The sequence below is a fragment of the Halovulum marinum genome (genome assembly GCF_009697225.1).
Lineage (GTDB): Bacteria > Pseudomonadota > Alphaproteobacteria > Rhodobacterales > Rhodobacteraceae > Halovulum > Halovulum marinum.
On the sequence record NZ_WIND01000021.1, the window covers coordinates 1 to 57671 of the forward strand.

Annotated in this window: 51 protein-coding genes and 1 tRNA gene (1 of these 52 running past the window's edge); 24 read left to right on the forward strand and 28 right to left on the reverse strand. The window is 68.8% G+C overall.

Annotated elements, in window-relative coordinates:
• Positions 1-51: 51 nt before the first annotated feature.
• The 9 genes from GE300_RS18330 to GE300_RS18370 form a co-directional block, all read right to left on the reverse strand.
• On the reverse strand, positions 52-1230 hold the full coding sequence (locus GE300_RS18330) for a hypothetical protein (protein ID WP_154448781.1): 1179 nt from the start codon (positions 1228-1230) through the stop codon (positions 52-54).
• Positions 1220-1438 carry a hypothetical protein gene (locus GE300_RS18335; RefSeq protein WP_154448783.1) on the reverse strand — a complete coding sequence of 73 codons (219 nt, stop codon included), beginning with the start codon at positions 1436-1438 and terminating at the stop codon, positions 1220-1222. Before GE300_RS18335 ends, GE300_RS18330 begins: the two co-directional genes overlap by 11 nt.
• A 145-nt stretch (positions 1439-1583) precedes the next feature.
• Positions 1584-1802, reverse strand: a complete 219-nt coding sequence (locus tag GE300_RS18340) for a helix-turn-helix transcriptional regulator (protein ID WP_233417173.1) — start codon at positions 1800-1802, stop codon at positions 1584-1586.
• A 367-nt stretch (positions 1803-2169) separates the two neighbouring features.
• The gene (locus GE300_RS18345) at positions 2170-2793 is read right to left on the reverse strand and encodes a hypothetical protein (protein WP_154448785.1); all 624 of its coding nucleotides are present in this window, start codon (positions 2791-2793) and stop codon (positions 2170-2172) included.
• Positions 2794-2878: 85 nt separating this feature from the next.
• On the reverse strand, positions 2879-4066 hold the full coding sequence (locus GE300_RS18350; RefSeq protein WP_154448787.1) for a site-specific integrase: 1188 nt from the start codon (positions 4064-4066) through the stop codon (positions 2879-2881).
• A 440-nt stretch (positions 4067-4506) separates the two neighbouring features.
• Positions 4507-5247 (reverse strand): hypothetical protein, encoded by a 741-nt coding sequence (locus GE300_RS18355; protein ID WP_154448789.1) that lies wholly within the window; start codon positions 5245-5247, stop codon positions 4507-4509.
• An 85-nt stretch (positions 5248-5332) separates the two neighbouring features.
• The gene (locus tag GE300_RS18360; protein ID WP_154448791.1) at positions 5333-7207 is read right to left on the reverse strand and encodes a glycosyltransferase family 39 protein; all 1875 of its coding nucleotides are present in this window, start codon (positions 7205-7207) and stop codon (positions 5333-5335) included.
• Positions 7208-8161, reverse strand: a complete 954-nt coding sequence (locus tag GE300_RS18365; protein ID WP_154448793.1) for a glycosyltransferase family 2 protein — start codon at positions 8159-8161, stop codon at positions 7208-7210.
• Positions 8162-8326: 165 nt separating this feature from the next.
• Complete coding sequence (locus tag GE300_RS18370; protein WP_154448795.1) at positions 8327-8914, reverse strand: VOC family protein; 588 nt, start codon at positions 8912-8914, stop codon at positions 8327-8329.
• 315 nt (positions 8915-9229) lie between these two features.
• On the opposite strand from GE300_RS18370, the gene GE300_RS18375 reads away from it, so the two are divergent.
• A complete protein-coding gene (locus GE300_RS18375) occupies positions 9230-11947 on the forward strand; it encodes a tetratricopeptide repeat protein (RefSeq protein WP_154448797.1) in 2718 nt (905 codons plus the stop codon).
• Here GE300_RS18375 and urtE read toward each other — a convergent pair.
• The 6 genes from urtE to GE300_RS18405 all read right to left on the reverse strand — a co-directional run bounded on the left by urtE (position 11944) and on the right by GE300_RS18405 (position 19037).
• Positions 11944-12639, reverse strand: coding sequence for an urea ABC transporter ATP-binding subunit UrtE (urtE, locus tag GE300_RS18380; RefSeq protein ID WP_154448799.1), 696 nt, complete (start codon positions 12637-12639; stop codon positions 11944-11946). The two genes, GE300_RS18375 and urtE, sit on opposite strands and share 4 nt — an antisense overlap.
• A gap of 1 nt (position 12640) precedes the next feature.
• On the reverse strand, positions 12641-13381 hold the full coding sequence (gene urtD / locus GE300_RS18385) for an urea ABC transporter ATP-binding protein UrtD (RefSeq protein ID WP_154448801.1): 741 nt from the start codon (positions 13379-13381) through the stop codon (positions 12641-12643).
• Entirely contained in the window at positions 13378-14661 is a 1284-nt protein-coding gene (gene urtC, locus GE300_RS18390) for an urea ABC transporter permease subunit UrtC (RefSeq protein ID WP_154448870.1), read from the reverse strand. The genes urtD and urtC overlap by 4 nt, the downstream gene beginning before the upstream one ends.
• A gap of 2 nt (positions 14662-14663) precedes the next feature.
• Positions 14664-16619, reverse strand: a complete 1956-nt coding sequence (urtB, locus tag GE300_RS18395; RefSeq protein WP_154448803.1) for an urea ABC transporter permease subunit UrtB — start codon at positions 16617-16619, stop codon at positions 14664-14666.
• A 70-nt stretch (positions 16620-16689) separates the two neighbouring features.
• Positions 16690-17955, reverse strand: coding sequence for an urea ABC transporter substrate-binding protein (urtA, locus tag GE300_RS18400; protein ID WP_154448805.1), 1266 nt, complete (start codon positions 17953-17955; stop codon positions 16690-16692).
• Positions 17956-18212: 257 nt separating this feature from the next.
• Positions 18213-19037, reverse strand: coding sequence for an ABC transporter permease (locus tag GE300_RS18405; protein ID WP_154448807.1), 825 nt, complete (start codon positions 19035-19037; stop codon positions 18213-18215).
• Between the two features lie 114 nt (positions 19038-19151).
• On the opposite strand from GE300_RS18405, the gene cysQ reads away from it, so the two are divergent.
• The 8 genes from cysQ to GE300_RS18445 all read left to right on the forward strand — a co-directional run bounded on the left by cysQ (position 19152) and on the right by GE300_RS18445 (position 28129).
• A complete protein-coding gene (cysQ, locus tag GE300_RS18410; protein WP_154448809.1) occupies positions 19152-19952 on the forward strand; it encodes a 3'(2'),5'-bisphosphate nucleotidase CysQ in 801 nt (266 codons plus the stop codon).
• Positions 19949-20749, forward strand: a complete 801-nt coding sequence (locus GE300_RS18415) for a 3-deoxy-manno-octulosonate cytidylyltransferase (protein WP_325063314.1) — start codon at positions 19949-19951, stop codon at positions 20747-20749. The genes cysQ and GE300_RS18415 overlap by 4 nt, the downstream gene beginning before the upstream one ends.
• The gene (locus tag GE300_RS18420) at positions 20746-21963 is read left to right on the forward strand and encodes a glycosyltransferase family 2 protein (protein WP_154448811.1); all 1218 of its coding nucleotides are present in this window, start codon (positions 20746-20748) and stop codon (positions 21961-21963) included. The genes GE300_RS18415 and GE300_RS18420 overlap by 4 nt, the downstream gene beginning before the upstream one ends.
• A 197-nt stretch (positions 21964-22160) precedes the next feature.
• Entirely contained in the window at positions 22161-23057 is an 897-nt protein-coding gene (gene galU / locus GE300_RS18425) for a UTP--glucose-1-phosphate uridylyltransferase GalU (RefSeq protein ID WP_154448813.1), read from the forward strand.
• A 75-nt stretch (positions 23058-23132) separates the two neighbouring features.
• Positions 23133-24116, forward strand: coding sequence for a UDP-glucose 4-epimerase GalE (gene galE, locus GE300_RS18430; protein WP_154448815.1), 984 nt, complete (start codon positions 23133-23135; stop codon positions 24114-24116).
• Entirely contained in the window at positions 24080-25417 is a 1338-nt protein-coding gene (locus GE300_RS18435; protein WP_154448817.1) for a glycosyltransferase, read from the forward strand. The genes galE and GE300_RS18435 overlap by 37 nt, the downstream gene beginning before the upstream one ends.
• Positions 25418-25421: 4 nt before the next feature.
• Positions 25422-26441 carry a glycosyltransferase family 2 protein gene (locus tag GE300_RS18440; RefSeq protein WP_154448819.1) on the forward strand — a complete coding sequence of 340 codons (1020 nt, stop codon included), beginning with the start codon at positions 25422-25424 and terminating at the stop codon, positions 26439-26441.
• Complete coding sequence (locus tag GE300_RS18445) at positions 26438-28129, forward strand: DUF5927 domain-containing protein (protein ID WP_154448821.1); 1692 nt, start codon at positions 26438-26440, stop codon at positions 28127-28129. The genes GE300_RS18440 and GE300_RS18445 overlap by 4 nt, the downstream gene beginning before the upstream one ends.
• A 133-nt stretch (positions 28130-28262) precedes the next feature.
• On the opposite strand, the gene ptsN is transcribed toward GE300_RS18445, so the two are convergent.
• From ptsN to GE300_RS18480, 7 genes are all read right to left on the reverse strand, one after another.
• Complete coding sequence (gene ptsN, locus GE300_RS18450; RefSeq protein ID WP_154448823.1) at positions 28263-28727, reverse strand: PTS IIA-like nitrogen regulatory protein PtsN; 465 nt, start codon at positions 28725-28727, stop codon at positions 28263-28265.
• A gap of 25 nt (positions 28728-28752) precedes the next feature.
• Complete coding sequence (gene hpf / locus GE300_RS18455; RefSeq protein ID WP_154448826.1) at positions 28753-29340, reverse strand: ribosome hibernation-promoting factor, HPF/YfiA family; 588 nt, start codon at positions 29338-29340, stop codon at positions 28753-28755.
• 216 nt (positions 29341-29556) lie between these two features.
• A complete protein-coding gene (lptB, locus tag GE300_RS18460) occupies positions 29557-30309 on the reverse strand; it encodes an LPS export ABC transporter ATP-binding protein (RefSeq protein ID WP_325063315.1) in 753 nt (250 codons plus the stop codon).
• Positions 30306-30803: a lipopolysaccharide transport periplasmic protein LptA gene (gene lptA / locus GE300_RS18465; protein ID WP_154448828.1), complete on the reverse strand. Its 498-nt coding sequence runs from the start codon at positions 30801-30803 to the stop codon at positions 30306-30308. Before lptA ends, lptB begins: the two co-directional genes overlap by 4 nt.
• A complete protein-coding gene (locus tag GE300_RS18470) occupies positions 30800-31405 on the reverse strand; it encodes a hypothetical protein (protein WP_154448830.1) in 606 nt (201 codons plus the stop codon). The genes lptA and GE300_RS18470 overlap by 4 nt, the downstream gene beginning before the upstream one ends.
• A 43-nt stretch (positions 31406-31448) precedes the next feature.
• Positions 31449-32426, reverse strand: coding sequence for a KpsF/GutQ family sugar-phosphate isomerase (locus GE300_RS18475; protein WP_325063316.1), 978 nt, complete (start codon positions 32424-32426; stop codon positions 31449-31451).
• Between the two features lie 11 nt (positions 32427-32437).
• Positions 32438-33049 (reverse strand): ribonuclease D, encoded by a 612-nt coding sequence (locus GE300_RS18480; RefSeq protein ID WP_154448834.1) that lies wholly within the window; start codon positions 33047-33049, stop codon positions 32438-32440.
• A gap of 347 nt (positions 33050-33396) precedes the next feature.
• On the opposite strand from GE300_RS18480, the gene GE300_RS18485 reads away from it, so the two are divergent.
• Both GE300_RS18485 and GE300_RS23750 read left to right on the forward strand, forming a co-directional pair.
• Positions 33397-34239: a cytochrome b/b6 domain-containing protein gene (locus GE300_RS18485; protein ID WP_154448874.1), complete on the forward strand. Its 843-nt coding sequence runs from the start codon at positions 33397-33399 to the stop codon at positions 34237-34239.
• A complete protein-coding gene (locus GE300_RS23750) occupies positions 34236-35000 on the forward strand; it encodes a molybdopterin-binding protein (RefSeq protein WP_325063317.1) in 765 nt (254 codons plus the stop codon). Before GE300_RS18485 ends, GE300_RS23750 begins: the two co-directional genes overlap by 4 nt.
• 33 nt (positions 35001-35033) lie before the next feature.
• Here GE300_RS23750 and GE300_RS18495 read toward each other — a convergent pair whose 3' ends face one another.
• A complete protein-coding gene (locus tag GE300_RS18495; RefSeq protein WP_154448836.1) occupies positions 35034-36650 on the reverse strand; it encodes a GMC family oxidoreductase in 1617 nt (538 codons plus the stop codon).
• A gap of 248 nt (positions 36651-36898) precedes the next feature.
• On the opposite strand from GE300_RS18495, the gene GE300_RS18500 reads away from it, so the two are divergent.
• The 9 genes from GE300_RS18500 (at position 36899) to GE300_RS18540 (ending at position 46996) form a co-directional block, all read left to right on the forward strand.
• Positions 36899-38368 carry an aldehyde dehydrogenase family protein gene (locus GE300_RS18500; RefSeq protein ID WP_233417174.1) on the forward strand — a complete coding sequence of 490 codons (1470 nt, stop codon included), beginning with the start codon at positions 36899-36901 and terminating at the stop codon, positions 38366-38368.
• Positions 38369-38421: 53 nt separating this feature from the next.
• Positions 38422-39396: an ABC transporter substrate-binding protein gene (locus GE300_RS18505; protein WP_154448838.1), complete on the forward strand. Its 975-nt coding sequence runs from the start codon at positions 38422-38424 to the stop codon at positions 39394-39396.
• 61 nt (positions 39397-39457) lie between these two features.
• Positions 39458-40978, forward strand: a complete 1521-nt coding sequence (locus GE300_RS18510; RefSeq protein WP_233417175.1) for a sugar ABC transporter ATP-binding protein — start codon at positions 39458-39460, stop codon at positions 40976-40978.
• Positions 40975-41967: an ABC transporter permease gene (locus GE300_RS18515; RefSeq protein WP_154448840.1), complete on the forward strand. Its 993-nt coding sequence runs from the start codon at positions 40975-40977 to the stop codon at positions 41965-41967. The genes GE300_RS18510 and GE300_RS18515 overlap by 4 nt, the downstream gene beginning before the upstream one ends.
• A 7-nt stretch (positions 41968-41974) precedes the next feature.
• A complete protein-coding gene (locus tag GE300_RS18520; protein ID WP_154448842.1) occupies positions 41975-42973 on the forward strand; it encodes an ABC transporter permease in 999 nt (332 codons plus the stop codon).
• A 131-nt stretch (positions 42974-43104) separates the two neighbouring features.
• Complete coding sequence (locus GE300_RS18525) at positions 43105-44136, forward strand: zinc-dependent alcohol dehydrogenase (RefSeq protein ID WP_154448844.1); 1032 nt, start codon at positions 43105-43107, stop codon at positions 44134-44136.
• Positions 44136-44906: an SDR family oxidoreductase gene (locus tag GE300_RS18530; protein WP_154448846.1), complete on the forward strand. Its 771-nt coding sequence runs from the start codon at positions 44136-44138 to the stop codon at positions 44904-44906. The genes GE300_RS18525 and GE300_RS18530 overlap by 1 nt, the downstream gene beginning before the upstream one ends.
• A 98-nt stretch (positions 44907-45004) precedes the next feature.
• Positions 45005-46291 carry a cytochrome P450 gene (locus tag GE300_RS23755; protein ID WP_325063318.1) on the forward strand — a complete coding sequence of 429 codons (1287 nt, stop codon included), beginning with the start codon at positions 45005-45007 and terminating at the stop codon, positions 46289-46291.
• A 120-nt stretch (positions 46292-46411) separates the two neighbouring features.
• Positions 46412-46996 (forward strand): HPF/RaiA family ribosome-associated protein, encoded by a 585-nt coding sequence (locus GE300_RS18540; RefSeq protein WP_154448848.1) that lies wholly within the window; start codon positions 46412-46414, stop codon positions 46994-46996.
• 36 nt (positions 46997-47032) lie between these two features.
• On the opposite strand, the gene GE300_RS18545 is transcribed toward GE300_RS18540, so the two are convergent.
• The 3 genes from GE300_RS18545 to GE300_RS18555 all read right to left on the reverse strand — a co-directional run bounded on the left by GE300_RS18545 (position 47033) and on the right by GE300_RS18555 (position 49024).
• Positions 47033-47740, reverse strand: a complete 708-nt coding sequence (locus tag GE300_RS18545; protein ID WP_233417176.1) for a Crp/Fnr family transcriptional regulator — start codon at positions 47738-47740, stop codon at positions 47033-47035.
• Between the two features lie 232 nt (positions 47741-47972).
• Complete coding sequence (locus tag GE300_RS18550) at positions 47973-48728, reverse strand: response regulator (protein ID WP_154448850.1); 756 nt, start codon at positions 48726-48728, stop codon at positions 47973-47975.
• Between the two features lie 209 nt (positions 48729-48937).
• A tRNA-Leu gene (locus GE300_RS18555) sits at positions 48938-49024 on the reverse strand.
• Between the two features lie 402 nt (positions 49025-49426).
• Between GE300_RS18555 and GE300_RS18560 the strand changes: the two genes are divergently transcribed.
• Positions 49427-50416, forward strand: coding sequence for a complex I NDUFA9 subunit family protein (locus tag GE300_RS18560; protein WP_154448852.1), 990 nt, complete (start codon positions 49427-49429; stop codon positions 50414-50416).
• Positions 50417-50535: 119 nt separating this feature from the next.
• Here the strand turns inward: GE300_RS18560 and GE300_RS18565 are convergent, their stop codons facing one another.
• Complete coding sequence (locus GE300_RS18565) at positions 50536-51339, reverse strand: undecaprenyl-diphosphate phosphatase (RefSeq protein ID WP_154448854.1); 804 nt, start codon at positions 51337-51339, stop codon at positions 50536-50538.
• 75 nt (positions 51340-51414) lie between these two features.
• A complete protein-coding gene (locus GE300_RS18570) occupies positions 51415-51558 on the reverse strand; it encodes a hypothetical protein (protein WP_154448856.1) in 144 nt (47 codons plus the stop codon).
• A gap of 24 nt (positions 51559-51582) precedes the next feature.
• On the opposite strand from GE300_RS18570, the gene GE300_RS18575 reads away from it, so the two are divergent.
• The 3 genes from GE300_RS18575 to gltB form a co-directional block, all read left to right on the forward strand.
• Entirely contained in the window at positions 51583-53022 is a 1440-nt protein-coding gene (locus tag GE300_RS18575; RefSeq protein WP_154448858.1) for an NAD(P)-dependent oxidoreductase, read from the forward strand.
• Positions 53023-53243: 221 nt separating this feature from the next.
• Positions 53244-53885: a hypothetical protein gene (locus GE300_RS18580; protein WP_154448860.1), complete on the forward strand. Its 642-nt coding sequence runs from the start codon at positions 53244-53246 to the stop codon at positions 53883-53885.
• A 103-nt stretch (positions 53886-53988) separates the two neighbouring features.
• On the forward strand, positions 53989-57671 hold the 5' portion of the coding sequence (gene gltB, locus GE300_RS18585; protein ID WP_154448862.1) for a glutamate synthase large subunit. It continues 853 nt past the right edge of the window; the window shows 3683 of its 4536 coding nt (coding positions 1-3683); the start codon lies at positions 53989-53991; the stop codon falls past the right edge of the window.

Sequence of the window (57671 nt, forward strand, 5' to 3'; positions counted from 1 at the left end):
ACAGATAGCGGTTTTTCTGAGCCATAAGAGCACCTTAACATGCTCTCAGACCTACTCAGCTGGAATAGACCCTCCGCGGAATATCAGCGAAATATGCTTCTCCCGCTCCACCTCCTTAAGCGGGTTCGGATCGCATCCACTCCGCATTTCGCACAAATCCGCGTTCATCTCGGCGCATACCGTTTCCCAAAGCAATTGGTTTTGCCAGCGTGCCCGGTTCGGGTCCGTAGGACTTGGGTCGGTGTAGCGAACCACTTCACCGGAGTGACGGCATAGATCGCCGAAACGCTCGTAAAGCTGCGTCCAGGTGCGGATGTTCCAGCCGTCTTTCAGCAGGTCTTTTCCCGCCCGGAACTCCGCGCGCCAAACGCGATTGCGCGGGTTTTTGGGATCGAGCGGCGGAATGCCCTGCCTTTCGAGGGTATCGTTCCAGACGCGCCACCAGTGATCCTTGCCGCGCTTCGTGATCTCCGCGCGTTTGTCATAGACAATGACCTGCCGGTTTCGCGGGCTTCCGATGGTAACTGAGGTAATTCGCCCGGATTTTCCGTGAACGGTCTTCTCCGGTGCGGTCACGAAATCCCGGCGGTTTGCACTGGAATGCATGACGAAGTTCTCAGGAATTAGCGCGAAATCAGGCGCGAGCACGTCGATGCAGAAATCGACCCGCGAAATGCTCACATCGTCTTCGCCGTGCCGGATGCCGAACTTCGCGAGCACGCCGTCCAGGTGGAGCCGGGCGGCGGCCAGGCCGAGGTTCGCCATGAAGGTCGAGCCGAAGGAAACCCGGATTCCCCAGGGATCGCGGGAATTCGGCTTCTTGAAGAACCAGTTCGCGCCGAACGGCCCGCCGCTGGCGACGAACCTGTAGCCGTTGCCGCCGTGCGCTTTCAGGTGAAGCTGAACGCCATTGTATTCGATCAGAACGTCCTGGCGCTCCTTGTCGGCGCGTTCCTTCTCGGTCTCCAGGTACTCGAAAAGTTCCGAGGGGATATTGGCGCGGATCGCGATGGCGAGCGTATCAAACCCCTTGTGGAGAACGCGCATTTCCCGGTCGTCCGGCTCCGATGTATTTCCAGAGGGGGGTGCTACAATCAGCCCCCTTTGCCCGGTAGGGGTGAGCGGTTCGTGGGTATCGGTAGGGTTCGGCATGTGACTTGCGCCTCCGGCGGGGCGGTTTTTGTTTTGGGGCCGGGCTGTGGCCCGGCACTGTTCGAATTCAGCGGTCATTGATCTGCCTCCCGATCCACGATTCCGCGCGTTCGGCGCATCGTGCGAGATTGAGGAGGTCCGAGTGGTGAAAGCTGGTCGTGTTCCGCCATTCGCCGGTATCGGTCTTGTAGGAGCGGGACAGATCGATCGAGTAGAAGCCATCGTTGTTCCAGATGGTCGCGGTGATCAGGCCGAGCCTGAATTTCTTTGCTGGCTGATTTGCCATGTTCGAGTTCCTTTCGATTGCAGAAGCGTGCTGTGCTGACGGCAAGGGAAGGGCGCGAGGTGGCGACACCCCGCGCCCCTTTTCAGGCCATCCGGCCCCAAAATCCCGCGCGGTACCGCCAAGCCCGCGCGGGCAAAACTGAATGTCAGGTTGGCTGTGACGTGTGCGAGACGAGCCGTTCCTCGACCCAGGCGGCGAGGTCCGTGCGGCGGTAGCGCACCGACCGCGACGAGACCTTCACGAAACGCGGGCCTCCGCCGCGATGCCGCCAGTTCTGCAAGGCGCGCACCGAATAGCAGAGGATCGATGCAGCCTCTCTCTCGTCTACCAGCGCATTCGGATCGTATTCTGTGTTCGTGCTCATCCCGGCCATCTCTTTTGCCTCAACAACTTTGATGAGTTGAAGTTAGTTCGGAGCCGGTAAGCGTAATAGTCTGCACGAAAAGGATTAATCAGAACACTAGGGTGTTTCGATTTAAGTATTTGAAATTCATGTATTAATTATGGTGAGTGCGCCGGGCGGGCGCTTTCGATACGCCCGGCGTTTCGATTAATCGGCGGCCTTGCGTCCCGACCGCTTCCAAGCATCCGGCACGGTCTGATCCCAAATCGCATTGAACCGACGCGTAGAGACAGTCGGAAATTCCTTCAGGCATTCGTCGCGCAATGCGACTTTCCCCGGGCTGGCGGCGGTGCCCCGGACCTTGGCGGCAAGCCATTCCGCCGCACGCTCATCTACACCGGCCTCCTGCGCATCCAGTTCGAATGGTTTTGCCCAGGCGTCGAATTCCGATTGGAAGACGAATGCCGCGTGCTTGCGGATGCGCGAGATTGATCGCGGCGATGAGCATCGAAAACGCGTAGTCGATCCGAAAGTCCGGCTCCGACCGCCACTGATCCCATTTGACGAGGTTGTTGTTTGCCGTCACCATCCGGAGCTTTCCGGCGGCAAAGAGGTCCGCGAGCCTTTCTTCCAAAGCTTCACGCCGCTCGAAGGCTTCGGGATTGACTTCCCGATCCTGATAGGATGGTTGCAGCCGGTCTTTTGCATCCTTCAATTGGTTAATCTGCTCGCTCAGCTCAAACTGCCGCGCAGCCAGCCTTGTCTGGCCGCCTTCGGGCAGTGAAAACCCGTCAAAGTGGATCAGCCGCTCAAGATCCACTTGCCGAGACGCAATCTCGTCATCCAGGCGCACGCGTTCCGCCTTTACCTCGGCGGGCTCGGACGCCGGGGCCGCGAAGGCTTCCCGCCCGGTCCATGTGTCGGGATAGGTAAATCGACCGACACGGTCGAAGGCTTGAAGCAGGGAATAGACTTTTGTCAGGTCGAATTGCAGGGGCAGGGTGTTCTGCACGCGGCGGGCCTCCGGTTGAATACGCCGGGACCTTCCTGCATCGGGGGGATAGGTTCAACGCCAAGCGGTGCTGAACCAGGTTCTCTCAACCGCCAATGTGCAGTTGTCGGGGCTCTGTCTTGCGCGCCCTGATCGCCGTGGCAAGACGGGCCGCGACGGACCCGGCGGCGCGCTGGACCGCATCGTCGGCCAGGTGCGCATAGCGCAGCGTCGTTTGCAGGTTCTTGTGGCCCATGATTTCCTTGAGCGTGAACGGATCGATCCCGTCCTTCATCGCAACGGACGCATAGGTGTGCCGCAGATCGTGGATGCGCACGTCGTCCAGCCCGGCGCGCGTGCGGATGCGGTTCCAGGGCTTTTGCAGGTTCACCAGCGGGCCGTCCTCGGACTCGCCCAGGATCACGTACGGGTTGCCGGGCAGGCGCGGCAGGCTCATCAGGATGTCATGGGCTTCGCGCGGCAGGGGAATGCGGCGGCGTCCGGTCTTGCTGTCGGGCAGTTCCAGGTGATGCGTCGTCACATAGTCCCACCGCAGCGTCAGAATCTCCTTGTGGCGGCAGCCGGTGTAGATCAGCAGCATGATTGCCGAAACCGCGTGAACGGTCTCGGTGCCCTCTTCCAGCGCCTCTGCCAGAACCTGACCCAGCCTGATCTGCTCTGCATCGGACAGGTAACGCTTCTTTTCCTCTTCGCGGAACTTCTTGATCCGCCGCGCCGGGTTCGATCCGGCCTGACGCAGCCCCCAGTCTTCGGCCAGATTGAACAGTTTCGAGAGCATCGCGGCGGCACGGTTGGCCTGATAGGGCGTATCGCGCAGCGTGTGGTGGAAGGCGACCACATCGGCGCGCGTAACCTCGGCAATGTGCAGCGGGCCGAGCTTGGGACGGATCAGCCGGGTGATGATGCTGCGATAGTCCCGCGCCGTGGTCGGCTTGCAGTGCTGATCGACATACTCTTCCAGGAACCTATCGCAGAGACCCGCGACGGTCGGCGCGCGCCGCCGGGCCTGCCGTTCGCCGGACGGATCGCCGCCATGCGCCACCTCGCCCAGGGTTTGCCGCGCGAGCTTGCGCGCCTCTTCCGCCGTCAGCACGCCATGCTGGCCCAGGGTGATCCGCCGGGTGCGCCGCCCGGCGCGGTACTGGACCAGGTACGTTCTCTTGCCGGACGGATAGACCCGCAGCCCGAAGCCGCGCATGTCCCGGTCCCAGATCAGGTAGTCGGTTGCGCGGCTTTCGACCGCTTCCACCGTGCGCTTGGTCAGCTTGAACATTGCCAGAACATTCCTTCCCTGCGATGTGCTGCCGGAAGCTATACGGAAGCAACTGGCGGCGAATTCTGGCGTTATCCATGCGCGGTGGGCGCGCGACGCGTCAACGTAACTAACTGATCGCGTTGCATTTTTGAGCGGTCAGCGGAAGTCGGCGAAATCCGGCGAAATGCGTTTGAGTTATCTTTTAATCAGTGGGTCGCAGGTTCGAATCCTGCACGGCTCACCACGTTTACCTTTGATATCAAGGACTTGAAGGCTGCCGGCCTTGTCGGCCGCGCGCTTGGCGGTTCGAGGACTGCAACACCCGCATCCCTGTCGGAAACGCCGCGTGATCCCATCCATCCCGAGGCACCACTCCAGGGTGGCGGGCGAAATCGCATGCCGATTGACGCCAGGAACGCCTGCGCCGACTGTCCGTCTCAAGTCGGCGTCGCACCGGCCTAGAGAACGCTCATCAGGTGATCCAGCTCGTCGGAAAATGGCTTGGGGCGTTGCTTGGTGACGGTCGCGAACAGTGCGCCGGGGGCTTCCAGGCGCCGGATCCAGCCGGCGGGCCGGGCGAGGCTGCGGATCGGCAGGCCGCGCTCGGCGCACCAGCGGGCCAGGCGGATGTCCACGAACCCGGCGCTGCCGTCCATGAACCCGAACGGCGGCAGGATCTCGGGGCGCAGCATGCTGACCCCCGAGCCGGGCAGGTTCACCAGCCGGTCGCGGGCCTGCCGCTCCCAGAACCGGTCCTTGCTGCGGAACCTGTGCGGATCGTCGAAGCCCTTCCGCAGGCGGCGAATCGTGCGTTTCAGCTGCAGCGGGTTCAGCGCGTGCGGCGCCGGCCGGAGGATCGCGCCGTGATAGGTGTAGAGCGTGTCCCGCGCGGTCATGCGGGCCAGGGTGCTGGCCACGTAGTCGGGCGGGTACAGGATGTCGTCGTCCAGCAGAAACACCGCCTCGGCGCCGCCGGTGTCGGCGAAGAACTTGCCGGTGTCCTTCAGGTCCCGCGGCGGGATCAGCGGCGCGACGTTCGGGTGCGCGCGAAGAAATGTTGGCACCTCCTTGAACTCGTTCAGCACGAGGTTCAGCCGCCCCACTTGCGGTGCAACCGCGTCCAGAACCGCGTTCAACAGGTCCAACCGGGCGGGGAAGGTCGTCATGTTGGCAATGATCCCGGCGGTATCGGAGTGCATGGAGATTTCGTTACTCTGTGCCTAGTTTTCAGCGCCGCGCACTCTTCGCTCTCTGCGCGATCACGTCAAGGGATGGACTACGAGCTTAGCGCGACGAGGCGAGGGAAAAGCCGTAGACCGGTTCTTCGCCAATCGAACCCAGTTTCGTGCGCTGGATGTCGAGGCCAGACAGGGAAGCCTGTATCTGAGCCAAATGTGCAGCATCACGTCCCACGATCATTCGCCCATCTGCAATGGCCTCACGGACGAAGGCTTCGTCCATCGATCCGTCGCCGAGCCCGGTGAGCGCAAGTAGGGTATCGCCGCGTTCGATCAGGCCAGCAAAAGCGGGAACGAAATTATCGTATACAACAGCGCCCTTCGGGACCATTGCCGCGTATGCATTGCTAACCAGCTGCGCGCGCGCCCGAAGTGATAGTGCCTGCGTTACATCGTTCACATACGCTGTATATCCGCTCCAGACCAAGGCGACGATACTTAAGATCCAAAGCATAGACGCGAAGCGCCGAGTAAGAAGCCATAGGAGCGATGCCGCAGCAAGCAGCAGGACGAGCAGGGGCGGAAGCCGGTGTTCGATCAGATATCCGGACCAGAAGGGCGTAACCACTGAAAGCAGCGACAAGCCCAGCAGAGTGAGAAGTGCTGCGCGCAGAGCCAGGCTTGTGGACGGCGCCGCGCTCTTCTGAAGGGCCACCAAGCTCAGTGCAGCAAGATACGCCAGAAACGGTAAAGTATAGATGAAGTACCTCATGTTCGCGGCCAGGCCTCCGTGCCAAGCCTTTGCCGAAAATGGCAGAATTACGATTATGATTACGAGAGAGGCCAACACAATTCCCTTTCGATGTCTATCCTCTGTGAGCGCCAGAAGTGGCAATAGACCGATCCAGGGCAGGCTTTGCGCGAGAGCTTTTTTATGCAGCGTCCAGAAAGTGACGCGTCCGTATTCATCCCTCGCTAGTTCCGGATAGCGACCAACGTCGGGATGTTGGCTGAGGTCGACAATCAGCACGTAGAGGCCCTTTAACAGCCGTGCATAAAATTCTTGTACCAAAGGGAAAAGCGCCGAACTTAGAACGACTAAAGCCAATGCGCCAAAGGTTAGTAGTCTTCTATGGCGGGGAAAGTGGCGATAGAGGAGCGTGGCGGCACAGGCAACTAGTACGATTGCGAGAACCGAAACGTGCCCGGAAAGCGATACTCCGCCATCGCCCTTCGATCCGTAGGTGAAAGGGTTGAATATGCCGAACTTGGCGGAGTTAACCAATGCCGCACCAAGTAGCACGGGAAGAAGTCCCGCGGCGGCACAAATCAGGTGGATGTAAGGACGCGGTGCGAACAGAACAAGCCATGCCGTAATTGCGGGTAGGACGAGGGCAACATCTGTTCTGATCAATATCCCGAGACCGAGGATTAAGCCGCCGGACCCGGCGAGAATCGGACGAAACGAATTGCTCTCGGCTACTTTGGCTGCGAACAGGGTCGCCGACATCACGAACGCCAAGGCCAACGCGTGTGGCCACACGGCGACAGCATAGTTGGACAGAAAGGTCCCGAGCAGAAGGATCAGCGCCGCGGGAATGGCGACGCGCCTGCCGCTAAGAATGTTTACCAGTTTCCATGTCGCCCAGATTGCGACCGCTGCCGCCAAAAGATTCAATATGAACAGGCCGCGAATGCCTAGAGCAGCCTGAAACGGGGCCGCGATGATGGTGAAGCCAAACGGGTACTGTGCGACCAAACCGGTTGGCCCCGGTCTGAGAAACAACAGTGTTAGGTCGTCGCTTTCATATATTTCGTAGCCGTTCCCGATAGCCAAGCTGCCGTGTTCCGCGAAGGCTACTACAGATAAGTATTGAACAACTTCATCGACAGTATAAAAACCAGTCGGCGCGACCAGCAGCAGCGGCAGCCACAGCACGACTGCCAGGATGGCGATGCGGCGTCCGCTCCAGGTGCCCATTCAGCGCACGGTCCTGAGGATCTTCTCTTCCAGCGCGCGCGAGCGCAGCTCCTGCAGGAGCACGCGGTTCGCGGCCACCAGATCCGCGAGGACGCCGCCGATCAGCAGCACCACGCCGGCCGCGAACAGGCCGGTGCCCAGGATCAGCGACTGCAGGTGCCCGGCGCCGTCGCCCTGCGCGTACTGCACCAGGAACCGCAGGATCGCCAGCAGGCCGGGCAGCGCGACGACGATCGACGACCAGAAGAAGAAGCGCAGCGGATAGTATACGAAGCCGATCCGCAGGATCGTCATCGTCGAGCGGGCGATATAGCCCCACATCGAGCGCATCAGCCGCGACGGCCGCGTCGGCGGGTTCACCTTGATCGGCACCGAGGCGACGGCGATGTTCATCCGTCCGGCCTGGATCAGCGTCTCGAGCGTGTAGGAATAGCTGCTGAAGGTATAAAGCCGGATCGCCGCCCGCTTGCTGACGGCGCGAAAGCCGCTGGTGGCGTCGGTCACGTCCAGCCCGCCGCTGGCCTGCCGCACGACCCAGGTGCCGACATGCTGAAGCGTGCGCTTGACCGGCGAGAAGTGCTCGATCTCGGACATCGGGCGGGCGCCGACGACCAGGTCGGCGCGGCCGTGCAGGATCGGCGCGATCAGATCGGGCAGGAACGTCGCCGGGTACTGGTTGTCGGCGTCGAAGTTCACGATCACGTCCGCGCCCAGAAGCAGCGCGTGCTCCAGCCCTATGATGTAGCTTTTCGCCAGGCCGAGGTTGTTGGGATTGCGCAGCACATGGTCCGCCCCGGCGGCCCGCGCCACCTCGGCGGTGGCGTCGGTCGAGCCGTCGTCGATGACCAGCGTCTCGATGACGTCGACGCCCGGCAGCTGCGCCGGCAGCGTCGCCATCGTGTCCGCCAGCTGGTCGGCCTCGTTCAGGCAGGGGATCATGATGATCAGCTTCATGCGTCGCCCCGGCCCGGCCGCGCGGGCCCGTGGATGTCGTTCGTCAAGGGCCTGCCCGTCCGCCTGTTGCCTGCTGGGCGGACGGTACAGGGCAAACCGATGCGGTTTCAACGGCCAAGCGGGCGCGCCGGCCGCGCGCGCCCGCACCTGTTGCAAAGCCGCCGGCTAGCGCGTGTACGGGTTCTTGGGGCCGCGATCGTCGGACAGCGAGCCGCGCCGGCCCAACTCCAGCGCCTCGATGGCGTCGGCCAGGTGCTTTTCCTGGATGTTGTAGTCGCCGGCGGCGACCCGGCGCTTGTGCGCCTCGAGCAGCACGTCGCCGTGGGTGAAGCCGCGCGGCGGCTCGAACCGGTAGGACGCCAGTTCGATCAGCAGGCCCATCGGGTCGCGGAAGTAGAAGCTGTCCATGAAGCCGCGGTCCTTGTGACCCGAATGGCTGATGCCACGCTCGTCCAGCCGCTCCTGGATCTGGCGCGAGGTCGCCTGGCTGACGTTGAAGGCGATGTGGTGCACGGCGCCGATGCCCTGCGGCACGGCCTCGGCCTGGGGCGCGCGATCCTCGTTGCAGAACACCGTGATCAGCCGGCCGTCGCCGGGATCGAAATACAGGTGGCTCTCCGCGGGCGCGTCCAGGTTCGGCTGGTCGAAGATGAAGGGCATGCCCAGCAGGCCTTCCCAGAAATCGATGCTGGTCTGGCGGTCGGCGCCCACCAGGGTGATGTGGTGGACGCCCTGGGTCTGGATCTTGCGCATGGTGCTGTCTCCTTGGCTGCCAATGGCCAAGAATAGCGTGTGTCCGCACCCAGCATAGCCGGTATTGATCCGTAGTGGTCCAGCGCCACCATTGCCGGGCGCCATACAAGTTAACCTGCTGATCCGGTGCGCCATTTTCGCGCCGATTTTCGGATTTTGCCGCGGGATGAGCGAAATTTCGTCGCATTCGCCCGCATAGTGTGCGGTCGGGCGGGCACCGGAAACGGCGGCTCGCGGCCTGCGGGCCGAACGGAACGCCTCCGGCGCGTATTGCCGGCGGAACGCGGGATTGGCCGCGCCAGGACTGGAGTAAAGATGACACGCGTACCGGCCGACACAAGTTCCTGGGTTCTGGATCCGGACAGCGCGGTCCGGCGGCGCGCGCCGCGCGACCCGGCGCTCCGACACCGCGATTTCGACAGCCGCTACGACGACCGCAGCGTGTTCTTCGACCTGTTCCGGACCGAGGACCCGCAGCGTCTGGTCGCGCTGGGCCCGCCGCTGCTGAACCTTGCCGAGGATCTTGCGCTGACGTTCCGCGCCGAGCCGTCGGGGCAGATGTGTTCTTTCGTGCACCGCCGGCTGGTCAACGTCGACCGGATCGAGATCGCCGTACCCGCCGGAACCGAGCGGCTGACGGTCCGCTGGGCCGCGGGCGAGACCGTGCTGACGCCGTCGCCATCGCTGGTGCCGGACTTCGCCGGGCAGCGGGCCGTGTTCACCATGTCGCGGGACAACGACCTGCAATGGATCCGCGACTGGGCGCAGTACTACGTCCGGGTGCACGGCGCGACCGCGGCGGTGATCTACGACAACGGCTCGGCGCGCTACGCGCCGGAGGACGTCGCGCGCGCGCTGGCGGGGGTCGAGGGGCTCGACCGCCACGCCGTGCTCGCCTTTCCCTTTCCCTATGGCCCGTGCGACCATCGCCGCCCGGCGACGCTTTGGCTGACCGAGGCCGACTACTGCCAGCGGGTCAGCCTGGAACACGCGATGCAGCGCCTGTTCGCGCGCGCCGCCTCGGTGGTCAACGCCGATGTGGACGAGCTGATCTACGCGGCCAGCGGGCGCAGCGTGTTCGAGGCCGCCGAGACCTGCGACACCGGCTACATCGAGGCGCGCGGCGTGTGGATCGAGGCCGCCCACGACGGCCGCGTCGCCGATGTCCGCCATGCGGCGTTCTCGCGTCGCGTCGATGCACAGCCCTGGCACAGCTGCGAGCCGAAATGGGCCGCCGCGCCGGCGAAGCTGCCGGCCGAGGCGCGGTTCTCGGTGCACAGCGTCTTCGGCGCGGCGCCGGCGCCGGCCAGCCTGGAGTTCTGCTTCGGACACTTCCGCGGCATCAACACCAACTGGGATCTGCACCTGAGCAACAACACCCGGGAAGCGCGCACCGCGACCGACGGCACCGCACCGCTGGCCGAGGTGCCGGAACTGCGCGCCGCGCTGGACCGCGCCTTCCCCGATCGTTCGGAAAATCCGATACCGACCCCGCGCCCGGTCGAGCGGACCGACGTGATCGCCGATTTCGCCCTGCAGTCGGCCGAACTGGCCGAGGAAAAGCTGCGACCGGACGCGCCGGCGCCGGTACACCTGCACCACTCGTCGACCTGGCGCGTGTACCCGTCGCGCCGCGCCGCGGCGATCGACGCCGGATTGCGGGCGCTGGAGCTGAAGCCGCGGTCGCTGCCCTGCCTCGAGGCCGTGGTGCCGCTGCTGCTGCGCGCGGGGCTTGCCGACCGCGCCGTGTCGCTGGTCGATCTGGCCGCCGAGCCCAGCGATCCCGCGCGCCCGGCGCGCTGGCGCGCGCTGCGGGCGCGCTGCCTGATGGAGATCGACCCCGCGGCCGCCCTGGCCCAGATCGACGCCGCCATCCTGCAGGCCCCGGACCGGCCCGGCTATCACCTGCTCAAGGCGCGGCTGTTGCTGGACGCGGGCGACAACGAGGCGGCGCTTGCCGCAGCCCGCCGCGGCGAGACGCTGCTGGACCGGCCGGACCGCCTGCTGCGCGAGGCCGCGATCGAGGCCGAGCGCGGCACCGAGACCGGGCTGTTCACGCTCCACGACCCGCTGAACCTGGAACTGGTGCACCCGCGCGAGCTGTGGCGCGTCAAGCTGGTCGCGCTGCGTCGTCTGGAACGGTTCGCCGAAGCGGTCGAGGCCGCCCGGCGGCTGGTCGCCAGCGATCCGCTGCAGGCGCACCACCATGCCGAGCTGGCCCGGGTTCTGGCGGCCGCCGGTCAGGACGCCGCCGCCGCCGAGGCGCGGGCCGCGCAGCTGGCGGTCGCGCACCGGACCTGGCAGGCCGGCGAGCTGGTGCCGACCAGCACCGAGCCGCGGCAGATCGCGCTGGGCGGCCACGCTGCCGCCTATGCGCAGGCGCTGATCGTGAACGGCAGGATCCGCGATGCGATCGAGACGATCGCGCCGCTGTTCGAGCACGAGCCGCTGCCGGTCGGCCCGATCGCCGAGCTGGCCGAACTGCTGGCGCAGCAGGGCCGGCCGCAACGCGCGAGGGACCTGCTGGACCGTGCCGAGCGCCTGGCGCCCGACGCGGCCGAACTGGTCGGTGCGCGCGCCGCGACCCTGGCCGCCGCGGAGCGGTGGAAGCCGGCGCTGCGGGCCGCGCTGCGGCTGCCGGACACCGCCGTCGACACCGCCTTGCGGGTCCTTCCCGGGATCGCCGCCGCGCTGTTCGAGCGCGGCGAGCACGACCTTGCGGCGCAGGGCTTCGAGCGGGCGGCGGCACTGAAGCCCGGAGCGTTCTTCTTCCGGGTGCGCGCCTACCGGGCGCGCGAGGCGCTGCAGGACCGGCCTGCCGCGCGGCGGATGGCCGAGTGCATGGCCCGCGACTTCCCGGACGAGGCGCGCGCCCACGTGTTTCTCGGCAAGGAACTGCTGGCCGACAACGAGATCGCCGCCGCCACCCGCGAGGCCCGGATCGCGCTGGCGCTGGCACCCGAGCTGCGGGCCGCGCGGGTGCTGGGCCGCAAGCTGGGCGTGGACGGGCCGAAGGAGCGGGCGACGCGCTAGACGCTGACGTTGCGCAGCAGCGTGTCGCGGTCGATCCGCGCCCGGTCGCCCTCCAGGATCACCGCGCCGCGCCGCAGCACATGGAAGTGGTCGGCCAGATCGTAGGCGAAGTCGAAATACTGCTCGACCAGCACGATCGCCATGCTGCCCTGATCCTTCAGATAGCGGATCACCCGGCCGATCTGCTGGATGATGTTCGGCTGGATGCCCTCGGTCGGCTCGTCCAGCAGCAGCAGCTTGGGTTTCGTCACCAGCGCCCGGCCGATGGCCAGCTGCTGCTGCTGGCCGCCGGACAGATCGCCGCCGCGACGGTTCTCCATCTCGCGCAGCACGGGGAACAGCTCGAAGATTTCGTCCGCAACCATGCGCTCGGTGCGCGGCAGGCAGGCGAAGCCGGTTTCCAGGTTCTCGCGCACGGTCATCAGCGGAAAGATCTCGCGCCCCTGCGGGACCGAGGCGACGCCTTTCTTCGCCAGCACATGCGCCGGGCGGTTGGTGACCTCCTCGCCGTCCAGCCGGTAGTGCCCGCCGGATGCGCCGTGGCGGCCGGCGATGACCTTCAGCAGGCTGGTCTTGCCGACGCCGTTGGTGCCCATGACGCAGGTGATCCTGCCGGTCTCGGCGCTCAGGTCGATGCCGTGAAGGATCTGGCTGGCGCCGTAGTGCAGGGTGATGTCTTTCAGATCCAGCATGTCAGCGCCCCAGATAGACGTCGATGACGTCCTGATTTTTCGTCACATGGTCCAGCGAGCCTTCGGCCAGCACAGAGCCCTCGTGCAGCACCGTCACCTTGCAGCCCAGCTTGCGGACGAAGTCCATGTCGTGCTCGACCACGATGACGGCGCGGGTTTCGGCGGCGCGGCGCAGCAGGTCCACGGTGCGGTCGCGCTCGGCCTTGGTCATGCCGGCGGCGGGCTCGTCGACCAGCAGCAGGCGCGGCTCCTGCGCCAGCAGCATGCCGATCTCCAGCCACTGCTTCTGTCCGTGCGACAGGATCCCGGCCCGGGTGTTCAGCTGATCCGCCAGCCCGATCTCGGTGGCCAGTTCCCGCACCCGGCCCAGGTCGCCGTCGCTGCGCCGGTAGCGCAGGACCGAGAACGGCCCGCGGTCGTTGCGCAGCGCCATCACCAGGTTGTCGAGCACGCTCTGATCCTCGAACACCGTCGGGCGCTGGAACTTTCGGCCGATCCCCTCGCGCGCGATGCGGCTTTCGGACATGCGCAGCAGCGAGACGTTGCGCTCGCCCCAGGTGACGTGGCCGCTGTCGGGCCGGGTCTTGCCGGTGACGATGTCCATGAACGTGGTCTTGCCGGCGCCGTTCGGCCCGATGATCGCCCGAAGTTCCGCCGGGCCGATCGAGAAGCTGAGGTTGTTGATCGCCTTGAACCCGTCGAAGGCGACCGAGATGCCGGAAACTTCCAGTAGCTGGCTCATTGCTGCTCCGCCTCCCTGAACGAGCCCTTGTCGGGGCCGAGGTCCGCGCCGTGGCGGTCGGGGACCACCTTGTGCCGGATCACGTCCACCAGCCCGCCGATGCCCTTGGGCGCGAACAGCGTGACCAGGATGAAACTGAAGCCCAGCAGCACCAGCCACCAGTCGGTCCAGCGGATCACATAGAAGCCCAGGTCGATGTCCGGGGCCTGCCCGCCGGTGAACCAGCTGGAGACGAGCGACACGAAGGCCGCGCCGATCACTGCGCCGTAAAGCCGCCCGCGCCCGCCGATGGCGACCCAGACCGCCAGGTAGATCGAGGCGATGGGCGCGATCTCCGCCGGCGAGATGATCCCGGCCTGCGGGTAATAAAGCGCCCCGGCGATGGCCGCGATGATCGCGGTCAGGGTGAAGATCACCAGCTTGTAGCCCTCGACGTTGTAGCCCAGGAAGCGCACCCGCGCCTCGTCGTCGCGGATGCCCCGGATCACCGAGCCGAACTTGCCCGCCACGACCCAGGCCGCCAGCACATAACCGATGGCCAGCGCCGCCGCCGAGGCCCAGAAGAAGCGGATCGAGACCTCGGACTGCGGCAGGTGGGTCATGCCGGGGATGTTCTGCAGCCCGGACAGCCCGTTGTTGCCGCGCAGCCCGCTTTCGTTCTGGAACAGGTACAGCGCCAGCGCCAGCGTCATCGCCTGCGTCAGGATCGACAGGTACACGCCCGTGACCCGGCTGCGGAACGCCAGCCAGCCGAACACCAGCGCCAGCAGGCCGGGGACCAGCACGACCAGCGCCAGTTGCGCCGGAAGGCTGGAGGCGAAAGCCCAGATCGCCGGGATCTCGGAGCCGCCGACGACGCCGAAGATCTGCTGTCCGACGGCGGCGCGCAACTCGTCCGGGGTGGGGGGCAGGGCTTGCGCGGCGGTGGCGGACAGGACGATGCCTTCGGTCCGCTCCCACATCAGCCACATGCCGATCATGTAGCCGCCCAGGCCGAAGAAGGCGAAATGCCCGAGGCTCAGGATCCCGCAGTAGCCCCAGACCAGGTCCATCGCGATGGCGACAAGGCACAGGCAAAGCGTCATGCCCAGCGTCTTGACGAAGCTGGTCGACAGCGCGCCGGTGCCGGTGGCCTCGGCGCCGAGCGTCACCGCCAGCGTGAACAGCGCCAGGATGCCGAGGAAGATCAGCACCGAGGGGTTGCGCATCACGAAGCTGCGGTGGGCCTTCGGTGCGCCAAGTACTGGCGCGACACCGGGGGCGAAGCTGGAACGGATCATGGTCATGCCTCTGCCGCCCGTCCTTTGAGTGCGATGATCCCGCGCGGGCGGAACTGGATGAAGATGATGATCAGGACGATCATGAAGGTCTGCGCCGCCAGCGTGTTCGACGGGTTGAACCACTCGATCCCCTTCTGGAAAAAGCCGATCAGTGCGGCGCCGGCCAGCGTGCCCCAGATGTTGCCGACACCGCCGACCACGACGGTCATGAAGCTTTGCACGATGTAGTCCTGGCCAAGTTCCGACGTGACCTTGGCGAACAGGCCGATGGCGACGCCGGCGATCCCGGCGATGCCGGAACCGAGGCCGAAGGTCAGCATGTTGATCTTGTCGGGGTTGATGCCCATCGACGCCGCCATGCGCGGGTTCTGGGTCACGGCGCGAACCTCCAGCCCCAGACGGGTGCGGTTCAGCGTGAACAGCAGCAGCACCAGGAAGATCAGGCCGAGCGCGAAGATCGCGATGCGGATGTAGCTGATCGAGATCACGTCGTTGAACACCAGCGCCCCGTCCAGCCAGCCCGGCGCGGTCAGCGGACGCGCCTGGGTGCCGAAGATGTTCTTGGCCAGCTGCTGCAGCGCGATCGAGATGCCGAAGGTCGCCAGCAGCGTTTCCAGCGGCCGGTTGTAGAGCCAGCGGATCACCAGCCGCTCCATCGCCACGCCGGCGGCGAAGGTGACGGCGAAGGCCAGCGGCAGGGCGACGACCAGCGAAAGCGTGTAGTTCGGCACGAACTGCTGCACGACGTAGCCGGTGTAGGCGCCCATCATGATGAACTCGCCATGCGCCATGTTGATCACCCGCATCACCCCGAAGGTGATCGCCAGGCCGATCGCGGCGAGGAAATACAGCGAGGCGAGCGACAGCGCATCGAGCGTGATGTCGATGCCCCGGCTGACCATCACCCCGGTCTCGATGCTGGCCAGGCTGCGGCGCGCGGCGTCGGTGATCGCGGCCGAGGGTTCGGCATAGGCGAGGTAGTAGCTGTGCGCCCCGACCGCCTCCTGCTGCGCTTCAACCGGCACATCGGCCGGCACGACGCCGCGTGCGGCCAGCTCGTCATAGGCACGGTTGCGTTCGGTCCAGGTATCGAGGTCGGTCGTGGCAAAGCCCGCCACCAGCCCGTTCTCGGCATTCGCCTCCAGCGCGACGCGCTTGGCGGTACGGTCAACGGCGGGCGGCGCGAGGTCCTTGCTCACCAGCAGCTCGTAGGCGTCGTCGAAGGTCAGTTCCTCGCCGCCGGGGCGCAGCTTGCGGGCGACGTTCAGCGCCTCGGGCGCGTCGCCCTCGACGACCACGGTGCGGGTCGCCAGCAACGGGTTCAGCGCCGCGCGCACGTCGAGGCCGAGATCGCCGTCGAAGCTGCGGATCGCCGCGACACGGGCCTGATCTGTATCGCCGTAGGGGATGGTCAGAAGACGCTCCATCCGCTCTTTCGCGGCGCGAATTTCGGCGTCCTGCTCGGTCTCGATCGCGCCGCGCAGCGCCTCGAGATGACTGGCCTCGGGGTCGCGGGCGATGGCGTCGAGCGCCGCGCGGCGGCTGGCCGGGTTCGGGTCCTGCAACTGGAACTGCACCAGCGCCGCGCCGATCAGGCCGCGGATGCCGCTGTTGGGTTTCAGCTGCTTCAGCTCGGACTTGTCCGCGGTGCCGGCGGGCTCGCCCGTGGCGATGTCCAGCAGCGTGTAGGTATCGCCGTCCTTCTCGACGAAGAAGAAGGCGCCGTCAGCCTCGCGGATCCAGAGGTCCTTCTCCTGCCAGCGCTCCATCACGGTCTGCGCTGCGGGCAGACCGCTTTCGCGCAGCGCGTCGATGGCCGGCTGGATCGTCTTGCGGGAGCTTTTGGCGATCACCTCGCCATGTTCCTGCAACAGGTCCTGAATGGGCGAGGCCTGCCCCAGCGCCTGGATCGGCACCAGCAGGCAGGCGGCGAGCGCGATGGCTCGGATGAGTCTCATGAATGTCCCCCGGAACGGATGGACGGCACGAGGCGCAAGGCCCCGTGCCGCCGGGATCGGGCCCGCAGGCTCAGTAGTTCGACTTCTGCTGCACGCAGGTCGCGGTTTCGGTGTTGTACATGCCGCAGCCGAGATCCTTCCAATCCGACTTCAGGATCGCCGACTCGGGCAGGAAGTCGGTCCAGGCGTCGCCCGGCACCGGGTCGGTCTGGCTGAGGATGTCGAACTGGCCGTCCTCGGTGATCTCGCCGATCAGCACCGGCTTGGTCAGGTGGTGGTTCGGCAGCATCTCGGCCACGCCGCCGGTCAGGTTCGGGAAGGTCTGGCCGTACATCGCCGCGCGCACCGCGTCGACGTCGGTGGTGCCGGCCTGCTCGACCGCCTGCACCCACATGTTGAAGCCGATGACATGGGCTTCCATCGGGTCATTGGTCACGCGGTCTTCGCCCATCTTCGCTTTCCACGCGGCGACCCATTCGTCGTTCTCGGCGCTCTCGGCGGACTGGAAGTAGTTCCACGCGGCGAGGTGGCCGACGAGGTTGGTGGTGTCGAGGCCCGAAAGTTCCTCCTCGCCGACCGAAAAGGCGACGACGGGGATGTCGTCGGCGGACACGCCGGCGGCGGCCAGTTCCTTGTAGAAGCCGACGTTGGCGTCGCCGTTGATCGTCGAGATGACGCCGACCTTCTTGCCGTCCGCGCCCAGCGCGACCACGTCCGAGACGATCGTGGACCAGTCGGAATGGCCGAACGGCGTGTAGTTGACGAAGATGTCCTCCGCGGCGATGCCCTTGTCCTTCAGATAGGCCTCGAGAATGCGGTTCGTGGTGCGCGGATAGACGTAATCGGTGCCCAGCAGCGCGAACTTCTCGACGCCCAGTTCTTCCAGGAAGTAATCCGTCGCCGGGATCGCCTGCTGGTTCGGCGCGGCGCCGGTGTAGAACACGTTCTTCGAGCTTTCCTCGCCCTCGTACTGGACCGGGTAGAACAGCAGCCCGTTCAGCTCCTCGATCACCGGCAGCACCGACTTGCGGCTGACCGAGGTCCAGTTGCCGAAGATCACGTCGACCTCCTGCACGCTCAGCAGTTCGCGCGCCTTCTCGGCGAACAGCGGCCAGTCCGAGGCCGGGTCGACGACCACCGGCACGATCTCTTCGCCCAGCAACCCGCCCTTGGCGTTCTGCTGCTCGATCAGCAGCAGCATGGTGTCCTTCAGCGTCGTCTCCGAGATCGCCATCGTGCCCGACAGGCTGTGCAGGATGCCGACCTTGATCTCGGCCGAGGCGGTGCCCGCCATGGCCATGATCAGCCCCGTCGTCGCAAGCAGTTTCGCTTTCATCTGGCGTGTCCCTTCGTGTTGTTGACCGACGCCGGAGACGCACATCCGCCCCCGCTGCCTCGGTCCTAGGAGGCCGGAGCGTTGCTGTCTGCTGCTATATTTGCGCTGGGGCGTTCGAAAAAATGCAGCGGTCGGCGGGCGGGCGCGCGCGGGCGCACCGCCGACGCGGGGCCGACGCGGGGCCGACGCGGGCCCGACGCGGGGCCAGCCTTGGGCGCGCAGGGGCTTTCGGCCGGCGCTGCGCGGTCCCGGCAGGCCTAGTGGGTTGCGGCGGTCGAGCGGCTGACGGTCTTGCGCAGCCAGAACTCGCCCATCATGCCCACCACAAGGCCGATGATGACGAACATCAGCGGGTAATCGATCGAGGTCTTGTTGGGGTAGTAGTTGACGAAGGCGGCGCCGCGCGCCTGGTCGATCGAATGGAACAGCGGGTTCCAGGCGAAATAGGGCAGCATCGCGTTGGGCAGCAGGTTGGCGACGAAGAACTTGCCGCTGGTGATCAGGTTGGCGCGCTGGTAGATCGTCGAGACCATCCGCATCGCGGTGGGCGCGAACGGCTTGATCAGCAGGAACAGCAGACCGATCACCACGCCGCTGGCCCAGGCCAGGAAGAACGGCAGGATCAGCGCCGCCGGATCGTGCAGTTCCAGCTCTCCTTTGGCGATGTAGAGCCCGGTCAGGATCACCCCCATCGCCAGCACGTGCAGGTACAGCCCCGCCAGCGCCGAGGACACGATCATCAGCGTCGGCGTCATCGGTGCGTGCTGCATCATCGGCGAGACCACCGAGCCGGCGGTCACCGTGCGCTGGACGGCGTTGTTGTGCATGAAGAACAGCAGCACGCCGGTCACCAGGAACAGGATCGTGTCGCCGCGGATGATCGAGCCGCGCAGGCCGATCACCTCGTACATGACATAGAAGATCGCGACCATCATCAGCACGCGGGCGATGGCGCCGATGATGCCCAGCGCGGCGTTGCCGCTCTCGCTGCGAATCTCCCGCACGATGGTGAAGAACGTCAGCTCGATGAAGAAGAAGGCCTCCATCAGCAGCGACGTGCGATTCTCGGGCGAGGTGCTCATGCGCCTTCCTGCAGGCAAAATTGTCAACGGGACGCTACCGCATCCGGTTTGGGGCTGCAAACCGTCCGGCGAGTGGCTAGTAATCCAGCGACTCGTCTAGCAGGGGATTGATCGATGGACATGGAACGGCTGACGCCGGTGCTGCGGCGGCTCGCGCTCGAGGCCGGGGCGAAGATCATGGAGATCTACGACGCCGACGACTTCGACGTGCGCGCGAAATCCGACGACAGCCCGGTCACCGCCGCCGACGAGGCCGCCGACGCGCTGATCGCCGCCGGCCTGCGCGAGGCCTTTCCCGACACCGCCGTGATCACCGAGGAGCAGGCCGAAAGCCACAAGCTGGACGCCGCCAGCTTCCTGATCGTCGACCCGCTGGACGGCACCAAGGAGTTCGTCAAGCGCCGCGGCGACTTCACCGTGAACATCGCCTATGTGGCCGACGGGCAGCCGGTGCGCGGCGTCGTCTACGCGCCGGCGAAGAACCGCCTGTTCTACACCCGGCCCGACGGCGCCACCGTCGAGGAGACCGGCCCGTTCGGCCTTGATGCGCCGGGCGAGACGCGGCCGCTGAAGGTGCGCACCCCCGACGAAAGCGCGCTGATCGTTGTGGCGTCGAAATCGCACCGCGATGCCGCCACCGACGACTACATCAACCGCTACAGCGTCGCCGACTCGGCCGCCGCCGGCTCGTCGCTGAAGTTCTGTCTGGTCGCCGCTGGCGAGGCCGACCTCTATCCGCGCCTGGGCCGCACCATGGAATGGGACACCGCCGCCGGGCACGCGGTGCTGAACGGCGCCGGCGGCAGGGTGGTCCGGTTCGACGACCACTCGCCGCTGACCTACGGCAAGCCGGGCTACGAGAACCCGTTCTTCATCGCCTACGCCCCCGGCGTCACCCTGAGGCCCGCCAGGTGACCGCGACCATCGTCATCCCGGCGCGCTACGCCTCCAGCCGCTATCCCGGCAAGCCGCTGGTCGAGCTGACCGGCGCCACCGGGCAGGCGCGCAGCCTGCTGCGCCGCAGTTGGGACGCGGCGGTGCAGGTCCCCGGCGTGCGCCGCGTCGTGGTGGCGACAGACGATGACCGCATCGCCCGCCACGCCAGCGGTTTCGGCGCCGAGGTGGTGATGACGCCGGACAGCTGCCGCAACGGCACCGAGCGCTGCGCCGCCGCGCTGCAGGAACTATCGCCCAGCGCCGGCGAGGTGATCGTCAACCTGCAGGGCGACGCGCCGCTGACGCCGCCCTGGTTCGTCTCGGCGCTGGTCGAGGCGATGGCGGTGCCCGCGACGCAGGTCGCGACGCCCGTGCTGCGGCTGGAGGCCGAGGCGCTGTCGAGTTTCCTCGACGACCGCGGCGCCGGGCTGGTCGGCGGCACCACCGCGGTGTTCGACAACGCCGGGCGCGCGCTGTACTTCTCCAAGGAAGTGATCCCCTACACCGGCCGCCGGTTCGCCAGGGGCGAGCGGACGCCGGCGTTCCACCATGTCGGCGTCTATGCCTACCGGCCCACCGCGCTGAAAGCCTATGCCGGCTGGCCCGAGGGCCGGCTGGAGCGCTGGGAGGGGCTGGAGCAGCTGCGCTTCATGGAAAACGGCGTGCCGGTGACCTGCGTCGAGGTCGAGGCCCGCGGCCGCGCGTTCTGGGAGCTGAACAACCCGGCCGACGTCGCGCGCATCGAGGCGATCCTGAGGGACCTCGGGCAGGCATGACCGACCGCATGGCGGTCAGCGTCGTCGTCGTCAGCCGCGGCCGGCCCGCGTCGCTGGCGGTCACGCTGAAGGGGCTGGAGTACCAGCGTCACGACCGGTTCGAGCTGATCGTGGTGTCGGACCTGGCCCCGGCCGACCGCCCGCCGACCCGGCTGGCGCCGCGCTGGATCCGCTTCGACGAGGCCAACCTCTCGCGCGCGCGCAACCTCGGCATCGCCGCCGCGCGCGGCGAGATCGTGGCGTTCTGCGACGACGACGCGGTGCCGGAGTACGGCTGGCTGGACGCGCTGAGCGCGCCGTTCGCCGACCCGGCGATCGGCGCGGCGGGCGGCTTCGTGCGCGGGCGCAACGGCGTCAGCTTCCAGTGGCGCTGCAGCGTCTTCGACCGCTGCGGCCGGGACTTCGCACAGGCCGTCGACCCGGCAGCGCCGACCGTGTTCGCCCCCGACGCGGCGCGGTTCCTGAAGACCGTGGGCACCAACTGCGCCTTCCGCCGGACCGCGCTGACCGGGATCGGCGGCTTCGACGAGGCGTTTCGCTTCTTCCTCGACGAGGCCGACGTCAACCTGCGCCTGTCGCAGGCCGGCTGGTCGGCGGCGATCGTGCCGCTGGCCGAGGTGCACCACGGCTTCGCCGCCGGGCCGCTGCGCACCCGCCGCCGGGTGCCGACCTCGCTGTTCGAGATCGGCGCCAGCCTGGCGCATTTCCTGAACCGGCACGCCGCGCCCGCGGACATCGCTCCCCGGCTGGACGAGTTCCGCGCCGAGCAGCGCCGTCGGCTGCGCCAGCATCACCTGATCGGCCAGCTTGACGGGCCGGCCATGCGGCGTCTGCTGCAGGGCCTCGAGGACGGGTTCGCCGATGGCGCCTGCCGGACGGCGGGCCCGGCCCGTTTCGCGGACTGCGCCGAAGGCGGTTTCGTGCCGGCGCCGCGGATCGCCTCGGGACGGCGCGTGTGCCTGGTGGGCGGGCCGGTGCGCCGCGGCGCGGCCGTCGCCCGCGCCCGCGAGGCCGCGGCGCGGGGCGACGAGGTCACGCTGATCCTGGTCGAGCCGACGCCCCGGCCGCTGGCGGTGCGGTTCGGCGGCGACGGCGTCTTCCGCCACCGCATCGGCCTGCTCGGCAAGTCCGAGCGCACGCGGCGGCGCCGCATCGCGACCCCGGCGGCGCGGGTGCGCGCCGAACGCGCGCGGATCGCTGCTCAGCGCGGCTGAACCGGCTCCCGCGCCGAAAGATCGCCGCAATGAGGGACTATCGAGATCCCGGCATGAACCGGGGTCGGCGTCTACCTGCCGTTTACCACTTCCGCCCTATGTGGTGTGGTAAATGTGGTGTACGCGGCATGGGAAATGTCGCACAACGGGACTGGCTGCGACGTGCGGCCTTTGGGGAAATTCAGGAGGCGTACGGCATGGCGCGCAAGGTTCGCAAGGCAGTCTTTCCGGTGGCGGGCTTGGGGACCCGCTTCCTGCCGGCTACGAAGTCGATTCCCAAGGAAATTCTGACCCTGGTCGACCGCCCGCTGATCCAGTACGCCATCGACGAGGCCCGCGAGGCCGGCATCACCGAATTCATCTTCGTCACCTCGCGCGGCAAGTCCGCACTGGAAGACTATTTCGACCGCGCGCCCGAGCTGGAGGCGTCGCTGCGCGAGCGGAAGAAGAAGGCGCTGCTGGACAAGCTCAAGATGACAAACATGGGCAGCGGCGCCATCGCCTATGTCCGCCAGCACGAGGCGCTGGGCCTGGGCCACGCGGTCTGGTGCGCCCGCCGGCTGATCGCCAACGAACCCTTCGCCGTGCTGCTGCCCGACGACGTGATCCAGGCCGACCGCTCGTGCCTGGCGCAGATGGTCGAGGCCTATGACGAGATCGGCGGCGGCAACATGGTCGCCGCGATGGAGGTCCCGCAGGAGATGACCTCGGCCTACGGCGTGCTCGACGTGCGCGAGGATCGGGGCCGCGTGGTCAGCGTCGGCGGCATGGTCGAGAAGCCGGAGCCGGCCGACGCGCCGTCGAACCTGGCGGTGATCGGCCGCTACATCCTGACCCCGCAGGTGCTGCGCAATCTCAACAAGATGACCCGCGGCGCCGGCGGCGAGATCCAGCTGACCGACGCCATCGCCGCCGAGATCGAAAGCTCGGACAACGTCACCGGCTTCCGCTTTTCCGGCCGGCGTTACGACTGCGGCTCGAAGGCCGGGTTCCTGCAGGCCACGGTCGCCTTCGGCCTGCAGCATCCCGAGCTGGGCGAGGAATTCCGCGGCTACCTCGACGGCCTGTCGGTCACCGCGCAGGCCGCGGAATGACGATCCGGGCCGCCGACCCCAGCGCCGGCGGCCCCGAGCACCACCGACTGCGATAAGAAACGAAAGAGGCACAACATGCAGAGCGTTCTCGTGACCGGCGGCGCCGGTTATATCGGAAGCCATGCCTGCAAGCGCCTGGCCGAGGCGGGCTATGATCCGGTCACCTACGACAACCTGTCCACCGGGTGGGCCCAGGCGGTGAAGTTCGGCCCGTTCGAACAGGGCGACCTGCTGGACCGCGCGCGCCTCGACGCGGTGCTGGCGGCGCATCGCCCGGTGGCGGTGATGCACTTCGCGGCGCTGTCCGACGTCGGCCAGTCGATGCGCGACCCGGCGCTCTACTGGCGCAACAACGTCTGCGGCTCGATGACGCTGCTGGATGCGGTCACCGCCGCCGGCATCGACGCCTTCGTGTTCTCGTCCACCTGCGCCACCTACGGCGAGCAGGACGGGGTGATGCTGGACGAAGGCTGCGCGCAGCAGCCGATCAACGCCTACGGCGGCTCCAAGCGCGCGGTCGAGGACATGCTGCGCGACTACGGCCGGCAATCCGGCCTGCGCCACGTCGCGTTCCGCTACTTCAACGTCGCCGGCGCCGACCCCGACCGGCAGGTCGGCGAGTGCCACCGCCCCGAGACGCACCTGATCCCGCTGGCGCTGGACGCGGTGCGCGGCCGGCGCGAGCATCTGACGATTTTCGGCACCGACTACCGGACCCCGGACGGCACCTGCATCCGCGACTACGTCCATGTGCTGGATCTGGTCGACGCCCATGTCCGCGGGCTGGAACATCTGCTGGCGGGCGGCGACGGCGGCGTGTTCAACCTCGGCACCGGGCGCGGCTTCTCGGTGCGCGAGGTGATCGACGCCGTGGGCGACGTCACCGACGCGCCGGTGCCGGTGGTCGAGGGCGCGCGCCGCCCCGGCGACTGCACCGCGCTGGTCTCGGGCAGCCGGCTGGCCGAGGCGGTGCTGGGCTGGCGGCCGCAGCGGTCCGACCTGCGCACCATGATCTCGGACGCGTGGGGCTGGCACCAGATGCCCGGCTACAGCGCCTGACGGTGCTGATGCGGCCCGACAGCCCGGAGCCCGGCAGCCCGGAGCCCGGCAGCCCGGACCCCGGCCGCCCGGACATCGTGCTGGATGTCAGCCGCACCGTCTCGCGCTTCGGCGCGGGCGGGGATACCGGCGTCGACCGGGTCGAGCGCGCCTATGTGCGCCACCTGCTGGCCCGCGGCGGGCGCGTGTTCTTCCTGACCCGGGTGCTGGGCGGCATGGCGCTGCTGGACGCGCGCGGCATGACCGCGCTGCTGGCCCATACCGACGCCCCGGGCACCCTGCCCGCGCCCGACGCGCTGGGGCTGGCGGCGCGGCGGCAGAGCCCGGCGCGGCGGCGCGCGGAAAGCGCGGTGCGCCGGCTGGCGCTGGGCTGGGCGCGGCACGGGCGGGCGGCGGCGATGCTGGGCGGGCACCTGCGGTCCGGCTTCACCTGCGTCAACGTCGGTCACCTGCACCTGGAGCCGCGGGTGCTGTCCTGCCTGCGCAGCGCCGGCTGCGCGACGCTGGCGGTTATGATCCACGACGTGATCCCGCTGGATTTCCCCGAGTTCGCCCGCCCCGGCGTGCCGGAGCGGTTCCGGGCGATGCTGGAGCAGGTCGCCGCCGAGGCCGATCTGCTGATCTTCAACTCCGACGACACCGCGCGGCGCACCCTGCGCCGCCTGCCCGGCCGGGTGCCGGACACGGTCACGGCGCTGCTGGGGGTCGATCCGCTGGCGCCCGACCGCATGCCGCCGCGCGCCGACGGCACGCACCCCTCGTTCGTGGTGCTGGGCACGATCGAGCCGCGCAAGAACCACCTGCTGCTGCTGTCGGTCTGGCGCCAGCTGGCCGAGGAACTGCCGGAGGCGCAGGTGCCGCACCTGCACGTGATCGGCCGCCGCGGCTGGGAGAACCAGAACATCACCGCGATCCTGGACCGGGCGCCGTTCATGAACCGCTTCGTGTTCGAGCACGGCTTCCTGCCCGACGACGCGCTGGCGGCGCGGCTGGGCGCGGCGCGGGCGCTGCTGTTCCCCTCGTTCGCCGAGGGCTACGGCTTTCCGCTGGCCGAGGCGCTGCAGATGGGCGTGCCGGCGATCTGCGCCGACCTGCCGGTCTACCGCGAGCTTGCCGGCGGAATTCCGACCTACCTGGACCCGCTGGATGGACCCGGCTGGAAACATGCGGTACTTTCTGCGACGCAAAAAGGCGAGCGTCACGAACCCGGGCAGGTCTCCGTTCCGAAATGGGAAACGCATTTCGCGTCAGTGTTCGACCGAATGGCGGCGATCAGGCGCGAGAGGGGGCAGGTCGGCTGAACCGATGGGACTGGTAAGGCAATACAACCGTGCCATGCTCCGCTGGGAGCGGACGCAGCTGCTGCTTCGGGGCCTGCGCAGCCAGGTGGCGCTGCGCCGCCGCGCCGACCGCAGCGCGCAGATCCGGCCGCGCGACATCCTGCTGTTCGCCACCGTCCGCAACGAGCGGGTGCGCCTGCCGTACTTCCTCGACTATTACCGCAGGCTCGGGGTCGACCATTTCCTGATCGTCGACAACGACAGCACCGACGGCAGCGGCGCCTTCCTTGCCGCGCAAGCCGACGTCAGCGTCTGGCACACCGGCGCCAGCTACAAGCGGGCGCGCTACGGCGTCGACTGGATCAACGGGCTGCTCAGCCGCCACGGCCACGGTCACTGGGTGCTGACCGTCGATGTCGACGAGTTCCTGGTCTACCCCTACCACGACACCCGGCCGCTGCCGGCGCTGACCGACTGGCTGGACAGTTGCAGGCACACCAGCTTCGGCACGCTGCTGCTGGACATGTACTCCGACGGGCCGATCGCCGAGACCGCCTATGCCGAGGGCGACGATCCGTTCCGCACCCTGGAATGGTTCGACGCGGCGAACTATTCCTTTGACCGCAACGGCAAGTACCGCGACCTGTGGATCCAGGGCGGCCCGCGCCAGCGCGTGTTCTTCGCCGGGGCGCCCGAGCTGGGGCCGGCGCTGAACAAGGTGCCGCTGGTGCGCTGGCGGCGGGGCATGGTCTATCGCTCGTCCACCCACACGCTGATGCCGCGCGGCCTGAACCAGGTCTATTGCGAGCGCGGCGGCGAGCGTGCCTGCGGGGTCCTGCTGCACGCCAAGTTCCTGGAGCTGTTCGGCCACAAGGCGCGCGAGGAGATCGACCGCGGCCAGCACTACGCCGCCAGCCGCGAGTACCGCGTCTACGACGACAAGATGTCCGAGGGGCTGGCGATGTGGACGCCGCGCTCGACCCGCTACGAGGGCTGGCGCCAGCTCGAGGATCTTGGTCTCATCTCGCCGGGAAGCTGGGCATGATCGGGGTCGTCCTGCTGGCGCACGAACAGGTGCGGCGCACCGCCCAGCTTGCGCTGCACATGGCGCGGCACGGCTGCCGGGTGGCGCTGCACCTCGACGCCCGGGTTCAGCGCGGCGACATGCAGATCCTCAACGGGCTGCTGCTGGAGCACCCCAACGTGGTGTTCGTGCCGCGCCGGCGCTGCCACTGGGGCACCTTCAGCCTGGTCGATGCCAGCCTCGACGCGGTGCGCCTGCTGCTCGACCGCTGGCCCGGGATCACCCATGTCTGCCAGCTGTCCGGTTCGTGCCTGCCGATCAAGCCGGTCGAGGCGCTGGCCGAGCATCTGAACCGGCACCAGGGGGTCGATTTCATCGAATCCGTGCCGGTGGCCGAGGACGCCTGGGTGGTCGACGGTCTCTCGCACGAGCGTTTCAGCCTGTACCACCCGCTGCCCTGGCGGCGCTACCGCTGGCTGTTCGACCGCAATGTCGAACTGCAGCGCCTGCTGCGGGTGAAACGGCCGATGCCGCGGGGGCTGGAGCCGCGGATCGGCTCGCAATGGTGGTGCCTGAGCCGGCAGACCCTGCAGGCGATCATGACCGACCCGCACCTGCCGGAGTACTGCCGCTTCTTCCGCAGGACCTGGATTCCCGACGAAAGCTTCTTCCAGTCGCTCGCCGGCCGGCATTCGCACCGGATCACCAGCGCGCCGCTGACCTTCGTGCGCTTCGATCCGCAGGGCAAGCCCTATGTGTTCTACGACGACCACCTCGAGTTGCTGCTGCAGGCCGAGGGCTTTTTTGCGCGCAAGGTCTGGCGCGGCGCGAACCGGCTGTACCAGACGTTCCTCAATCCCGGGCTGCACGAGCTGCTGCCGGGCGTGCCGGACAACAGCCGGCTGCTGCGGCGGTTCGAGCGGGCGCGGCGGCTGCATGTCCACGGCCGGCCCGGGCTGGTCGGCCACGGCCGGCATTCCGGCCGGCGGCAGGCGGGGCAGTACGAGACCGCGCGCCCCTATGTCGTGATCGACGGGATCGAGCGGGCATTCCTGCATCTGCGCGACGAGCTGAACGCCCTGCCCGGCGTCGTCGCCCACGGCCGCCTGTTCGGCCCCGGCCCGGCGGAATTCGCCGACGGCGCCGAGGTGTTCACCGGAAACCTGTCCGCCAACCCGCGGATCCGCGACCACAAGCCGGCGCATTTCCTGTCCAAGCTGGTCTGGGCCGAGCGGCCGCGGACGCAGGTGATGCTGCACGACTTCGCCGCCAACTCGGTGATGAACGGCTTCTTCCTGCGCGATCCGCACGCGAACATCCTGCGCCTGTCGGATGGCTGGCTGCTCAGATTGTGCGATCTGTGGCGCGCGGATCGCGCCGCGCTGGCTCGGGAATTGCCCGGCTGCCTGACGCGGGAGCGCCGCGTGACGCAGGAGTTCGGCGCGGTGGCGCAGCCCGACCGGGTGGTGAGCGTGTCGCTGTGCGAGGTGCTGCGCGGCGGGGTCGCGCTGTCGGACCGCCTGACCCGGCACATGCCCGAGCCGCTGCGCCGCGCGCCGGTGTTCTCGGGCGCGCGCCTGCCGGCGGATTTCGGTCCGTTTCTGGCCGATCTGGCCGATGCGCCGGGCTGCCCCGGCGCGGTGGCGGAACTGGCGGCCGAAGTCACCCGCTATGACCGCCTGACCCGGGCACTGCAGCGCAAGACCTGACCGGCGCGTGGCGCCATCGCCGCGCGCCGCCCCTGCATGGGGCCGCGATCCGTCTTGTCAGAAGTTCCCGCGCCGCGGCTATGTGCGGCCGGCCCGGCGCGTGGCCCCGGACGGCCGCGGATAGTGCGGCCTCTCAGGCAGCCTGAGAGGCCTCGTCAGCGGTCATGATCGCAAAGATCGCCTGCGCATCCGGTGTGGAGCGGATCTTGGCGCAGGTCTGGTCGTCGCGCAGCAGGCGCGATACCCGCGCCAGCGCCTTGAGGTGCTCGGCGCCGGAATCCAGCGGCGCCAGCAGCACGAACACCAGATCGACCGGCTTGCGGTCGACCGAGTCGAAGGGGATCGGCGTGTCCAGCTTGAAGAACAGCCCGGTCACGCGGCTGATGCCCTCGACCCGCCCGTGCGGGATCGCGACCCCGCGGCCGACACCGGTCGGGCCCAGGCTCTCGCGCTCCAGCAGGGTGGTCAGCACCGTGTTCTCGTCCAGTGACAGTCGAGCCGCCGCTGCCTGTGCGATGTCCTGAAACAGCCGTTTCTTGCTCTGCACACGCAGCGGCGAGATCACCGCCTCCGGATCGAGGATATCGGTAATATCCATGTCCTGGATTGCTCCTGTTCTGACGTCAGGCCGAGGCCGCGTTGCGCGGATCGACCCAGCCGATGTTGCCATCGTCGCGCCGGTACACGACGTTCACGCCGCCATGCGAGTCGTTGCGGAAGACAAGCAGCGGCGCACCGGCGAGTTCCATCTGCATCACGGCCTCTCCCACGGAAAGGGACTGAACCCTGGTCTCCATTTCGGCCACGATGACCGGCTGCAGGGATTCGGGCTCGTCCTCTTCCTCGAATTCCTCGGCGCCGGGTTGGAGGATATACGACGAGGCCTCCATGAACTCAATGGGGTTCTGTCGTTTCTGGTGATGATCCTTCAGCCGGCGCTTGTAGCGGCGCAGCTGCTTGTCCATGCGCTCCAGCGCGCCGTCGAAACAGTCGTAGATGTCGTTCGCCCGCGAGCGTGCCTGCGCCGTCATCCCGGTGGACAGGTGCACCGAGGCGTCGCAGCAGAACTCGTGCGCGATCTTCGAGAAGGTCACAGCCGCCTCGACGGGACGGCCGGCATATTTGCCGACCACTTCGCTGAGCCGATCGTTGACATGGGTGGTCAGGGCATCCCCCACGTCCAGCTGCTTGCCGTTGACCTGTATCTGCATGGCGACTCCCTTTGATCCGTCGACTTGGCGTCCGATTCGGTGTTCTGCGGTCTTTTTGGGCCGGTTGGCCGGGCCTTTCGGATCCGGAAACCGCGCCCGCGATGCGCGGTGGTCCCGGCTCCTGACGCCAGCGGAATGTGATGAAGATATGGTTCGTGCAGAGACCATGCCCGCAGGGTAAGCGGCGGTCGGGCGGCACGCAACGGTTTTGCGACGTCAGATCCGGAAGCCGTCCCCCAGATATACACGGCGAACATTGTCGTCCTGCACAACCTGTTGTGGCGTGCCGCTCATCATCACGCTTCCGTCATGCAAGATATAGGCGCGATCGACGATTTCCAGTGTCTCGCGCACGTTATGGTCCGTGATCAGCACCCCCAGCCCGCGGGTCTTCAGCTGCGCCACCAGCGCGCGGATCTCGCCCACCGCGATCGGGTCGACCCCGGCGAACGGCTCGTCGAGCAGCACGAAGCTGGGCCTGCTGGCCAGGCAGCGGGCGATCTCGACCCGGCGCCGCTCGCCGCCCGACAGCGCGATCGCGGGGGCCCGGCGCAGGTGGGTGATCGAGAACTCGCCCAGCAGCTCGTCCAGCTGCCGGCGCTGCTTCGAGCGAACCGGCTCGTGCAGCTCCAGCACCGCACGGATGTTCTGCTCGACGGTCAGGCCGCGGAAGATCGACGCCTCCTGCGGCAGATAGCCGATGCCCTTGCGGGCGCGCCGGAACATCGGCAGCGCGGTGACGTCCTCGCCGTCCAGCAGCACGATGCCGCGGTCCGGCGCGACCAGCCCGCCGATGGCGTAGAAGCAGGTGGTCTTGCCGGCGCCGTTCGGACCCAGCAGCGCCACCACCTCGCCGCGGTGGACCTTCAGCGACACGTCGCGCAGCACCGGACGTTTGCGGTAGCTCTTGCCGAGGTGATGGACTTCCAGCCCGCCGCCGCCGTCGCGCAGTTCCAGCGGCGCGCTCACTGCCGCGTCTCGGGCTGCAGGATGGTCTGCACCCGCCCCTTCATCCGCGCGGTGCCGGTGTCCAGGTCGATTTCCAGCTCCTGGCCGGAAAGCGCGTTCTCGCCTTGGGTCAGCAGCACGTCGCCGGTCATGGTGATCAGCGCGCCGGCGACGTCGTAGGCGGCGGCCTGCGCCTCGGCGGCCTCGGCGCCGTTGGTCAGGGTGACGCTGCCCTCTGCCTCCATCCGGGTGACGTCGCCGGAGCGGCCGCTGCCGGAATAGAACACGGTGATGCGGTCGGCGGACATGCGCATCGTGCCCTGGCCGACCAGCACCTCGCCCTCGAACACCACCGAGCCCGCGCTCTGGTCCACGGTCAGGCTCTCGGCGCTGATCTCGACCTGCTGCGAGGAATCGTGCGCGAAGCCGCCGAACGGCACCGTCGCCTGCGCGCCGGCCACCGCGGCCGAGCCGATCCAGGCCGCCACGGCGAGGGGCAGGAAGCGCGTGTTCATTCCGGTCGGTCCTCCGGCTGCGGGATGTAGGTCACCTTGACGCCTCCGGTAAAGCGCATCAACACCTCGTTGTCGAACCCGGCGCCGCCGGCGTTCGCGGCCGGCATCATGCTCAGCGCGGCGGCCTCGATCCGCCCCGGCGGGCCGGACGCCACGATCGGCCCGGTGGCCTCCAGCGTGCTGGTGGCGATGTCGATCTCGACCAGCTCGGCCTGCGCCGCGTAGCCGTCCGAGGTGCGGATGTCGATGCCGGTCTCCAGCACCACGCGGCGCTCGGGGATGTCCAGCCGGGCGCGCTCCGAGCGCAGCTCGATCACCGCGCCGTCGCGATAGGTGACCCGGCCCGCCAGCTGCTCGACGTCGGCGATGGTCATCTCCAGATCGCGCGGCTCGACCGTCTGGGCGCGGAAGTCGTAGACGTCGCCCTCGAGGCTGGTGCCCGAGAACTGCGGCCGCGTGATCCGCAGCCCGGTGCGCAGCGCGTCCAGATCGGCGTCGTCGAATACCAGCCCGACGCCGGCGTTGCGGTCGGTATCCCACAGCAGGACCAGCCCCAGAAGCACCAGCGCCGCCGCCGGCAGCGCGACCTTCAGCAGCGCCACGACCCGCGACCGGGCCGAGCGGCGGGCGCGCGGAGGCGGCGTCTCAGCCAAGTCCCGCCCGCAGGCAGTCGTGGATGTGCAGGATGCCCTGCGGCACGCGGTCGCCCGCGTCGACCACGAACAGCGTGGTGATCTTGTCGCGGTTCATCCGCGCCAGCGCCTCGCTGGCCAGCAGGTCGGGGCGCACCGTCTTCGGGCCGGGCGTCATCACCTGCGCCGCCGAGCGGGTCATCAGGTCGGCCATGTTGCGCCGCAGGTCGCCGTCGGTGATCACGCCGATCAGCGCGCCGCCGCCGTCGACCACCCCGGCGACACCGAACCCGCGCGAGGAGATTTCCAGCAGCGCCTCGGACATCGGCGCGTCCGGGCCGACCAGCGGCAGCTCGTCGCGGCCGTGCATCAGGTCGGCGACGCTGGACACCAGCGCGCCCAGCTTGCCGCCGGGGTGGAACTCGCGGAAATTCTCGGGGGTGAAGCTGCGCTGCTCCATCATCGCCACCGCCAGCGCATCGCCCAGCGCCAGCGTCAGCGTGGTCGAGGTGGTCGGCGCCAGGCCGTTCGGGCAGGCCTCGGCGGCGGCGGGCAGGACGATGCCGTGGTCGGCCTTGCGGATCAGCGTGCTGCCCGCGTTCGAGGCGATGCCGATCATCGGGATGCCGATGCGCCGGGTATAGGCGATCAGGTCGGCCAGCTCGGGCGTCTCGCCCGAGTTCGACAGCAGCAGCACAAGGTCGTGCCGGGTGATCATGCCCATGTCGCCGTGGCTGGCTTCGGCCGGATGCACGAACAGCGCCGGCGTCCCGGTCGAGGCGAAGGTCGCCGCCATCTTGCGCGCGATATGCCCTGACTTGCCCATGCCGCTGACGATGATCCGGCCGTCGATCGACAGCATCATGGTGACGGCGCGGGCAAAGCTGCCGTCCAGCGTCTCGGCCATCAGCGCGACCGCGGAGGCCTCGAGCTGCAGCACCCGGCGGCCGCTGGCGATGAAGGCGGTCTCTGCGTCGGCGCTGCGATCCACGGCGACCCCCATCAGTGCGCGAAGATGTCGGCGTCGGCCCAGCCGGCCAGGTCCAGCGCGGCACGGTGCGGCAGGAAGTCGAAACAGGCGCGGGCGATCGCGGTGCGGCCCTCGCGCGTCAGCCGCGCCTCAAGCGCCTCGCGCACCCGGTGCAGGTACAGCACGTCCGAGGCGGCGTATTCGATCTGCGCCTCGGTCAGCTCGCGCGCGCCCCAGTCCGAAGACTGCTGCTGCTTCGACAGATCGACCCCCGCCAGTTCCTGCACCAGGTTCTTCAGGCCGTGCCGGTCGGTATAGGTGCGCACCAGCTTCGAGGCGATCTTGGTGCAGTAGACCGGCGCCGTCACCACGCCGAACCGGTGCAGCAGCACGGCGATGTCGAAGCGGCCGAAATGGAACAGCTTCAGCACTCGCGGATCGGTCAGCATCCGCGTCAGGTTCGGCGCCTCGGTCTGGTCCTGGTGGATCTGTACCACATGCGCGTCGCCGTTCCCGTCGGACAGCTGCACCACGCACAGCCGGTCGCGGTGCGGGTTCAGGCCCATCGTCTCGGTGTCGATCGCGACGATCGGTCCCAGATCCAGCCCGTCCGGCAGGTCGCGTTGGTGCAGGTGGTTGGCCATCGGGATCCCGTCGCTGTTGCTGTTCCCGGCGCGCGGCGTGCGGAACGTGCCGCGCGGGGAGTCGCCGGGGGACGTGGCGCCCGGCAAGGCTGGCACGTCCCGCGACCTGATTTTGCAGATCTGGGCATCTACTCACTTTCGGTGCGGAAATCAACGCTGCCGATTTCCGCACCGCCTGGCGGCGGCCGCCGGGCCCCGTGGCGGCCGGGCGCGGGGCGGGTCCGGCTCCGAAATTCGTGAACCGCTGTGACGCCGGCGATAGCGGTTCCTCGGTTAGACTGCGTCCGCAGGCGGATCGCACGTCCGCCGCGGATTGCCCAGAGAATGCTCAAGCGGTGAAGGACACCATGGCCGAGCAAGGCAGCACCGTACCCCGCGCCGGACCGGTCGGCGGCGATGTCGTGCGCCGTCATCACGCCGCGACGCGGCTGTGGCACTGGATCAACTTCGCCGCCCTGCTGATCCTGCTCGCCAGCGGGCTGGCGATCTTCAACGCGCATCCGATGCTGTACTGGGGCACCGACGGCGCCTACCCCGAGGACGCGTGGCTGCTGGTCGGGTCGGTCGGCGACGCCGGTTATCTGCAGATCGGCGAGCGCACCGTCGAGACCACCGGCGTTCTCGGCTACTGGGCCAACGAAAAGGGCGAGATGCGCCGCTGGGCGTTCCCCGAATGGTCGATCCTGCCGTCGAACTCGAACCTCGCGATCGCCCGGCGCTGGCACCTGACCTTCGGCTGGCTGTTCGCGCTCGGGCTCGGCGCGTTCCTTGTCGCCAGCCTGGTCAACGGCCACCTGCGCGCGCTGCTGCCCGGCCGGCGCGAGATGGCGCCCCGGCACCTGCTCGGGTGCTGCCGCGATCACGCCATGCTCCGGTTCCCCCGCGGCGCCGAGGCGATCCGCTACAACGTGCTGCAGAAGCTGTCGTACCTTGCCGTGATCGTGGTGCTGATCCCGGTGATGATCCTGACCGGGCTGGCGATGTCGCCCGGCATCGTCGCCGCGTGGCCGTGGCTGCTCGACCTGTTCGGCGGGCGCCAGTCGGCGCGGTCGGTGCACTTCATCGTCGCCGTCCTCCTGGTCCTGTTCTTCCTGGTGCACATCCTCATGATCCTGCTGTCCGGCCCGCTGAACCATCTTCGCTCGATGATCACCGGCGGCTACCGGCTGCCGAAGGAGCGGGGCCGGTGAGCCGCCGGCTGCTGACCCGCCGCCGGCTGCTGGCCGGCGCGGCGGCGGCGGCGCCGGCCACGCTGGCGGGCTGCGACCGTCTCGGCGCGAGCGCGGCGTTCCAGGACAACTTCCTGTCGCTGGGCGAATGGCTGAACTACCGGGTGCACCGGCTGCTGATCGGCGACGCGCTGGCCCGCGAGTACCGGCCCGAGGACGTCTCGCCGGTGTTCCGGACCAACGGCAACACCGAGCCGACCGACAAGACCTATGTCGCGCACGAGAAGTCCGGCTTCGCCGCCTGGCGGCTGACGGTGGACGGGCTGGTGGCCCGGCCGTCGGCGTTCACGCTGGACGAGCTTCGGGCCATGCCCGCACGCAGCCAGATCACCCGCCACGACTGCGTCGAGGGCTGGAGCTGCGTCGGGCAGTGGACCGGAGTGCCGCTGGGGCAGGTGCTGGACCGGGCCGGGCTTCTGCCGCAGGCCCGGTTCATCGTGTTTCACTGCGCCGACAGCGTGTTCGGCACCGACTACTACGAAAGCATCGACCTGGCGGACGCCTTCCATCCGCAGACGATCCTGGCCTACGGCATGAACGGCGCCCCGCTGCCCAGGGCGCACGGCGCGCCGGTGCGGCTGCGGGTGGAGCGGCAACTGGGCTACAAGCACGCCAAGTTCGTCATGCGGGTCGAGGCGGTGGCGACGCTGTCCGGCATCGGCCGGGGGCGCGGCGGCTTCTGGGAGGACCTGAGCCGCTACGAGTGGTACGCCGGCATCTGACGCGCCCCGCGAGTCCGCCCCGCCGCCGCCGGTTCAGGCGCCCATCACCAGGTCGGCGCAGCGGTCGCCCAGCATCATCGCGGCCGAGTTGGTGTTGCCGGCGACGATGTCGGGCACGGCCGCCATGTCGCAGACCCGCAGGTTGTCGACGCCGCGGACCCGCAGCCGCGAATCCAGCACCGCCATCGCATCGCCCTCCGCGCCCATGCGCGCGGTGCCCGCCGGGTGGTAGTTCGTCTTCGCGAACCGCTTGCAGTGGGCGCGCAGCGCCTCGTCGCTGTCGTCGCCGTCCTGCGGCAGCACCACGCGCGCGACGCGCCGCGCCAGCGGACCGGCGGCGAAGGCGCGCAGGAAGAAGCGCTGCCCGGCGATCATCGTCGCCATGTCGTCGGGATGCTTCAGCAGGTTGGGCGAGACCAGCGGCATGGCCGCCGGATCGGCCGAGGCCAGCCGCACCTCGCCGCGCGACTTCGGCTTGACGACGACGGTGGTGATCGTCAGCCCGTAGTCGTCGCGCAGCGCGTCCAGCGCGTCCCGGTCGAGATAGACGATCGGCACGCAGAACGCCTGGATGCTGGGCGGCGCCGCCGGATCCTCGGGGTTGACGAAGGCGCCCGCCTCGACCCCGGCCGAGGTCACCGGCCCGGCGCCGAACAGCTTGAAATGCAGCCCGTTGCGCAGCATGCGCCAGCCGACGCCCTGCCGGTAATAGCCGAAGCGGCCGGTCGCGTATGCGGTGATCGGCACCTCGGGGTGGTCGATCAGGTTCTGCCCGACGCCGGGCAGGTCCGCCGCGACGGCGATGTCGTGCGCGCGCAGCTGCGCCGCCGGGCCGAGCCCGGACAGCATCAGCAGCTTCGGCGTGACCAGCGCGCCCGCGGCGAGGATCACCTCGCCTTCGGCCCGCACCTCGTGCACCCCGTGCCGGTCGCGGTAGACCACTCCGGCGGCGCGGCCGTTCTCGATGATGATGCGCGCGACCTCGGCGCCCAGGCGGACCGTCAGGTTCGGGTTGCGGGCCTGCGGCTCGACATAGGCATAGGCGGCGGAGCAGCGTTTGCCGCGCCGGTTGGTGAACTGGTAGAAGCCGACGCCGCGCTGCGTCGGGCCGTTGAAATCGGGGTTGAACGGCTCGCCCAGCGTCTGCACCGCCTGCACGAACCAGCGCGACAGATCGTCCACATGCCCCGGATCGGACACCAGCACCGGCCCGTCGGTGCCGTGCAGATCGTTCGCCAGCCGGTCGTTGCCCTCCATCCGGCGGAAGTGCGGCAGCACGTCGTCCCAGCCCCAGCCGAGCGGATCGTTGCTGCCGTGCAGGGCCGCGTTCCAGGCGTCGTAGTCCGCGGGCCGGCCGCGCATGTAGACCTGCGCGTTGACCGAGCTGCCGCCGCCCAGCACATGCCCCTGGGGGATGTCGTGCACCCGCCCGTCAAGGTGCGCCTGCGGCGTGGTGCGGTGATAGCGCATGAACTTCGAGCCGTTGATCATCTTGAAGATCCCCGGCGGCATGTCGAGCAGCGGGTGGCGGTGGGAATGCCCGGCCTCCAGCAGCAGCACCCGCGCGCCGCTGTCGGCGGCCAGCCGGCCGGCGGCGACGCAGCCGGCGGACCCGCCGCCGACGACGATGTGGTCGAACGAGCCGGTCATCGGCGGCCCGCCGCGGCGATCGGTCCGGCGCTGATCGAATCGCGGCGCGGGCGGGCGGGGGAATGCGGCGTCATGCAGGTGTCCTCACTGGTTTTGCGCAAGTTTGATATGACCAAAATGCCAACGGGATTGCAAGTTTGTCGTCTCCGGCGCAGCACTTTTGCCCGAAACTCGTAAAAACATTTGCGCTAGTGTCATTCTATGAGTAAAACACCAAAAAGTTTGGTCAGGCCAAAAAAGGGGGGATGATGCTCGATCTGTTGCTGCAGCAGGGTGCCACAACTGCCGCGTCGATGTATGTCGGCGGTGACTGGGTGGCGTCAGATTCGCGGGCGCTGATCGAGGTCGAGAACCCCGCCACCGAAGAGATCATCGCCTCCGTTCCCGACGGCACGGCCGAGGACGCCCGCATGGCGCTGGAGGCGGCGCACCGCGCACAGCCGGCGTGGGCGGCGCTGCCGGCGATCGCGCGCGGCCGGCTGGTGGCGAAGCTGGCCGGCGCGGTCTCGGCGCAGGCCGAAGACCTTGCGCGGATCGTGACGCTGGAACAGGGCAAGCCGCTGGCGCAGGCGCGGGGCGAGATCGGCGCCGTCGTCACCTTCCTGACCTATGCCGCCGAAAGCGCGCGCCGGATCGAGGGCGACATCGTCGCCGCGGACAACCCGGACGAGGAGATCCAGATCCGGCGCCACCCCTACGGCGTGGTGGTCGGGCTGACCGCCTGGAACTATCCCGCGGCGCTGGCCGCCCGCAAGCTGGGGCCGGCGCTGGTCGCGGGCAACTCCTTCGTGCTGCTGGCGCACGAGATCACGCCGCTGTCCGGCCTGGCGCTGGCACGGCTGGCGCACCAGGTCGGGCTTCCGGCCGGCGTGTTCAACGTCGTCACCGGGCGCGGCCCGGTGGTCGGACAGGCGATGGTCGAAAGCCCGCTCAGCGGGCTGGTCACGATGACCGGCAGCACCCGTGCCGGGCGCGAGATCTACCGCGCCGGGGCGGAGGGGCTGAAGGTGATCCGGCTCGAACTGGGCGGCAAGGCGCCGTTCATCGTGATGCAGGACGCCGACATCGACGCCGCCGTCGCCGCCGCGGTCACCGCGCGGTTCACCAATTGCGGCCAGATCTGCACCTGCAACGAGCGGATGTACCTGCACCGCGACATCGCCGATGCGTTCCTGGAGAAATTCGTGGCCGCGGCCCGCGCGCTGACGATCGGCGATCCGCTGGGCGCGGTCGACCTGGGGCCGAAGGTCAGCGGCGCCGAGCGCGACAAGGTCGCCCGGATCGTCGCCCGCGCCAGGGCGGCCGGCGCCGAGGTGCTGCTCGAGGGCGGCCCGCTGACCGACGGCCGCCATGCCCGGGGCCACTGGTACGCGCCCACGGTGCTTGAGGTGTCGGACAACGCCTCGCCGGTGCTGCGCGAGGAGGTCTTCGGCCCGGCGGTCGCGGCGCTGCGCGTCGACAGCTTCGAGGCGGCGGTGGCGCATGCGAACGACACCTCCTACGGGCTGTCGGCCTACCTGTTCACGCGCAACGCCCGCGACCTCGCCCGCGCGCCGCGGCTGCTGAAATTCGGCGAACTCTACCTCAACCGCAGCAACGGCGAGGCGGTGCAGGGCTTCCACACCGGCTGGGGCCACTCCGGCCTCGGCGGCGAGGACGGCAAGTACGGGTTCGACGGCTACCTGCGCAAGCAGACCACGTATCTGAACTGGGGATGAACCCGACAATCGGCGCCGGCACCCAGCGCGGCGCACCAACCTGGAGGAATAAAATGCACCGCAGACACCTGATGACCGGCGCCACGGCGCTTGCGATCTGCCTCGGGACCTTGGCCGCCGCGCAGAGCCTGCCGCCGCTGGAGCAGAAGGAGCGCTACAAGGTCGGCTTCGCGCAGATGGAATCGAACAACCCCTGGCGCATCGCCGAGACCAAGTCGTTCCAGGACACCGCCGCGTCCTGCGGCTGGGACCTGATCGCCACCGACGCCGCCGGCTCCGCCGCCAAGCAGGTCGCCGACGTCGACAGCATGATCGCCCAGGGCATCGATGTGCTGTTCCTGCCGCCGCGCGAGGAAAAGCCGCTGATCCCGGCGGTGAAGAAGGCCAGGGCCGCCGGTATCCCGACCTTCCTGGTCGACCGCTCGGTCGATCCCGACGCCGCCAAGCCCGGCGAGGACTATGTGGCCTTCCTGGGCTCCGACTTCATCGACCAGGGCCGCCGCGTGGCCGAATGGGTGATCGAGAACTTCGACGGCGACAAGGGCATCATCGTCGAGCTCGAGGGCACCACCGGCTCGTCGCCGGCGAACGACCGCAAGCAGGGCTTCGACGAGCGCATCGTGCAGGACGACCGGTTCGAGATCGTCGCCAGCCAGACCGGCGACTTCGCCCGCGACCTCGGCCGGCAGGTGATGGAGACGCTGCTGCAGGCGCATCCGGACGTGAACATCGTCTACGCGCACAACGACGAGATGGCGATCGGCGCCATCCAGGCGCTGGAACTGGCCGGCCGCAGCCCCGGCGAGGACGTGCTGGTGGTGTCGATCGACGGCACCCGCGACGCGCTGCAGGCGATCATCGACGGCAAGATGGGCGTCACCGTCGAAAGTTCGCCGTTCTTCGGGCCGCTCGGCTGCGAGGTGATGAAACGCTACGCCGCCGGCGAGGAGATCGAGCCCTGGGTCCAGGTCAAGGACCGGATCTTCACCGCCGAGAACGCCGCCGATCACATCGACGAGGCGTACTGAGGCAGCCCGCCGGGAGAGCCCGCGCTCTCCCGGCACCTGCACGTTTCCCGGAAAGGCCGCGATGCAACCGCTTCTGTCCATGACCGGCGTCGAGAAGGCGTTCAACGGCGCCACCGCGCTGGCCGGCGCCTCGCTCGAGATCCTGCCCGGCGAGGTGCACGCCCTGATCGGACAGAACGGCGCCGGCAAGTCGACCCTGATCAAGATCCTGACCGGGGTCTACCGCCGCGACGCCGGTCAGGTGCTGTTCCGCGGCGCGCCGGCCAGGATCGCCGGCCCGCGCGAGGCGCAGGAGGCCGGCATCGCCACGATCTACCAGGAGCTCAACCTGGTGCCGCTGCGGTCGGTGACCGAGAACATGATCATGGGCTACGAGCCCAAGCGGCTGGGCGTGTTCATCGACTGGCGCGAGGCGCACCGGCGGGCGCGCGAGATCCTGATGCGGTTCGGCATCGACATCGACGTGCGGGCGCCGCTGGGCAGCTACTCGACCGCGATCCAGCAGCTGGTCGCGATTGCCCGCGCGGTGTCGCTGGACGCCCGGCTGGTGATCATGGACGAGCCGACCTCGTCGCTCGACGCCTCCGAGATCGAGGTGCTGTTCGGCGTCGTGCGCGGGCTGCGCGCGGCGGGCGTGTCGGTGCTGTACGTCTCGCACTTCCTCGACGAGCTGTTCGCGATCTGCGACCGCGTGACCACCATGCGCGACGGCCGCACGGTCGATTGCCGGCCTATCGCCGGCGCCACCAAGCTGGACCTGATCGGCGCGATGCTGGGCCGCGACACCGCCGAGATCGCCGCAGACGGGATGACCGAGTTCGGCGGCGGCGCCGCCCGGCAAGGAGAGATCCTGCTGCGCGCCGAGGGCGTGGCGACCGGACCGCGCCTGTCGCGGCTGGATCTGACCCTGCACCGCGGCGAGATCGTCGGCCTCGGCGGGCTGCTCGGCTCGGGCCGCACCGAGGCTGCCCGGGCGCTGTTCGGCGAGGATCCGGTGACCGCGGGCGCGATCCGGCTGAAGGACGCGCCATCGGCGCCGGCGACACCGGCGCAGGCGATCGCGCGCGGCATCGGGTTCCTGAGCGAGGACCGCAAGGCCGAAGGCATCGTGCCCGGCATGTCGGTGCGCGAGAACCTGACGCTGGCGCTGCTGCCCCGGCTAGCGCGGAACGGGCAGGTCGACCGCGCCCGCGAACGCGCGCTGGTGCAGCGGTTCATCGACGCGCTCGGGATCAAGACCGCCGACATGGAGCAGCCGATCCGCGAGCTGTCGGGCGGCAACCAGCAGAAGGTGCTGCTGGCGCGCTGGCTGGCGATCGAGCCCGAGGTCCTGATCCTCGACGAGCCGACCCGCGGCGTCGACGTCGGCGCCAAGCGCGAGATCCAGGCGATCATCCGCGATTTCGTCGGCCAGGGTCACGGCGTGGTGCTGATCAGCTCGGAATTCGAGGAACTGGTCGAAGGCGCGGACCGGATCGTCGTGCTGAACGAGGGCCGCACCGTGACCGAACTTGCCAACCCGGGCATCACCGAAGACAGGCTTGTCCGCGCCTTGGCGCACGACCGCCGGGTGACGGCATGATGGTGCAGGACCTGCCCGCCGCCCGCCCGCCGCGCCGGGCGCAGTGGCGAAAGCTGGCGCGCGGCAACGGCGGCGTCGCGGCGCTGATCGCGCTGCTGGTGTTCAACGCGCTGGTCACGCCGAACTTCCTGCAGCTGCAGACCCTGTTCGTGAACATCTCCCAGGTCGCCACCATCGCCATCGTGGCGATGGGCATGACGCTGGTGATCGCGACCGGCGGCATCGATCTGTCGGTGGGCGCGGTGATGGCGCTGGCCGGCGCGCTGGCGCCGCTGATCTTCCAGTCGGCGCTGGGCACCGCCTATCCGGGGCTGGGGGTGGCGGCGGCGATCGTGCTGCCGCTGCTGGCGGCGGTCGCCTGCGGGCTGTTCAACGGCGTGATGGTGGCGGTGCTGCGGGTGCAGCCGATCATCGCCACGCTGATCCTGTTCATCTCGGGGCGCGGCATCGCGCAGGTGCTGACCAACGGCAACCTGCAGACCTTCAAGAATCCCGCCTTCAGCTATCTGGGCACCGGCAAGATCCTCGGGCTGCCGTTCCAGGGTTGGCTGGCGCTGGCGATCGCCGTGGCGCTGTTCTGGGTCGTCACCCGGACCCTGTTCGGGCGCTATGTGCTGGCGATCGGCGGCAACGAACGCGCGGCGCACCTGGCAGGCGGGCCGGTGCGGCGCGTCAAGATCGGCGTCTATGTGATCTGCGCCGCGCTCGCCGGGCTGGCGGGGCTGATCGTGGTGGCGATCAACTCGGCCTCGGACGCGGCGCGCAACGGCAACCTGATGGAGCTGGACGCCATCGCCGCGGCGGTGGTCGGCGGCGCGCTGCTGCAGGGCGGGCGGGCGCCGGTCTTCGGCGCCATCCTCGGCGCGCTGATCATCCAGCTGGTGAAGTACACCCTGCTGGCCAACGGCGTCGAGGACGAGGTCGCGCTGATCGCCAAGGCCGCCATCATCCTCGCCGCCGTCTATGTGCAGCAGACCCGGAAGGAGTGAGCGCGCCATGAACGCCGATGCCCTCGATCTGCGCAGATACGTCGCGCACAGCCCGCAATCGGCCGCGGTGTGGCTGGCGCTGGCCGCGCTGGTCGGCTTCGGGCTGCTGCGCTACGAGAATTTCGGCAGCGCCTACAACCTGACCTCGTTCCTGAACTACAACTCCATGTTCATCGTCATCTCGGTGGGCATGTGCTTCGTGATCCTGACCGGCGGCATCGACCTGTCGGTCGGCTCGGTCGCCGCCTTCACCTCGGTGGTTGCCGCCTACCTGTCGCCCTACGGGATCCAGGTCGCGCTGCCCGGCGCGGTGCTGACCGGGGTCGGCTTCGGGGCGCTGAACGCGTTCAGCATCATCGTGCTGCGGATCCCGCCGTTCATCGCCACGCTGGCGGCGATGCTGGCGGCGAAGGGCGGCGCGCTGGTGATCTCGGGGGCGCAGACGATCTCGGTGGACTGGACGTCGAATTTCACCCGCATGGGGATGGAGTCGGCGTGGAACCTGCTGCCGTGGTCCATCGTCATCGTCGCCGCCGTGGTGCTGGTGCTGTGGATCGTGATCGAGCGGACTTCGCTCGGGCGGACGGTGCTGGCGATCGGCGGCAGCGAGGACGCCTCGGTGCTGATGGGCCTCAAGGTCGCGCGGGCCAAGGCGTTCGTCTACATGCTGTCGGGCGGCTGCGCCGGCATCGCTGGGGTGATCCTGGCGTCGGGATTCGGCGCCGGGCAGCCGCTGGAAGGCATCGGCTGGGAGCTTTCGGCCATCGCCTCGGTGGTGGTCGGCGGCACGCTGCTGACCGGCGGGCTCGGCTCGGTGCCGGCGACGGTCGCCGGGGCGCTGCTGCTCGGCCTGGTGTTCAACATCCTCAATTTCGAGAACGGCCGCGGCACGATCAGCATCAGCGCCTACTGGCAGATGGTGATCCGCGGCGGCTTCCTGTTCGCCGTGATCCTGTTCCAGGCCCGGGTGACGGCGCGGCGCCCGGGAGCGGGCCGGCCGGGGTGAGCCGGGCCGAACCGGGTCGAGCCGGGTTGAGCCGGCGCCGGCGATGCGGCACATCCTCCGGTATGCCGCCACGAACTTCGCCGCCCCCCGGCCGGACCGGGCCGCGGCGCATCCGCCAGAGGACCGAACCGATGACCACACAAGCTGCCGTCTACCGCGGCGACCGCACCTTCACCCTCGAATCCGTGCAGGTTCCGCCCCCCGGCCGCGGCGAGGTGCAGATCGACGTCGCCTACTGCGGGATCTGCGGTACCGACCTGCACGTCTACCTCGGCCACATGGACGCGCGCGTCGGCCCCGCCCGCACCATAGGCCACGAGATGTCGGGCGTGATCGCGGCGCTGGGCGACGGGGTCGAGGGGCTGCGGCCGGGCCAGCACGTCGTCGTGCGGCCGCTGGACCACTGCGGCGACTGCCCCGCCTGCCGCGCCGGCCACCAGCACGTCTGCCACAACCTGAAGTTCCTCGGCATCGACAGCGACGGCGCGTTCCAGCAGAAGTGGACCGTCCCGGCGCACACCGTCCACCCGGTTCCCGACGGGCTGGACCTGAAGCACGCCGCGCTGATCGAGCCGCTGGCGGTGGCCTGCCACGATGTCGCCCGCGGCCGGGTTGCGCCCGGCGAGGACGTGCTGGTGATCGGCGGCGGGCCGATCGGGATGCTGGTGGCGATGGTCGCGCGCGAGGCGGGCGCGCGCGTCACCGTCTGCGAGATCAACGCCCACCGGCTGGCGTTCGCCCGTCGCGCCGGCTTCGACGTGCTCGACCCGCGCGACGGCGACGCCGCCGCCGCGGTCCGCGCGGCCACCGGCGGCAAGGGCGCGGACGTGGTGTTCGAGGTGTCGGGCACCCAGCCCGGCGTCGATCTGATGACCGCCGCCGCCGCCACCCGCGGACGGATCGTGATGGTCGCGATCCATGCCAGCAAGCCGCAGGTCGACCTGTTCCAGTTCTTCTGGCGCGAGCTCGACCTGCTCGGCGCCCGCGTCTACCGCCCCGAGGATTACGACGCGGCGATGCGCCTGCTGGCCGCGGGGGTGGTCGATTGCGACGCCTTCATCACCGACATCCGCGGGCTGGAGGAGATCCAGGCCGCGTTCCAGGCGCTGACCGAAAGCCCGGACACGATGAAGGCGATGATCCGCATCGCGGAGGACGCGTGATGGCCGGACGTGACATGTTCGATCTTTCGGGACGCACCGCGCTGGTCACCGGCGCCAGGCGCGGCCTCGGCCGCGCCATGGCCGAGGCGCTGGCCGGAGCCGGCGCCGACATCGTCGGCGTCAGCGCCACGCTCGACCCTGCCGGCTCGGCGGTCGGCGACGCCGTCGCCGCGCTGGGCCGGCGCTTCACCGGCCATGCCTGCGACTTCTCGCGCCGCGAGGCGGTCCGCGCCTTCGCCGCGCAGGTGCTGCGCGACCACCCGCGGATCGACATCCTGGTCAACAACGCCGGCACCATCCGCCGCGCGCCCGCGGCGGACCATGCCGACGAGCTGTGGGACGAGGTGATCGAGGTGAACCTGAGCGCCCAGTTCGTGCTGACGCGCGAGATCGGCCGCACCATGGTCGACCGCGGCGCCGGCAAGATCATCTTCACCGCCTCGCTGCTGACCTTCCAGGGCGGCATCACCGTGCCCGGATATGCCGCCTCCAAGGGCGGGATCGGCCAGCTGGCCAAGGCGTTCGCCAACGAATGGGCGGGGAAGGGCGTCAACGTCAACGCCATCGCCCCCGGCTATGTCGACACCGACAACACCGAGGCGCTGCGCGGCGATCCCGAGCGGTCGAAGGCGATCCTCGCGCGGATCCCGGCGGGACGCTGGGGCCGCGCCGAGGATTTCGGCGGGCCGGTGGTGTTCCTGGCGTCGCCGGCGGCGGATTATGTCCACGGCACGATCCTGACCGTCGACGGCGGCTGGATGGGCAGGTAGCGGCCGCCGCCGGCTTCGGGTCCGCGGGTCGGGAACCGTTGGCGCGCGCGGCTGTTCCCTCTCCGACGCCATTCGAGCCGGACGAGGAGGCCCACGCCGTGACCCGCGCCGAGACCCGTGCCGAGACCCGTGCCGAACCGATCCCCGCGCTGCCGGGGATCGACAGCACCGCCGCCTTCCTGCGCGAAGGCTACGGCTTTGTCTCGGGCCGCTGCCGCCGGCTGGGCTCCGACCGGTTCCGCACCCGGATGATGCTGCGCCCGGTGACCTGCCTGTGCGGCGCCGAGGCGGCGCGCGAGTTCTACCGCCCCGGCCGGATGACCCGGCGCGGCGCGATGCCGGCGACGGTGGTGGCGCTGCTGCAGGACAAGGGCAGCGTGCAGGCGTTGGACGGCGCCGCGCACCGCGTGCGCAAGGCGATGTTCCTGGATCTGATGACCGCCCGCCGGCTGGACGCGGCGCGCCGCATCTTCGCCGGGGAATGGACCGCCGCCGCCGACGGCTGGCAGGGCCGCACCGTCGCGCTGCGCGACGCGGTGGACGACATCATGACCCGCACCGCGTTGCGCTGGTGCGGCATCGCCGCCCCGGACCGGGAGGTGGCGGCGCGGCGCGCCGAACTGTCGGCGATGGTCGGCGCCGCGGGCAGCATCGGCCCGGCGCACCTGCGGGCGCGCCTGCTGCGCGAACGCTCGGAACGCTGGGCGCGGGGCGTCATCCGCCACGCGCGGCAGGCCGGCGCGGTGGGCGCGACGGCGGACGCCGGTGTCGTCGCCCGGCTCGCCCTGCACGTCGACGCCGATGGCAGCCGGATGACCGAGGCGGCGGCGGCGGTCGAGCTGTTGAACATCCTGCGCCCGATCCTGGCGGCCGGCCGCTATGTCGTGTTCGCGGCCCACGCGCTGCATGTCCACCGCGAGACGATCCCCTTCGCCGCGCCGGACGCGGAGGCGATGCACCGCGCCTTCGCGCAGGAGGTGCGCAGGCTCTACCCGTTCTTCCCGGTCATCGGCGGCCGCGTGCTGCAGCCGTTCGACTGGCGCGGGGCGCATTTCGACGCCGGCGACTGGCTGCTGCTGGATCTATACGGCACCAACCGCGATCCGGCGACCTGGCCCGCGCCCGAGACTTTCCGGCCCGAACGGCACCTCGGCGCGGACGCCGCCCCCGAGGCGCTGGTGCCGCAGGGCGGTGGCGATCCCGTCGACGGTCACCGCTGCCCCGGCGAGGATCTGACCGTCGCGCTGACGACCGAGGCGATCGCCCGCCTGCGCACGATGACATGGCAGGTGCCGGAACAGGATCTGAGCCTGCCCCGCAACCGTTTTCCGCCGTGGCCGCGCGACGGGATGCGGATCTCGGTCGCCGCCGCGGGCGGGGCTTGACGGCGTCCCGGCCCCGGCTGACCGCCGGGCGGCCGGCGAAGACGGGCTTTCCCCGCCGCGGACGGGAACAGCGCACCGCACCAGATCGTTTCCCCCTACCAGGAAAGGGAGAGCAGCCGCATGGACCAGCCACTGGAAATAGCCTTCCACAACATGGACAGCTCCGCCTCGCTGGAAGCGCGGATCCGCGAGCGGGTCGACCGGATGCACCGGTACTTCAAGCACATCAACTCGTGCCACGTGGTGGTCGAGCTTGATCACAAGAGCCAGGGCGCGCCGAAGAACTACCATGTCCGGATCGAGACCCGGGTGCCCGGCAAGGAGCTGGTGGTCAGCCAGGACCCGGGCAAGGGCGACCATTTCGACCCGCTTCAGACGGTGAACAACGCGTTCGACGCCATGGACCGGCAGCTGGAGCAGTTCTCGCAGACCGTGCGCGGCGACGTGAAGACGCACGAGGGCCCGCCGACCGGACGCGTTCGCCAGCTGTTCTCGGAGTACGGCTTCGTCGCGACCACGGACGGGCGCGACATCTGGTTCCACCGCAACGCGGTGGCGAACGACGGCTTCGACGACCTGCAGGAGGGGCAGCCGGTCGAGCTGACGATCTCGCAGGAGGGCAACGAGGGCATGGGGCCGCAGGCCAGCTCGGTCCGGCCGACCTCGAAGATGCGCCTCGACGGCGAGGCGTGGACCGATACCTGACGGTCCGCGGCGCAGCGGCCGCGTCCGGACCAGGGTCTAGCCGTAGAACCGCGAATACTCGGCCTCGGGCACGCCATAGATCTGCTCCGCTTCCGCCTCCAGGCCTTCGCGGTCGAGGATCTGGATGCGCCCGCGGGTGGCGCGGATCATGCCCTTGCCCTCGAGGATGTGGATGCCGATCGTCACCCCGGCGCGGCGCACCCCCAGCATGATCGACAGGAACTCGTGGGTCTGCGCCAGACTGTTGCCGTCGATGCGGTCGTGGCACATCAGGATCCAGCGCGCCAGCCGGTCCTCGAGCTTCGCATGCACGTTGGACAGCGCGGTGTGCGCGGTCTGGATCATCAGCGCCTGGACATACCTGGTCAGGTGACGCCGCAGCGCCGGGTTCTGCTCCATCAGGTCATTGAGGCGGTCCACCGGGATCGACTGGCCGTGCCCCGGAACCTGCATCAGCGTGTCGTTGGGGCTGCGGTCCGCACCGATCAGGACCGAGGTGCCGGACATGCCGTCGCGGCCGAACAGACCCGACTCGACCCGCCGCCCGTTGGTGCCGAGCGCGATGATCGAGCCGATGCCGGACACCGGGAAATACACGGACTCGATCGACCGGTTGGCAGACTCCAGAACCATCCCCTTGTCCAGCGTGACCGGCGTCAGGGCCGATTCGATCAGCGCCCGGTCGCGGTCCGGCAGGGTGGAGATCAGATTGTTCCGACCGGACGGAAAAGCATGGGGTTTCAACGGCTCGTACTCTCGCTTGGGGCAAGAGCACGACGTTCGGCTGTCTCTCAACCGGTCACGCCCTGACAGTTTGTGACCCGCCGGAAAACGATTAGCAGAAAGTCAAAAAAAAGTCAATGTATACAAATATTTGCAGCCCGTCGCACGCTCGGATGGAAGTTGCGGCCGTGACCGGCGCACCCCTGGCGCCGGTCACGGCTTCCACCCGCAGGTGGCGCCGGAACGCGGCCGGTCAGCCCCGCGGCGGCCGGCCGGTCCCGACGATGCGGCGGGCCGGGCCGCACGGCGCCGCATGGATGTTCGCGCCGGACCGGCCCGGCGGGACGGGACCCTGCGCCAGGAATTTCACGAATCCGTTGATGCACTCGGCAACGATCTTGGTGTTCTGCGGCTTCGACAGGCGCGGAACGTCGCGGAATTCCGACAGGATCTCGGCGTCGTCGAAACTGGTCCAGAAGACGAACGGAATGCCAAGCGCGACCAGCCGCCTGGCGGCCGGATAGCTCAGCTCGTCCTGAAGCTGGACGTTCAGGACCGCCAGGTCGGGCGCCGTGCCGGCGATCCGGTTCATGGCCGCCGACAGCGAGTGCACGACCTCCACCCGCGCCGCCCCGTGCTGCGCGATCTCGCAGGCCAGATCGTTGGCGACGACGATGTCCTTCTCGGCCAGCAGGATCCTCGTCCGGTCCTGACGCCCCGGATCGATCCGCCGGGCCGCGAACTGCACCGGCCGCGGCCGGATCTCGGCGGGCCTTGGCGGGCACCGCGCGCCCTCGCGGCGGGTCAGGCCCTGCCTGATCGCATTCAGCGGAAAGCCGGACAGCCGACTCATCTCGTGCGGCGTGAGACCGAGATCGAGGAAAACCGTCAGGCAGTCCTGCAGGAATTTCTCGTTGGCCGGGCCGTTCCGCGACGGTTCCAGCGCGTGCCGGACCGAAATCGCGTCGGACTCCGAGCGTGCAGCAAACTTGCTGTCAAATCTCATCATCTTGAAGCATCCCCCAATGGACGACTCAATTCATAGCAAATCATCTCCCGCGGGTGGACGCATGGTACGCATCCGCACCCAGTCTTCGGCAGCGCCTCGCCGTGCGCGCCGCGCGTGCACCGGCGGGATCCGGACGGGTAAGACTGTCGGGCGGCCGGAAACGAAAAAACCCCCGGAAGCCGAGGCTGCCAAGGGGTTCTGCGTGTCGGTGGTGCCCAGGAGAAGACTCGAACTTCCACGACCGTTAGGCCACTGGCACCTGAAGCCAGCGCGTCTACCAATTCCGCCACCTGGGCAGGTGCCGTCCGTGGGGTGGGGATGTATCGCCGCCGCAAACCGGTGTCAACGCCAGTTTCGCATTCCCGTGGGGGAAAATCCGCCGGTCCGGCGATGCTGTCCGCGGAAGGTTTGACGCCCCCCGACGACGCGGGCATGTTCGCCGCGAAAACAGGTCGCGAACATGTGCGGCCATCATGGTAACAAGGTTTCGACTTCCTCCTGACCGATGACCGGTGCAACATGGTCACAGGCCTTGCGGCGGGTGCTTTCGCGCATCTTTCCGCGTTGGGGGCCGTGTCCTATATGCGTCGTGACTCGGCCGCACCATGCGTGACCGGAAGGTGACGACGGATGCGGGCGGCCACGCCCCGACGCGTGGCTGAAGAAGCCGGCGAGTTTGTAGAGAGAGAGCTTCACGCATGATCCCGCAAAGTCCGATTGTCACGATATTTGGTGGTTCCGGCTTCATCGGACGCTACATCGCGCGTCGCATGGCGCGGGCAGGCTGGCGGGTGCGGGTCGCGGTGCGGCGTCCGAACGACGCGCTGTTCGTGCGCACCTTTGGCGTTGTCGGCCAGGTCGAGCCGGTGCAGGTCAACGTCCGCGACGATGCCTCGGTGGCGGCGGCGCTCAGCGGCGCGGATGCCGTGGTCTACGCCGTCGGGGTGCTGACCCCGACCGGCAAGCAGACCTTCGATTCGCTGCACGTCGACGGCGCGGCGCGGGTCGCGCGGCTGGCGGCCGAGGCCGGGATCAACCGCCTGGTCCATCTCTCGGCGATCGGCGCGGACGCGAACAGCGACAGCGCCTATGCCCGGACCAAGGCCGCCGGAGAGGCGGAGGTGCTGCGGTATCAGCCCGAAGCCATTATCCTGCGTCCGTCGGTGGTGTTCGGCGCCGAGGACAAGTTCTTCAACCGCTTCGCGGGCATGGCCCGGATCAGCCCGGCGCTGCCGGTGATCGGCCCCGAGACGCGGTTCCAGCCGGTCTATGTCGACGACGTCGCCGCGGCGGCCGAGAAGGCGCTGACCAATGGCGTGCACGCCGGCATCTACGAGCTGGGCGGCCCCGAGGTCGATACCTTCGCCGGGCTGATGGACCGGATGCTGAACGTGATCCGCCGCCGTCGGCTGGTGCTGTCGGTGCCGATGCCGCTGGCGCGGGCGATGGGCAAGAGCTTCGGCTTCCTGCACCGGATCAGCGGCGGCCTGCTGTCGGCGCCGGTGACCCACGACCAGGTGCTGCAGTTGGGCCGGGACAACGTCGTCTCGGAGGACGCGATGGGGTTCGCCGATCTCGGCATCCAGCCGACGCCGATGGCGGCCGAGCTCGAGGATTACCTGACGCCCTACATGCCCTACGGCCAGTACGCGCGGCTGACCAGCTCGGCCAAGGATCTGCGCTACTGATCCCGGCCGGCGACGGACGGCGTCGGCGGTGGTGCGATCGCACGGGAAAGAGGGCGCGCTCGCGCCCTTTTTCATGCGCAGGCCATTTCAGGAACAGGCCATTCCAGGAATAGGCGATCTCAGGAATAGGCGATGCCCAGCAGCAGCAGGCCCAGCAGCACGCGGTACACGACATAGGGCGTGAAGCTGACGCTGCGCAGCAGGCGCAGCATCAGCGCCAGCGCCGCCAGCCCGGCGCCGAACGCCAGCGCGGCGGCCAGCGCCAGTTCGGCGCCCAGCTCGACGTTTCCGGTGGCGACCAGTTTACCGACCAGCAGCACGCCCGAGGCGGCGATCGTCGGGATCGACATCAGCATCGCCAGCCGCGCACCGTCGCTGCGCTCGTAGCCCTGCGCCAGTGCGCCGGTGATCGCCGCGCCCGAGCGCGAGGTGCCCGGGATCAGCGCCAGCGCCTGCCACAGGCCCATGATCCAGGCGTCGCGCAGGGTCCAGTCCGCGGCTCGGCGGCCGCGCGCGCCGCGGCGGTCGAACCACCACAGCAGCAGCCCGAACAGGATCATCGCCCAGCCGATCACCGCCAGCGACCGCAGCGCCTCGGTCAGCCCGGTCAGCGCCAGCGCGCCGCCGGCCAGCACCACCGGCACGGTGGCGACGACCAGGCGTATCGCCAGCTGCGCCTCGGGGCGGTCGCGCTCGCCGCGCAGCAACTGCAGCACGCCGGCAAGGGCGCTGCCGACCTCGGCCCGGAAATACAGGGTCGCGGCCGCCAGCGTGCCCACGTGCACCGCGATGTCGAGGCTCAGATCGTCCGGCGTCTGCCCGACCCACTGGTGCCACAGCTCCAGGTGCGCCGAGGACGATACCGGCAGGAACTCGGTGATTCCCTGGATCAGGGCGAGCATGAGCAGTGAAAGCAGGGGCATCGCCATGACCTGTCGAACCGGGGCGGATTTCGTGGTAGCAAACCTGGGTCCGGGGGGCAATGCGGGCCGAATAGGTCACATATGTTTACGAATTTTCCGGCGCCGCAGCCGAATTTCTGCCGCCCGGACGCGAAAATGGGCGAAAAGGTCAGCATAGCTGACTTTATTAGCCGCGCGGAAAGATGTATCCAGCGGCTCCGGCGCATTGTGGTCGGCCATTCGGAATCCGGAAGGGAGGCGGACATGCCGCAGAGCGACATGCTGAAATTCGTGACCGTCGGGCGCGCGATGCCCGAGAAGCGGACCGCCGACGACCGGCGCGACGATTTCGGCGAGATCTACCGCGAATACGCCGCCGAAAAGGCCGCCGAGCAGTCCTCGCGCTGCTCGCAGTGCGGCGTGCCCTACTGCCAGACGCACTGCCCGCTGCACAACAACATCCCCGACTGGCTGCGCCTGACCGCCGAGGGCCGGCTGGAAGAGGCCTACGAGATCAGCCAGGCCACCAACACCTTCCCCGAGATCTGCGGCCGCATCTGCCCCCAGGACCGCCTGTGCGAGGGCAACTGCGTGATCGAGCAGTCCGGCCACGGCACCGTCACCATCGGCGCGGTCGAGAAATACATCACCGACACCGCGTGGGAGAACGGCTGGGTCAAGCCGGTCGTCCCGGCGCGGGAACGCCCGGAAAGCGTCGGCGTGATCGGCGCCGGACCCGGCGGGCTGGCGGCGGCGGACATGCTGCGCCGCGCCGGCTGCAAGGTCACCGTCTACGACCGCCACGACCGGGCCGGCGGCCTGCTGACCTACGGCATCCCCGGCTTCAAGCTGGAGAAGGACGTGGTCATGCGCCGCAACGACCAGCTGGTCGACGGCGGCGTCGAGCTGCGGCTGAACTGCAACGTCGGCGAGGACATCACTTTCCAGCAGATCCGCGAGACGCACGACGCCGTGCTGATCGCCACCGGCGTCTACAAGTCCCGCGACCTGGGCGGGCCCGGCGCGGGGCTGTCCGGCATCGTGCGCGCGATCGACTACCTGACCGCGTCGAACCGGATCGGCTTCGGCGACAGCGTGGCCGAATACGACAGCGGCGAGCTGAACGCCGCCGGCAAGCGCGTCGTGGTGATCGGCGGCGGCGATACCGCGATGGACTGCGTGCGCACCGCGATCCGCCAGGGCGCGACCAGCGTGAAGTGCCTCTACCGCCGCGACCGGGCAAACATGCCCGGCTCGCAGCGCGAGGTCGAGAACGCCGAGGAAGAGGGCGTCGAGTTCGTCTGGCTCGCCGCGCCCAAGGGCTTCACCGGCGACGACGGCGTTGCCGGCGTGCGCGTCGCGCGGATGCGGCTGGGCGCGCCCGACGCCAGCGGCCGCCAGGTCCCCGAGGAGATCGACGGCGCCGACTACACCGAGGACGCCGAGCTGGTGATCAAGGCGCTGGGCTTCGAGCCCGAGGAGCTGCCCGCGCTGTGGAACGAGCCGGCGCTGGAGGTCACCCGCTGGGGCACGATCCGCGCCGACTTCCGCACAAAGCAGACCTCGATCCCGGGCGTCTACGCGGTCGGCGACATCGTCCGCGGCGCCTCGCTGGTGGTCTGGGCGATCCGCGACGGGCGCGACGCGGCCGAGCAGATCCTGGACCGGTTCGACGCCGCCTCGGCGGCCGTCGCGGCGGAATAGCAGCGCGCCGGACACCGGCGCTTCGAAACAGGTGGAATGCGGGATGCAAGCGGCGATGAAGCGGCTGCCGAACACGACGGACGGTGCTGGGGACGGCGCAGACATGCGCCGGGCCCGCGCCGGGCGCGTATCGGCGTGCATCCGCCGCCTGCACGTCGGCGGATGCATCTTTTTCCGCGCGTCGCGCGTTGGGACGGGAACGCAACCCGAACCCGGACGCCATGACCCGACTGACCCGCATATCGCCCGCCGCGCCCCTGGCGCTTCTTGCCACGCTGCTGCTGTCGGTGCCTGCGCCGGCGTCGGCACAGGCGCAGGATCCCGAAGGCTGCGGCCAGGTCAGCCCGCGGCTGCTGCAGCAGCGGCTCAGCCGCAGCGCCGGGCAGGGGCAGTGTCTGGCCTCCGAGATCGCCGCGCGCCTGCAACTGTCGGCAGAGCGGGTGTGCTATCAGACCGGTCTTCCCGAGACGCAGCGGGTCGAGGCGCGGCCGGCGCCGCGCACCCGCACGATCCGCGTGCGCCGCGGCACCGAGGTGCAGGAGGTCAAGCTGGTCTCGAAGCAGCCGCTGGAGGACATCGTCGACATCCGCGACTCGCTGGACACGGTGTTCCTCGACGTCGACGCGACTCTGTGCATGTCGCCCGACCAGGTGCGCGTGACCTCGGGCAACTGGGAGATCCGCGGCTACGACGCCGGCACCTCGTTCTCGGCCAGCGGCTACTTCCCGACCTCGCGCCTGGGCGTGCGCTACCTGCCGCAATCCGACGGGCTGGCGATCGATTTCGACTTGCCGGCCGTGCAGCTGGAACAGGATCCCGAACCGCGCCGCATCGCCGGTTCGGTCGCCATGCCGCTTCGCTGAATTCCCGCACCGGCAACCGCCGGCGCGCCATCCTGCAATCGACCGCCGTCCGCACCCCGCGTGCGGGCGGCGTCGTCCTGTGCGCTACAGAAAGGCCAGCCCCATGACTCGATTCGATGACCGTTGGGCCCAGCAGCACGCCGACGCCCGTGCCCGCCTCGCCGCCACCGGCATGTACAGCGAAGAGGACGAGAAGGCCGCCTGCGGCGTCGGCCTGGTCGTCGCCGTCGACGGTCAGCGCCGCCGCGATGTGGTGACGTCGGGCATCGCCGCGCTGAAGGCGGTGTGGCACCGCGGCGCGGTCGACGCCGACGGCAAGACCGGCGACGGCGCCGGCATCCACGTGCAGATCCCGGTGCCGTTCTTCCACGACCAGGTCCGCAGCACCGGTCACGAGCCGGGCGACGAGCTGCTGGCCGTCGGCCAGGTGTTCCTGCCGCGCACCGACTTCGGCGCGCAGGAGCGCTGCCGCACCATCGTCGAGACCGAGGTGCTGCGCATGGGCTACGGCATCTACGGCTGGCGCCATGTGCCGGTGAACACCTCGGCGCTGGGCGAGAAGGCCAACGCCACCCGCCCCGAGATCGAGCAGATCCTGATCTCGAACACCAAGGGCGCGGACGAGGAAACCTACGAGCGCGAGCTCTACGTGATCCGCCGCCGGATCGAGAAGGCCGCCGCCGCGGCGCAGGTCGGCCAGCTCTACATCTGTTCGCTGTCGTGCCGGTCGATCATCTACAAGGGGATGATGCTGGCCCAGGACGTGGCCGAGTTCTACCCGGATCTGCAGGACGCGCGGTTCGAGAGCGCCTTCGCGATCTACCACCAGCGCTATTCCACCAACACCTTCCCGCAGTGGTGGCTGGCGCAGCCGTTCCGGATGCTGGCCCACAACGGCGAGATCAACACCCTCAAGGGCAACGTCAACTGGATGCGCAGCCACGAGATCCGCATGGCCTCGGACGCGTTCGGCGAGTATCAGGACGACATCAAGCCGATCATCGCCAGCGGCTCGTCCGACTCGGCGGCGCTGGATTCGGTGTTCGAGGTGATGGTCCGCGCCGGGCGCTCGGCGCCGATGGCCAAGACCATGCTGGTGCCCGAGGCGTGGTCCAAGACCGCGACCAAGATGCCCGAGGCGTGGCTGGACATGTACAACTACTCCAACGCGGTGATGGAGCCGTGGGACGGCCCCGCCGCGCTGGCGATGACCGACGGCCGCTGGGTCTGCGCCGGGCTCGACCGCAACGGCCTGCGGCCGATGCGCTATGTCGTCACCGGCGACGGGCTGGTGATCGCCGGCTCCGAGGCCGGCATGGTCCCGGTCGACGAGATGAACGTGCGCGAGAAGGGCGCGCTGGGTCCGGGCCAGATGCTGGCCGTGGACATGCGCGAGCAGCGCCTGTGGCACGACGTCGAGCTGAAGGACAAGCTGGCCAACTCCAAGCCGTTCGGCGAATGGGTCGGCAAGATCACCGACCTGGACGAGACCCTGGCCGGCGCGCCCGAGCAGCCGCTGTACGAGGGCGAGACGCTCCGCCGCCGCCAGGCCGCCGCCGGCTACTCGGTCGAGGATCTGGAGACGATCCTGGCGCCGATGGCCGAGGACGCCAAGGAGGCGATCGGCTCGATGGGCGACGACACGCCGTCCGCCGTGCTGTCCGAGAAGTACCGACCCCTCAGCCACTATTTCCGGCAGAACTTCAGCCAGGTGACGAACCCGCCGATCGACAGCCTGCGCGAGCACCGGGTGATGAGCCTGAAGACCCGGTTCGGCAACCTGAAGAACGTGCTGGACGAGGACAGCAACCAGACCGAGATCCTGACGCTGGAAAGCCCGTTCGTCTCGAACGGCCAGTTCGCGGCGATGCGCAGGTATTTCGGCGACGGCGCGGTCGAGATCGACTGCACCTACGCGGTCGACGGCGGCGAGCAGGCGCTGAGCGCGGCGCTGGACGACATCCGCAACCGCGCCGAGGAAGCCGTGCGCGCCGGCGGCCAGCACATCATCATGAGCGACGAGGGGCAGGGCCCCGACCGGGCGCCGGTGCCGATGATCCTGGCCACCAGCGCGGTGCACTCCTGGCTGACCCGCAAGGGGCTGCGCACCTTCTGCTCGCTGAACATCCGCGCGTCCGAGTGCATCGATCCGCACTATTTCGCGGTGCTGATCGGCATGGGCGCGACTACCGTCAACGCCTACCTGGCGCAGGACAGCCTGGCCGACCGCATCCGCCGCGGCCTGCTGGACATGGACCTGGCCACCGCCGTCGGCCGCTACCGCGAGGCGGTGAACCAGGGCCTGCTGAAGATCATGTCGAAGATGGGGATCAGCGTGATCTCGTCCTACCGCGGCGGCATGAACTTCGAGGCGGTCGGCCTGTCGCGCGCGATGTGCGCCGAGTACTTCCCCGGCCTCGTCAGCCGCATCTCGGGCATCGGCATCAGCGGCATCAAGCGCCAGGTCGAGAAGGTGCATGCCCGCGGCTGGCGCCAGGGCGTCGACGTGCTGCCGATCGGCGGCTTCTACAAGCTGCGCCGTACCGGCGAGACCCACGCCTGGGGCGCGCAGGCGATGCACATCCTGCAATCGGCCTGCGACCGGGCCAGCTACGATCTGTGGAAGCAGTATTCCAAGCTGATGCAGTCGCAGCCGCCGATCCACCTGCGCGACCTGCTGGACTTCAAGCCGGGCGCCCGGCCGGTGCCGATCAACGAGGTCGAGAGCATCACCTCGATCCGCAAGCGGTTCGTCACCCCCGGCATGAGCCTCGGCGCGCTGTCGCCCGAGGCGCACAAGACGCTGAACATCGCCATGAACCGGATCGGCGCGAAGTCCGACTCGGGCGAGGGCGGCGAGGACCCGGCGCATTTCCATCCCGAGCCCAACGGCGACAACCCGTCGGCGAAGATCAAGCAGGTCGCCTCGGGCCGCTTCGGCGTCACCGCCGAGTACCTGAACCAGTGCGAAGAGCTTGAGATCAAGGTCGCGCAGGGCGCCAAGCCGGGCGAGGGCGGGCAGCTGCCCGGCCTGAAGGTCACCGAGCTGATCGCGCGCCTGCGCCATTCCACGCCGGGGGTGACGCTGATCAGCCCGCCGCCGCACCACGACATCTACTCGATCGAGGACCTGGCGCAGCTGATCTACGATCTCAAGCAGATCAACCCGCGCGCCAAGGTCTGCGTCAAGCTGGTCGCCCAGTCCGGCGTCGGCACCATCGCCGCGGGCGTCGCCAAGGCCAAGGCCGACGTGATCCTGATCTCGGGGCACAACGGCGGCACCGGCGCCTCGCCGCAGACCTCGATCAAGTACGCCGGCCTGCCATGGGAGATGGGCCTGTCCGAGGCGCACCAGGTGCTGGCGCTGAACAATCTGCGCGACCGGGTCACGCTGCGCACCGACGGCGGCCTGCGCACCGGGCGCGACGTCGTCATCGCGGCGATGATGGGCGCCGAGGAATACGGCATCGGCACCGCCGCGCTGATCTCCATGGGCTGCATCATGGTCCGCCAGTGCCAGTCGAACACCTGCCCGGTGGGCGTGTGCACCCAGCGCGAGGACCTGCGCGAGAAGTTCACCGGTTCCGCCGACAAGGTGGTCAACCTGATCAGCTTCTACGCCCAGGAGGTGCGCGAGGTGCTGGCCTCGATCGGCGCGCGCTCGCTCGACGAGGTGATCGGCCGCGCCGACCTGCTGGCGCAGGTGTCCCGCGGCTCGGCGCATCTGGACGATCTGGACCTGAACCCGCTGCTGGTCTCGGTCGACGGCGAGCAGGCCCGGGTCTA

Coding starts and splice junctions, on each gene's coding strand:
- GE300_RS18370 (WP_154448795.1), bottom strand. CDS start 8,914: ATGCGCAAGATCCAGACCCAGGGCGTCCACCACATCACCCTGGTGGGC.
- hpf (WP_154448826.1), bottom strand. CDS start 29,340: ATGCAGATACAGGTCAACGGCAAGCAGCTGGACGTGGGGGATGCCCTG.
- GE300_RS18445 (WP_154448821.1), top strand. CDS start 26,438: ATGATCGGGGTCGTCCTGCTGGCGCACGAACAGGTGCGGCGCACCGCC.
- GE300_RS18365 (WP_154448793.1), bottom strand. CDS start 8,161: ATGAAGCTGATCATCATGATCCCCTGCCTGAACGAGGCCGACCAGCTG.
- GE300_RS18520 (WP_154448842.1), top strand. CDS start 41,975: ATGAACGCCGATGCCCTCGATCTGCGCAGATACGTCGCGCACAGCCCG.
- GE300_RS18580 (WP_154448860.1), top strand. CDS start 53,244: ATGACCCGACTGACCCGCATATCGCCCGCCGCGCCCCTGGCGCTTCTT.
- urtE (WP_154448799.1), bottom strand. CDS start 12,639: ATGCTGGATCTGAAAGACATCACCCTGCACTACGGCGCCAGCCAGATC.
- GE300_RS18440 (WP_154448819.1), top strand. CDS start 25,422: ATGGGACTGGTAAGGCAATACAACCGTGCCATGCTCCGCTGGGAGCGG.
- urtA (WP_154448805.1), bottom strand. CDS start 17,955: ATGAAAGCGAAACTGCTTGCGACGACGGGGCTGATCATGGCCATGGCG.
- GE300_RS18500 (WP_233417174.1), top strand. CDS start 36,899: ATGCTCGATCTGTTGCTGCAGCAGGGTGCCACAACTGCCGCGTCGATG.
- GE300_RS18375 (WP_154448797.1), top strand. CDS start 9,230: ATGACACGCGTACCGGCCGACACAAGTTCCTGGGTTCTGGATCCGGAC.
- lptA (WP_154448828.1), bottom strand. CDS start 30,803: ATGAACACGCGCTTCCTGCCCCTCGCCGTGGCGGCCTGGATCGGCTCG.
- urtB (WP_154448803.1), bottom strand. CDS start 16,619: ATGAGACTCATCCGAGCCATCGCGCTCGCCGCCTGCCTGCTGGTGCCG.
- GE300_RS18530 (WP_154448846.1), top strand. CDS start 44,136: ATGGCCGGACGTGACATGTTCGATCTTTCGGGACGCACCGCGCTGGTC.
- GE300_RS18420 (WP_154448811.1), top strand. CDS start 20,746: ATGACCGACCGCATGGCGGTCAGCGTCGTCGTCGTCAGCCGCGGCCGG.
- GE300_RS18575 (WP_154448858.1), top strand. CDS start 51,583: ATGCCGCAGAGCGACATGCTGAAATTCGTGACCGTCGGGCGCGCGATG.
- GE300_RS18355 (WP_154448789.1), bottom strand. CDS start 5,247: ATGCACTCCGATACCGCCGGGATCATTGCCAACATGACGACCTTCCCC.
- urtC (WP_154448870.1), bottom strand. CDS start 14,661: ATGATCCGTTCCAGCTTCGCCCCCGGTGTCGCGCCAGTACTTGGCGCA.
- GE300_RS18340 (WP_233417173.1), bottom strand. CDS start 1,802: ATGAGCACGAACACAGAATACGATCCGAATGCGCTGGTAGACGAGAGA.
- GE300_RS18335 (WP_154448783.1), bottom strand. CDS start 1,438: ATGGCAAATCAGCCAGCAAAGAAATTCAGGCTCGGCCTGATCACCGCG.
- GE300_RS18550 (WP_154448850.1), bottom strand. CDS start 48,728: ATGATGAGATTTGACAGCAAGTTTGCTGCACGCTCGGAGTCCGACGCG.
- GE300_RS18510 (WP_233417175.1), top strand. CDS start 39,458: ATGCAACCGCTTCTGTCCATGACCGGCGTCGAGAAGGCGTTCAACGGC.
- cysQ (WP_154448809.1), top strand. CDS start 19,152: ATGGACATGGAACGGCTGACGCCGGTGCTGCGGCGGCTCGCGCTCGAG.
- GE300_RS18480 (WP_154448834.1), bottom strand. CDS start 33,049: ATGGCCAACCACCTGCACCAACGCGACCTGCCGGACGGGCTGGATCTG.
- GE300_RS18565 (WP_154448854.1), bottom strand. CDS start 51,339: ATGCCCCTGCTTTCACTGCTCATGCTCGCCCTGATCCAGGGAATCACC.
- galU (WP_154448813.1), top strand. CDS start 22,161: ATGGCGCGCAAGGTTCGCAAGGCAGTCTTTCCGGTGGCGGGCTTGGGG.
- ptsN (WP_154448823.1), bottom strand. CDS start 28,727: ATGGATATTACCGATATCCTCGATCCGGAGGCGGTGATCTCGCCGCTG.
- galE (WP_154448815.1), top strand. CDS start 23,133: ATGCAGAGCGTTCTCGTGACCGGCGGCGCCGGTTATATCGGAAGCCAT.
- GE300_RS18515 (WP_154448840.1), top strand. CDS start 40,975: ATGATGGTGCAGGACCTGCCCGCCGCCCGCCCGCCGCGCCGGGCGCAG.
- GE300_RS18525 (WP_154448844.1), top strand. CDS start 43,105: ATGACCACACAAGCTGCCGTCTACCGCGGCGACCGCACCTTCACCCTC.
- GE300_RS18570 (WP_154448856.1), bottom strand. CDS start 51,558: ATGGCCGACCACAATGCGCCGGAGCCGCTGGATACATCTTTCCGCGCG.
- urtD (WP_154448801.1), bottom strand. CDS start 13,381: ATGAGCCAGCTACTGGAAGTTTCCGGCATCTCGGTCGCCTTCGACGGG.
- GE300_RS18540 (WP_154448848.1), top strand. CDS start 46,412: ATGGACCAGCCACTGGAAATAGCCTTCCACAACATGGACAGCTCCGCC.
- GE300_RS18360 (WP_154448791.1), bottom strand. CDS start 7,207: ATGGGCACCTGGAGCGGACGCCGCATCGCCATCCTGGCAGTCGTGCTG.
- GE300_RS18505 (WP_154448838.1), top strand. CDS start 38,422: ATGCACCGCAGACACCTGATGACCGGCGCCACGGCGCTTGCGATCTGC.
- GE300_RS18350 (WP_154448787.1), bottom strand. CDS start 4,066: ATGTTCAAGCTGACCAAGCGCACGGTGGAAGCGGTCGAAAGCCGCGCA.
- GE300_RS18485 (WP_154448874.1), top strand. CDS start 33,397: ATGGCCGAGCAAGGCAGCACCGTACCCCGCGCCGGACCGGTCGGCGGC.
- GE300_RS18495 (WP_154448836.1), bottom strand. CDS start 36,650: ATGACCGGCTCGTTCGACCACATCGTCGTCGGCGGCGGGTCCGCCGGC.
- GE300_RS18330 (WP_154448781.1), bottom strand. CDS start 1,230: ATGACCGCTGAATTCGAACAGTGCCGGGCCACAGCCCGGCCCCAAAAC.
- GE300_RS18560 (WP_154448852.1), top strand. CDS start 49,427: ATGATCCCGCAAAGTCCGATTGTCACGATATTTGGTGGTTCCGGCTTC.
- GE300_RS18405 (WP_154448807.1), bottom strand. CDS start 19,037: ATGAGCACCTCGCCCGAGAATCGCACGTCGCTGCTGATGGAGGCCTTC.